Below are 57,414 nucleotides of genomic sequence, written 5' to 3' on the forward strand. Positions count from 1 at the left end.
ACGTCATTTAGCAGGGACACCTTATGGGGACGTCAAAACTTTTCAGAAAACATTCATAAACGATGAACCAATTCTCTGGTATTTCGAAAACTGCGAATTAAATGCTGCAAGCGTGAAGAGATCGCTTGTGCAATTAAAACTAGCAGGGTGGTTTGATCACTGTTCAGGTATGATGTTTGGGCGAAGTGCAGTAGATGTGCCTGTTGAAGGGTATCAGTATCAGGATATATATGAAGAATTACAAAAGGAACTACAAATCCCCATTTTTTACGATATAGATTGTGGGCATGTCCCGCCGCAAATGACGCTGATTAATGGGGCATATGCAGAAGTACAGCTGCAACCTCAAGGAAAAGCCGTACTTAAGCAAACATTTTTAGCATAAAAAAGGAAAGGGTGAACCCTTTCCTTCATATAACATTACATCCCTTTTGTTTCTTCACCCGCTTTAGGAACTTCCCACGCTGACTCACGGAATACTTTTTCCCATTTAGATACGACAATACATGCTACGGCATGCCCTGGAACATTCACGCCTGTTCGTGCCATATCCATAATTCGGTCAACACCGGCTATGATGGCAACGCCTTCTGCTGGAAGACCGACTGCATGAGCGGTTGCCAAAAGAACAACGAGTGAACCGGATGGCACAGCTGCAATACCTTTACTCGTTAACACAAGAACAAGCATCATCAAAAGCTGCTGTGACAGACTCATGTCGACACCAAACGCTTGTGCAAGAAATACGCAGGCAACCGATAAATATAAACTTGATCCGTCACAATTGAGAGAAAGACCAGATGGAATTACAAAGGAAACGATTCTTTTTGGACACCCGTATTTCTCCATTCGTTCCATCAATTGAGGAAGGACAGTTTCAGTACTCGTAGTAGAGAAGGCAACAAGGAACAAATCCCAAATCATTTTTAATACTTCGAAGTAGTTAAAACGGAAGATCAGTGCGACCAGAGGGAATAAAGCAAAGAGAATAATGAATAATCCTAAAAATACAGTCCCGACAAGCTTCATCATTGGGATTAATAAAACAATGCCATATTGGCCGACAGAAGCAGCCATTAATGCAAGAACCCCAATAGGTGCTGTCACCATCACCATCTGTGTGAGCTTAAACATGATTTGTGCCACTGATTCAAAGAAGGTGAGAACAGGAGCAGAAGCTTTACCGATGCCGCTTGCCGCTACACCAAATAAGATGGCGAAGAAAATGACAGCAAGTAAATCATTCTGAGCCATAACATCGACGATATTGGTTGGAATGATATCTAATACCATTTGTTTAAAGTCAACGACCTTCTCAGTATAACCATCTAATTCCCCAATATCTTTCTTAGCTAATTTAGAGAAATCGAGGCCAACCCCAGGCTTTAGCCCGTTTGCCAATAATAATCCGATCCCAAGAACGATGGTTGTGATGACCTCAAACCAAATGATCGTCTTTAATCCAAGGCTGCCCATTTTCTTCATGCCGCCGCTGCCGGCTGCACCAATAACAATGGTAGAGAAAACGATTGGAACAACGATCATTTTAATCAGCCTGATGAATCCATCTCCAATTGGCCTGAGTGCCATTCCGAAGTCAGGGAAGAAATGGCCGATAAGAGCTCCTATCACCAAAGCGATCATGATTTGAAAAGCGATAAACTTTTTCATCATCTCCTACCTCCTTTAAATGTCTGGAAAAGTATTAAGAATTTTCCAATAAATAAAAATTCTATGTGGCCATGTTTTGTCCTCCTTTGTATTTAGAAAGATTTTATTTAAGAATCATTGGAATTATGAAGAAAGAGAAGAAAATAGGGCTATTACATGTCTATTGATCTAAGAAAAAATCAATTTTAAAAAACATGAAACTTTTTTAGAAAAATGTATTGACCCTTTTATGTGATTCATGGTATATTTTTATTCGTCGCTGATGACGTATTTGAAACGCAGACGTTCACACACATGCGGCAAACAAATTTTAAAAAGATGTTGACTTAAGAAAAACGATATGTTAAGATAATTAAGTCGCCTGATTAAGCGCCCGTAGCTCAATTGGATAGAGCGTTTGACTACGGATCAAAAGGTTAGGGGTTCGACTCCTCTCGGGCGCGCCAATACAAACCACGCGGGTGTAGTTTAGTGGTAAAACCTCAGCCTTCCAAGCTGATGTCGTGAGTTCGATTCTCATCACCCGCTCCATTTTGAACATGATCTTTGAAAACTAAACAAGACAAAACGTACCTGTTAATTCGAGTTTTTATAAAAAAAATCCTATGAAACTTCATAGGTAGTCAGTCAAACTGGCGAAAAGCAAAACTTCGGTTTTGTACTTTTTCGGAGAGTTTGATCCTGGCTCAGGACGAACGCTGGCGGCGTGCCTAATACATGCAAGTCGAGCGGACAGAAGGGAGCTTGCTCCCGGATGTTAGCGGCGGACGGGTGAGTAACACGTGGGTAACCTGCCTGTAAGACTGGGATAACTCCGGGAAACCGGAGCTAATACCGGATAGTTCCTTGAACCGCATGGTTCAAGGATGAAAGACGGTTTCGGCTGTCACTTACAGATGGACCCGCGGCGCATTAGCTAGTTGGTGGGGTAATGGCTCACCAAGGCGACGATGCGTAGCCGACCTGAGAGGGTGATCGGCCACACTGGGACTGAGACACGGCCCAGACTCCTACGGGAGGCAGCAGTAGGGAATCTTCCGCAATGGACGAAAGTCTGACGGAGCAACGCCGCGTGAGTGATGAAGGTTTTCGGATCGTAAAGCTCTGTTGTTAGGGAAGAACAAGTGCGAGAGTAACTGCTCGCACCTTGACGGTACCTAACCAGAAAGCCACGGCTAACTACGTGCCAGCAGCCGCGGTAATACGTAGGTGGCAAGCGTTGTCCGGAATTATTGGGCGTAAAGGGCTCGCAGGCGGTTTCTTAAGTCTGATGTGAAAGCCCCCGGCTCAACCGGGGAGGGTCATTGGAAACTGGGAAACTTGAGTGCAGAAGAGGAGAGTGGAATTCCACGTGTAGCGGTGAAATGCGTAGAGATGTGGAGGAACACCAGTGGCGAAGGCGACTCTCTGGTCTGTAACTGACGCTGAGGAGCGAAAGCGTGGGGAGCGAACAGGATTAGATACCCTGGTAGTCCACGCCGTAAACGATGAGTGCTAAGTGTTAGGGGGTTTCCGCCCCTTAGTGCTGCAGCTAACGCATTAAGCACTCCGCCTGGGGAGTACGGTCGCAAGACTGAAACTCAAAGGAATTGACGGGGGCCCGCACAAGCGGTGGAGCATGTGGTTTAATTCGAAGCAACGCGAAGAACCTTACCAGGTCTTGACATCCTCTGACAACCCTAGAGATAGGGCTTTCCCTTCGGGGACAGAGTGACAGGTGGTGCATGGTTGTCGTCAGCTCGTGTCGTGAGATGTTGGGTTAAGTCCCGCAACGAGCGCAACCCTTGATCTTAGTTGCCAGCATTCAGTTGGGCACTCTAAGGTGACTGCCGGTGACAAACCGGAGGAAGGTGGGGATGACGTCAAATCATCATGCCCCTTATGACCTGGGCTACACACGTGCTACAATGGACAGAACAAAGGGCTGCAAGACCGCAAGGTTTAGCCAATCCCATAAATCTGTTCTCAGTTCGGATCGCAGTCTGCAACTCGACTGCGTGAAGCTGGAATCGCTAGTAATCGCGGATCAGCATGCCGCGGTGAATACGTTCCCGGGCCTTGTACACACCGCCCGTCACACCACGAGAGTTTGCAACACCCGAAGTCGGTGAGGTAACCTTTATGGAGCCAGCCGCCGAAGGTGGGGCAGATGATTGGGGTGAAGTCGTAACAAGGTAGCCGTATCGGAAGGTGCGGCTGGATCACCTCCTTTCTAAGGATATATGGAGCAGCGTACGTTTTCGTCTTGTTTAGTTTTGAAGGATCATTCCTTCAAAACATGTCTCTAGCGAGACAGGATTGTTCTTTGAAAACTAGATAACAATAAGTAATACATTCACATTGAATGCAATGCAAAGTTCATCACACATAGTGATTCTTTCTAAAGTAAGAAATGGTTAAGTTAGAAAGGGCGCACGGTGGATGCCTTGGCACTAGGAGCCGATGAAGGACGGGACGAACACCGATATGCTTCGGGGAGCTGTAAGCAAGCTTTGATCCGGAGATTTCCGAATGGGGAAACCCACTGCTCGTAATGGAGTAGTATCCATACTTGAATACATAGAGTATGAGAAGGCATACCCGGGGAACTGAAACATCTAAGTACCCGGAGGAAGAGAAAGCAAATGCGATTCCCTGAGTAGCGGCGAGCGAAACGGGAACAGCCCAAACCAAGAGGCTTGCCTCTTGGGGTTGTAGGACACTCTATACGGAGTTACAAAGGAATGATATAAGCGAAGAGGTCTGGAAAGGCCCGCCAAAGAAGGTAACAGCCCTGTAACTGAAATGTCGTTCTCTCCAGAGTGGATCCTGAGTACGGCGGAACACGTGAAATTCCGTCGGAATCCGGGAGGACCATCTCCCAAGGCTAAATACTCCCTAGTGACCGATAGTGAACCAGTACCGTGAGGGAAAGGTGAAAAGCACCCCGGAAGGGGAGTGAAATAGATCCTGAAACCGTGTGCCTACAAGTAGTCAGAGCCCGTTAACGGGTGATGGCGTGCCTTTTGTAGAATGAACCGGCGAGTTACGATCCCGTGCAAGGTTAAGCAGAAGATGCGGAGCCGCAGCGAAAGCGAGTCTGAATAGGGCGCATGAGTACGTGGTCGTAGACCCGAAACCAGGTGATCTACCCATGTCCAGGGTGAAGTTCAGGTAACACTGAATGGAGGCCCGAACCCACGCACGTTGAAAAGTGCGGGGATGAGGTGTGGGTAGGGGTGAAATGCCAATCGAACCTGGAGATAGCTGGTTCTCTCCGAAATAGCTTTAGGGCTAGCCTCAAGGTAAGAGTCTCGGAGGTAGAGCACTGATTGGACTAGGGGCCCCTACCGGGTTACCGAATTCAGTCAAACTCCGAATGCCGATGACTTATCCTTGGGAGTCAGACTGCGAGTGATAAGATCCGTAGTCGAAAGGGAAACAGCCCAGACCGCCAGCTAAGGTCCCAAAGTATACGTTAAGTGGAAAAGGATGTGGAGTTGCTTAGACAACCAGGATGTTGGCTTAGAAGCAGCCACCATTTAAAGAGTGCGTAATAGCTCACTGGTCGAGTGACTCTGCGCCGAAAATGTACCGGGGCTAAACGTATCACCGAAGCTGCGGACTGTTCTTACGAACAGTGGTAGGAGAGCGTTCTAAGGGCTGTGAAGCCAGACCGGAAGGACTGGTGGAGCGCTTAGAAGTGAGAATGCCGGTATGAGTAGCGAAAGACGGGTGAGAATCCCGTCCACCGAATGCCTAAGGTTTCCTGAGGAAGGCTCGTCCGCTCAGGGTTAGTCGGGACCTAAGCCGAGGCCGAAAGGCGTAGGCGATGGACAACAGGTTGATATTCCTGTACCACCTCCTCACCATTTGAGCAATGGGGGGACGCAGGAGGATAGGGTAAGCGCGGTATTGGATATCCGCGTCCAAGCAGTTAGGCTGGGAAATAGGCAAATCCGTTTCCCATGAAGGCTGAGCTGTGATGGCGAGCGAAATTTAGTAGCGAAGTTCCTGATTCCACACTGCCAAGAAAAGCCTCTAGCGAGGTGAGAGGTGCCCGTACCGCAAACCGACACAGGTAGGCGAGGAGAGAATCCTAAGGTGATCGAGAGAACTCTCGTTAAGGAACTCGGCAAAATGACCCCGTAACTTCGGGAGAAGGGGTGCTTCTTAGGGTGTTAAAGCCCCGAGAAGCCGCAGTGAATAGGCCCAGGCGACTGTTTAGCAAAAACACAGGTCTCTGCGAAGCCGTAAGGCGAAGTATAGGGGCTGACGCCTGCCCGGTGCTGGAAGGTTAAGAGGAGCGCTTAGCGTAAGCGAAGGTGCGAATTGAAGCCCCAGTAAACGGCGGCCGTAACTATAACGGTCCTAAGGTAGCGAAATTCCTTGTCGGGTAAGTTCCGACCCGCACGAAAGGCGCAACGATCTGGGCACTGTCTCAACGAGAGACTCGGTGAAATTATAGTACCTGTGAAGATGCAGGTTACCCGCGACAGGACGGAAAGACCCCGTGGAGCTTTACTGCAGCCTGATATTGAATGTTGGTACAGCTTGTACAGGATAGGTAGGAGCCTTGGAAACCGGAGCGCTAGCTTCGGTGGAGGCATCGGTGGGATACTACCCTGGCTGTATTGACCTTCTAACCCGCTGCCCTTATCGGGCAGGGAGACAGTGTCAGGTGGGCAGTTTGACTGGGGCGGTCGCCTCCTAAAATGTAACGGAGGCGCCCAAAGGTTCCCTCAGAATGGTTGGAAATCATTCGCAGAGTGTAAAGGCACAAGGGAGCTTGACTGCGAGACCTACAAGTCGAGCAGGGACGAAAGTCGGGCTTAGTGATCCGGTGGTTCCGCATGGAAGGGCCATCGCTCAACGGATAAAAGCTACCCCGGGGATAACAGGCTTATCTCCCCCAAGAGTCCACATCGACGGGGAGGTTTGGCACCTCGATGTCGGCTCATCGCATCCTGGGGCTGTAGTCGGTCCCAAGGGTTGGGCTGTTCGCCCATTAAAGCGGTACGCGAGCTGGGTTCAGAACGTCGTGAGACAGTTCGGTCCCTATCCGTCGCGGGCGCAGGAAATTTGAGAGGAGCTGTCCTTAGTACGAGAGGACCGGGATGGACGCACCGCTGGTGTACCAGTTGTTCTGCCAAGGGCATCGCTGGGTAGCTATGTGCGGACGGGATAAGTGCTGAAAGCATCTAAGCATGAAGCCCCCCTCAAGATGAGATTTCCCATTCCGCAAGGAAGTAAGATCCCTGAAAGATGATCAGGTTGATAGGTCTGAGGTGGAAGCGTGGTGACACGTGGAGCTGACAGATACTAATAGATCGAGGACTTAACCTATATTCTAATGTGAAGCATGAACATTGTTATCTAGTTTTGAGAGAACATTCTCTCCATCAGGTTTGGTGGCGATAGCGAAGAGGTCACACCCGTTCCCATACCGAACACGGAAGTTAAGCTCTTCAGCGCCGATGGTAGTTGGGGGTTTCCCCCTGTGAGAGTAGGACGCCGCCAAGCTTGTTATCTTTATATCATCGCGGGGTGGAGCAGTTCGGTAGCTCGTCGGGCTCATAACCCGAAGGTCGCAGGTTCAAATCCTGCCCCCGCAACCAAAATGGTCCGGTAGTTCAGTTGGTTAGAATGCCTGCCTGTCACGCAGGAGGTCGCGGGTTCGAGTCCCGTCCGGACCGCCATTTTTATGACTTGTAAACGAAAACGTATAGTTTCGTTTTTTTTTATGTCTTTTTCTTTCTACAAGTGCCCAAGTTGCAATGAAATGATTTGTGTTTGGCTACACTATAAGAAAGAATAGATAGATTACCTCAACTCAGCCTGGTTTTTTCACACCAGGCTTTCTTTATATCATTTTTAGTTGGAACTGAGACTTATATTCGCTACACTAATACTAACTGTGTTTGACCTCATGTCTACTTAACCAATTGATTGCAAGAAGGGGCTGTCTTTTTATGGATGAATTTGATCTTATTCGCCGAATCACACCAAAAGATACATATCAGCGCTCTTTGATCATGGGCATCGGTGATGATGCAAGTGTTTATCAACCTCATTCACATTGTGAAGAGGTCGTTTGTGTTGATACAATGGTGGAGAATGTTCATTTTCGTTTTGACTTTTCCACACCATTTGAAGTTGGCTTTAAGGCGTTGGCAGTCAATGTCAGTGATATCGCTGCAATGGGAGGGACCCCAAAGTATTATCTTGTTTCAATTGCGATCCCGCCTCATGGTGATGAGACAATCGTCACGGAACTTTACGAGGGAATGAAAGCGTTGGCTGACTCTTATCATATGGATTTGATTGGTGGAGATACAGTGGCCACCCGCAGTGACTTTGTCATTACCGTGACGGTGATTGGTGAGGTTTCAAAGGGAAAAGCTTGTTATCGTCACAGTGCGCAGACTGGAGACGTTGTCTTTGTCACAGGTGAACTCGGTTCATCAGCTGCTGGGTTATCAATCTTAATGAACAAAGCAGCCTCTTCTAAGGCGGTCGATACTGATTTTTTTCTTAAGCGTCATAAAATGCCTCAGCCTCATATTGCTGCTGGACACATTTGTTCAAGTTTCCCGCGTGTGACCTTGAATGATGTGAGTGATGGACTAGCGAGTGAGTTGAATGAAATAGCCGAAGCGAGCTGTGTGATGATCGAGATAGAAGCTGATAAGCTTCCAATTCATCCAGATCTACAGGTGCTCCGCAAAGACTGGCTTGAATGGGTTTTGTTTGGGGGAGAAGATTTTGTTTTGACTGGTACGATACCAGAATCTGATTGGGAAAGCTTTGAATCGCAATGTCAAAAAGAAGGCATTCAGATCACACGTATTGGACAAGTCAAAGATGATCAAGCAGCCAGTGTTATGTTAAAAGACAATGATCAACAAACAATGTTAATGAAAAAAGGATATAATCATTTTAAGAAATGAGGTGACATCACCGGTGAAATTAACATGGACGACAAAAGGTGCGGATGAGACGAAACGAATTGCCGCTGCTTTGGCCAAACTTGTGATGCCAGGCGATGTATTGACATTAGAAGGAGATTTAGGTGCAGGCAAAACCACTTTTTCAAAAGGTTTTGCGGAAGGCTTAGGAATTACCCGTATCGTCAACAGCCCCACCTTTACAATTATTAAAGAATATACTGATGGCAGACTGCCACTTTATCATATGGACGTGTATCGCATGGAAGATGCAGATGAAGAGATCGGCCTCGAAGAATATTTTGAGGGTGAAGGTATATGCTTGGTTGAATGGGCACATCTTATTGAGCCTCAATTGCCTTCTTCCTATTTAAAAATAGAAATGCTGAGAACAGAACGTGAAGAAGAACGGCATCTCACGTTTGATGCAAAAGGGGAGCGTTATGAGACCCTTTGTAAGGAGATGAAAGAATTTGACCATACTGGCCATTGATACATCAAACCATACACTAGGAATTGCTCTTGTAAGAGATTTCACTGTGATTGGCGAGAGCATTACGTATTTAAAAAAGAACCATTCCGTCCGAGCGATGCCTACTGTTGAAGCATTGATGAAAGAATGTGGTGTATCACCAAGCGAACTAAGCAAAATCGTTGTAGCAAAAGGACCTGGTTCTTACACTGGCGTCAGAATCGGTGTTACCATCGCAAAAACACTTGCGTGGACGCTGTCTATCCCGATATCAGCTGTTTCGAGTTTAGAAACACTTGCGGCAAATGGCCAATATTTTGATGGATATATCTCACCTCTATTTGATGCGAGAAGAGGCCAAGTTTATACCGGACTATATATGTTTGAAAAAGGTAAGATCAAAGAAGTCGAACCAGATCAAAATATCTTGCTCACGGATTGGCTTCATGAACTGAAGCAGACAGGAAAGCCTGTTCTATTTCTTGGACAAGATGTGCATCTTCATGAAGAGAGCATTCGCTCCATTTTAGGAGAAACGGCTGTACTGGCAGAGGGGACATTTCATAACCCAAGACCTGCAGTGCTTGCATTTTTAGGCGCAGATCGTCCTGCTGAAGATGTCCATCAGCTTGTTCCTAACTATATTCGTTTGGCAGAAGCGGAAGTGAAATGGCTTGAAGGACAAAAATAATCTTAACCTAGCAGAGATTCGACAAATGACAGTAGCAGACATTCCAGAGGTGTATACGATTGAAGTGCATTCGTTTACAGCACCCTGGAAAAAGGAATCGTTTGTGTATGAGATTCTCCATAACCAATACAGCCATTATTTCCTCATTGAAGAAGATAAGAAGCCTGTTGGGTATTGCGGGGTCTGGATTGTCATGGATGATGCACAAATTACGAACATTGCGATTCTCCCTGAGCATAGAGGAAAAGGCTACGGGGAAGCATTGCTTCGACATGTCATGGAATTTTGCAAAGAAAAAAAGACAGATCATCTTTCTTTAGAGGTGCGGGTTTCGAATACACCAGCACAATCCCTCTATGAAAAGCTCGGTTTCAGATCAGCTTCAATTCGAAAGAATTATTATACGGATAATGGAGAAGATGCATTAGTCATGTGGGTGAATATAAATGAGTGAACAAACAGATCGATTTATATTAGGTATAGAAACAAGCTGCGATGAAACAGCTGCGTCCATTGTCAAAAATGGAAAGGAAATCGTGGCAAATGTGGTGGCCTCGCAAATAGACAGTCATAAACGATTTGGCGGTGTTGTACCCGAAATTGCTTCAAGGCATCACGTGGAGCAAATCACCATCGTATTAGAAGAAGTGATGGCACAAGCGGGTATGAGCTTTAAGGATTTAGATGCGATTGCTGTCACAGAAGGACCTGGCCTCGTCGGTGCTCTGCTGATTGGTGTCAATGCAGCAAAGGCACTGAGCTTTGCCCATCAAATTCCTCTTGTAGGTGTTCATCATATTGCAGGGCATATTTATGCAAACCAGCTTGTTGATGAATTGGAGTTTCCGTGTTTAGCTCTTGTTGTCTCTGGCGGACATACTGAGCTTGTTTTAATGAAGGAGCACGGATCTTTTGAGGTCATCGGAGAAACATTAGATGATGCAGCTGGAGAAGCGTACGATAAAGTGGCCCGGACGATGGGTCTCCCGTATCCAGGCGGACCTCACATTGATCGGTTAGCGCATGAAGGGGAGCCGACAATTAAGCTTCCTCGTGCATGGCTTGAAGAAGGATCCTATCACTTTAGCTTCAGTGGTTTAAAATCAGCTGTGATCAACACCTTACACAATGCGTCACAAAAGGGTGAAACGATTGCCCCAGAGAATTTGGCCGCAAGTTTTCAAGCAAGCGTCATTGAGGTGCTTGTTGGGAAAACATTGAAAGCAGCAGAAGCCTATGGTGTGAAGCAAGTTGTTCTAGCTGGAGGAGTCGCTGCCAATAAAGGACTAAGAGAAGCTTTAACCTCAGCATTTACGAAGCTGCCAGACGTGAAGGTCATTATTCCGCCATTATCTCTTTGTACAGACAATGCAGCCATGATCGCTGCTGCTGGAACCGTTGCATTTGAAAAAGGAATCAGAGGCGATATGACGATGAATGGCCAGCCAGGGTTATCACTAGTCTCATATGAATGAAAACTCCTGTGGATTACAGGGGTTTTTTATTTTTCGATGAAAGCGATTTATTCACATGTAAACGTTATATATCCACAATTGTTAGAAAATTTTGTTTTAAAATGAAGAGGGTGTGTATAAATATGATCTTTTTTGTGGATATGTGATTAAAACTCTGTGGATAAAGTGGATAAGTCCAAAGTATTTAAGAATAATCAAGAAGTTATTGTGGGTATCGTTGTGGATAATAAATTTTCATTGAAAGAAAAAAGAGTACCCTTAGGGCACTCTTTAAGCTTCTGACAGCTCTTCCCACTCCGCAAAAAGTGATTCCAGCTCTTGATTGAGCGTATCATTTTCTGTCTGAATGTCTTGGACCTTTTCGTGATCTTGAAAAATTTCAGGATCACATAGAAGCTTTTCATTTTCACTGAGCTTTTCTTCAATGACAGCAATACGTTCTTCAATTTCTTCGATTCTGCGCTGCTTTTGTCTTTCTTTCTTTTTCAGCTCTTTTTCTTCCGCATAAGAAAGCTTTGCCTTTTCTGCTTGCTGTGCAGCTTGTATTTTAAGCGGTTCATTTTCTTGAAGTGCCTCCAGCTCTAGTTGTTCATTTTTCTTTTCAAGATAGTAATCATAATCACCGAGATATTCTCTTGTTTCTGTAGGCGAAAGCTCAAATACTTTCGTGGCGAGACGATTGATAAAATAACGATCATGCGAGACAAATAAGATGGTTCCTGGATAATCAATTAGTGCATTCTCTAAAATTTCCTTACTATCTAAGTCCAGATGGTTTGTAGGCTCATCGAGAATAAGAAAGTTGGCTTTTTGGAGCATCAGCTTTGCTAGTGCAAGGCGTGCTTTTTCTCCACCGCTTAATGCATGGACAGGCTTTAAAACGTCATCACCGGAAAATAGGAAGTTTCCTAAACATGTCCGAATTTCTTTTTCATTCATATGAGGATAATCATCCCAAAGCTCATTGAGCACTTTTTTCGAGGATGTCAGTTTGGCTTGCTCTTGGTCATAGTAGCCGATCGTGACATGAGATCCAAAAGTGATCTCGCCTTTTACTGGTGTTAATGTGTTTGTTAACGTTTTTAAAAGGGTTGATTTCCCGATCCCGTTAGGACCAATGAGTGCCACACTATCCTCTCGTTTAATCTGAAAAGAAAGAGAGGATAGGAGCGGTGTTTTTTCATCATAACGAATATCGAGATCATGCACCTTCAGCACATCATTGCCGCTTTGTCTCGTAATATCAAAATGAAAGTTTGCGGATTTTTCGTCTCCTAAAGGCTTATCTAAACGATCCATCCGTTCGAGCTGCTTGCGTCTGCTTTGAGCGCGCTTTGTGGTCGAGGCTCTTGCCAGGTTGCGATCCACGAAATCCTGAAGCTTTGAGATCTCTTCTTGCTGCTTTTCGTAGAGTTTCATATCACGCTCTAGCTGCTCTGCTTTCAGCTCAAGATACTTACTATAGTTTCCTGCAAACTTTTTCATCGAAGTTCTTGAGACTTCATAGACGTGGTTTACGACTTTGTCTAAGAAATAGCGGTCATGGGACACGATGAGAATGGCACCTGTATAATTTTGCAAATACTGCTCCAGCCATGATAAGGTATCAATATCTAAATGGTTGGTCGGCTCATCCAGAATTAAGAGTTCTGGTTTCATTAATAAGAGCTTTCCAAGCGCTAGACGGGTTTTCTGGCCGCCGCTTAAGGATTGGACGGTTGTCTCATCTTCAAAATGACTAAAGCCGAGTCCATGAAGAATGGAGCGGACATCTGCTTCATATTGATAGCCGCCTTGATCTTTAAATTCCTGCTGAAGCCTGTCATAGGTTTTCATAAGGGCATCCAGCTCAGAACCTGTGGAGGAAGCCATTTTCTCCTCAATGGTTCTCATCTCTTGTTCCATCTCTTTTAAATGATCAAAAACCGATAATAATTCGTCTTTTAACGTACGTGTAGACGTCACATCGGTATGCTGTGCTAAATAGCCGATCGATAGGTCTTTTGGTTTGATGATCTCACCTTGCTCGTAAGACATTTGACCGGCAATGATTTTCAAAAGCGTGGATTTGCCTGCGCCGTTACGACCTACAATGGCAATGCGATCCCTTGCTTTGACTTCCAATTTTATATTCGTTAAAACGGTATCAGCGCCAAACGATTTGGACAGCTGATTCACTTGTAGAATCATCATGTAACTTCACCTCTGCTATAATATGTTAAGTGTAGCTTATCAGCAGTAAACCGGCAAATGTTACATACAATCGCCATATTCAAATGAAAGACAGATAGGAAAAAATAGTGTATCATTTGAGTGAGGGAGCGTTGAAAGATGAGTCAATTTAGCCACTTTAACGAACAGGGAAGAGCAAAGATGGTCGACATTAGTGACAAATCGTCTACAGTGAGAACCGCCGTTGCTGTTTCAAGTGTTCGTATGATAAAAGAAGTGTTTCATAAAATAGAGCAGCGTGAAATTGGAAAAGGGGATGTGCTGTCTGTTGCACAGGTTGCTGGCATCATGGCAGCAAAGCAAACATCTACCATCATTCCAATGTGTCATCCGCTTGCACTAAAAGGCGTGGATATCTCCTTTCATTGGGAGGAAGACGGAAATGCGCACATCCTGAACATACAAGTACAGGTAAAAACAAAAGGAAGTACGGGTGTGGAGATGGAAGCGCTCACTTCTGCTTCAGTATGTGCACTGACCGTTTACGACATGTGCAAAGCGATTGATAAAGGCATGATCATCGGTCCTACCTATCTAATTGAAAAGACAGGCGGGAAAAACGGTGATTTTCACAGAGCATCTGATATTTAAGTTGGAGGACCTTATATGAATATAGATCAGTCAAAAATTCCACAAGCGACAGCCAAACGTTTGCCGCTATACTACCGTTTTTTAAAAAATCTGCATGCATCAGGAAAACAAAGGGTGTCATCAGCAGAGCTTAGTGATGCAGTCAAAGTGGATTCTGCCACCATTCGCCGAGATTTTTCGTACTTTGGTGCACTTGGGAAGAAAGGGTATGGCTATAATGTCGATTATCTCTTGACCTTCTTCAGAAAGACCCTTGACCAAGATGAAATGACCAATGTCATGCTCATCGGTGTCGGGAATTTAGGGACTGCTTTTTTACACTATAATTTCATAAAAAATAATAATACAAAAATTTCAATGGCTTTTGACGTCAATGAGAGTAAAATAGGAAGTGAGATAGGCGGCGTGCCTGTCTATGATTTGGATAAGCTTGAAGAGCATGTTCAAGAGGTAGGAGATATACCTGTTGCGATTTTGACAGTACCTGCCGTAGCAGCTCAATCCATTACAGATCGTTTGATTGCCCTTGGCATCAAAGGAATCCTTAACTTTACGCCGGCTCGATTGAATGTGCCGGAACACATTCGAATTCATCATATAGATTTGGCGGTTGAACTTCAGTCTCTTGTGTATTTCTTAAAGCATTACTCTGTTACGCAGGAGGACTGACGAAAAGGGGTAAAGGGGGTGGAGCAAATGGGTCCGATCGGTCCTGGGAGTTTGATTCTGATTGCGATTGTAGCGCTCATTATTTTTGGGCCGAAAAAGCTTCCTGAATTAGGAAGAGCAGCAGGAGATACATTACGTGAATTCAAAAATGCCACAAAAGGCTTAGCTGATGATCAGGAAGAAAAAAAGAAAAAAGAAGATCAGTAGAATAGGATGAGCTTCATGAATGTCAAAGATATGCCGCTTATGGAGCATATTGTGGAACTGCGAAAACGCTTAGTGATCATTGCGATGTTTTTTGTCGCCTTTATGGTGGCTGGTTTTTTTCTCGCGAAGCCGGTCATTGTGTATTTACAAAATACCGATGAAGCGGCAACACTCACGCTGAACGCATTTAAGCTTACAGATCCACTGTACGTGTTTATGCAGTTCGCATTTGTCATTGCTTTGGTTTTGACGTGTCCCGTTATTTTATATCAGCTGTGGGCGTTTGTGAGTCCTGGCTTATATGAAAAAGAAAGAAAGGTGACACTTGCTTACATTCCGATTGCACTGCTTTTATTTTTGAGCGGTGTGGCTTTCTCTTATTTTATTTTGTTTCCGTTTGTCGTCGACTTTATGATGCGAATGTCGAATGATTTAAATGTAGAGCAAGTCATTGGGATTCATGAGTATTTTACATTTCTGATGCAGTTAACACTTCCATTTGGCTTTTTGTTTCAGATGCCCGTCGTGTTGATGTTTCTCACAAGACTTGGCATCATCACACCGATGTTTTTATCAAAAATACGGAAGTATGCCTATTTTGTCCTCCTTGTCATTGCCGCACTCATTACACCGCCAGAGCTTGTTTCTCACCTCATGGTCACCTTGCCAATGCTCGTTTTATACGAAGTGAGCATTATCATTTCAAGAGTGACCTACCGCAAAATGCAGCAAACAGAGGAGAAAGAAAAACATTATGTTTCATAAAAAAGCATCGTGATCCAATGAGGGATCACGATGCTTTTTCTATTGTGAAAGAAATTGATTGATCGCGTGAAAGAGGTGCTCATAGTAGGCGGGCTCATGCGGGACAAAATTATGAACCCCTACTTCGATGCTTTCCTCATATCGTTTTCCGTTTGCATCAACTTTAAAGCCCTCGATTCGAATTCTTTCGCATGTTCCTGTTAAAAGCTGCTGCGCATCAAGCAGCTTTGCTCTGTAGAGACCAGCGACTTCTTCTTTCTGTAGATAAACTTCCATGTGCTCAACTTGATTCATATAAAGGTACACATGGCAGAACTCACGATCGATGAACGAAGGCATATGGATTTCATCCTGTATGACACCTGCAAAGGTGAGGTTCTCAAAAGGGATGGAAAGACCAAGTTCTTCTTCTACCTCTCTTAAGCCACCAGAAGGCTGTTCATCTGCGAGAAGATGGCCCGCTGCGGTGATATCAAACAGAGAAGGAAAATCCTTTTTTGCGGGACTTCTTAGCTGAAAATAGAGATATACGGTGTTATGCTCTTTTTTAAGAAGCCAGAAATGAAATGTTTCATGCCAATGGCCTTGGGCGTGGATAACTGAACGAGCGGCAGCTCCAATTGTTTCATGCTGATCATTGAATATACGAAGTTTTTCATGTTCCATGAAGATACATCCTCCATAAAAAAACCATTTTCCAACAGTGGAAAATGGTTTTTCATTTATTTTTGCTGCTGTTTTTTGAGTTTGACAGAGAAGGCAAACATTTTAAGCGCGATATTGATATTATAGGCCGCAAACACCATCAGCAAAATACTGTAAAATGACCACATGTCACCTGGGTTTTGAATGGCCATATAGGTGAAAGCCACACCTACGGCAAAATAAATGATGCCCCATACGACTGGGTTTCTCATGAGAAAAAGCCTCCAATAATCATTTGCATGGTTTGAGATTGTTCTTCAATCATTTTTTTCACTGGCTCAATCTGCACAAGAACGACAAGTGAATTCATCAGCATGTGAGCGCCGATTGGAACAATGATTCGTTTTGTTTTCGCATATAAAAAGGCAAAGGTAAAGCCCATTGCGGTATAGAGCAAGATATGGGGAAAATCATAGTGTACAGCAGCAAAAACCACTGAACTGGCAAGTGCTCCAATGAAAAAATTCGTTTTTTCATAAATCACACCAAAGATGATTTTACGGAAAATGATTTCCTCTAAGATTGGACCAATCAGGGCGATGACGATCACAAGCCAAGGAACGGCATCCATAATGGATAAAATGGTTTGCGTATTTTCTGACTCACGGCCAATGCCGAATGCATATTGTTCAATCGCCCCCGCAATTGATTGTGCAAAGAGGGAAAGAAAGAAACCGCCAATGATCCATGCGATAGCAGAACCGATTGAAACTGGCGCTTCATTTCGCAGTGAAGCTTTTGGGACGGTTCGAAGGATGAGCAGAATAATGATCAATCCGATACAAAAACTGATGATTGTCCACGTTCCTGATAATTTTGAAAGCTCTGTTTGAGTCATCGGTGATTGAATGAATCCCAGCCACTTCATAATGAGCACATAAGGAAACGCAGAAACCTGCACCAATATATACGTTAAGATGATGTACCAATATTGTTTTTTCAAGTAACGAAAACCCCTTTACTAAAAGAACTAGATTTATTGTAACACAAGTCTCCTTTTTCGATGAAAAGGAAAGAATCTGAGATCAAAAAAGATCGTGAAAGCGTAAAAATTTTTAAAGGTTTTTACTTGAAATTGCAGAAGACATTCTTTATTATAATAAATGTGTTAGCACTCTCTGGTGATGAGTGCTAAAAAAGACTACATATAAAAATTGAGGAGGTTGTTTCTTATGTTAAAGCCATTAGGCGATCGCGTAATCATTGAACTCGTTGAATCTGAGGAAAAAACCGCTAGCGGTATTGTTTTACCGGATTCTGCAAAAGAAAAACCGCAAGAAGGTAAAATTGTTGCAGCAGGTTCAGGGCGTGTACTTGAAAGTGGTGAGCGCGTTGCGTTAGAAGTAAGCACAGGCGACCGCATTATCTTCTCAAAATATGCAGGCACTGAAGTGAAATATGAAGGCAAAGAATATTTAATCCTTCGTGAGAGCGACATTTTAGCTGTTATTGGCTAATCACATAAAAAATTGAGATAAATTTTTAAAAAGACTGAGGAGGTTTCGTTATTATGGCAAAAGATATTAAGTTCAGTGAAGAAGCACGTCGCGCGATGTTACGCGGTGTAGATGCACTTGCAGATGCTGTAAAAGTAACTTTAGGACCTAAAGGACGTAACGTGGTTCTTGAGAAAAAATTCGGTTCTCCACTTATCACAAATGATGGTGTAACGATTGCAAAAGAAATCGAATTAGAAGATGCATTTGAAAACATGGGTGCAAAACTTGTGGCTGAAGTTGCAAGCAAAACAAACGACGTAGCTGGTGACGGTACAACGACTGCAACAGTTCTAGCTCAAGCGATGATCCGTGAAGGTCTGAAAAACGTAACAGCTGGTGCAAACCCTGTTGGCGTGCGTAAAGGGATCGAAGAAGCAGTGAAAGTAGCACTTGAAGGCTTGCACGAGATTTCTAAACCAATCGAAGGCAAAGAATCAATTGCTCAAGTTGCGGCTATTTCTGCAGCAGATGAAGAAGTCGGCAGCCTAATCGCAGAAGCGATGGAACGTGTAGGTAACGACGGAGTTATCACAATTGAAGAATCTAAAGGATTCACAACTGAGCTTGAAGTGGTTGAAGGTATGCAATTTGACCGCGGATATGCCTCACCATACATGGTGACGGATTCTGATAAGATGGAAGCGGTTCTTGAAAATCCTTACATCTTAATTACGGATAAAAAGATCACAAACATTCAAGAAATCCTTCCTGTACTTGAGCAAGTTGTACAACAAGGAAAACCATTATTGCTCATTGCTGAAGATGTAGAAGGCGAAGCACTTGCAACTCTTGTTGTGAACAAACTTCGTGGTACATTCAACGCAGTAGCAGTAAAAGCACCAGGATTCGGTGATCGTCGTAAAGCAATGCTTGAAGACATCTCTGTACTAACTGGCGGAGAATTAATCACAGAAGACCTAGGACTTGACCTGAAATCAACTGAAATCGGTCAGCTTGGCCGCGCGTCTAAAGTTGTTGTGACAAAAGAAAACACAACAATCGTAGAGGGCTCAGGAGATTCTGCTCAAATTGCAGCACGTGTGAACCAAATCCGTGCTCAAGTAGAAGAAACAACTTCTGAATTCGATAAAGAAAAATTACAAGAACGTCTTGCAAAACTAGCTGGCGGCGTCGCTGTCATCAAAGTTGGTGCTGCAACTGAAACAGAACTAAAAGAGCGTAAACTACGCATCGAGGATGCACTGAACTCAACTCGCGCAGCAGTTGAAGAAGGTATCGTATCCGGTGGTGGTACAGCACTTGTGAATGTATACAACAAAGTCGCTTCAATCGAAGCTGATGGTGACGTTCAAACAGGTGTGAACATCGTTCTACGTTCTCTTGAAGAGCCAATTCGTCAAATCGCTCACAACGCAGGTCTTGAAGGATCCGTTATCGTTGAGCGCTTGAAAAACGAAGAAATTGGCGTAGGCTTCAACGCAGCAACAAACGAATGGGTAAACATGATCGAAAAAGGAATCGTTGACCCAACAAAAGTAACTCGCTCTGCACTTCAAAACGCAGCTTCTGTAGCAGCAATGCTTCTAACAACTGAAGCAGTCGTTGCTGACAAACCAGAAGAAGGCGGCTCAGGCGGCGGAATGCCAGATATGGGCGGCATGGGTGGAATGGGCGGAATGATGTAACACCCTCGAAAACCCCTTGAAATATAGGGGTTTTTGTTATGTCTTCATGAATTTGATCACATGCAATAAAAAGTATCAGGGCTGCTGAATTGAAACCTTTACTGCTTTTCAACCGTTAAAATAAGAGCAAGTGATTTCATGGGTTTTTACCCGATACGGTATTTTAAAAAGAAAAGCGGTGATCATATGGGCTTCACTACATGGGTAGCGATTATTGTTGCACTGGCCGTTGTGTTTGGAGTGTTTGGATCAAAGAAGCGTGATAAATAAAAAACCCACTTCCAATTGGAGGGTGGGTTTTTTATTGCAAATACAACATTAATTGGTTATACTAATTTTAGTTGTTTGTTGTAAATGCAACAAAAGGAGTCGAGGTACATGAAAGAGATTTTGCGGGAGATCGGCGTGATTGCTCGCGCGCTTGATTCCATAAGTAATATTGAATTTAAAGAGTACGATTTAACGAAGGGGCAGTATTTGTATCTTGTGCGTATTTGTGAGGAGCCTGGTATCATTCAGGAAAAGCTGGCGGAAATGATTAAGGTGGATCGAACTACGGCGGCTCGGGCTATCAAAAAGCTAGAACTGCATGGGTTTATTGAGAAAAAAGAGGATCGTGTGAATAAAAAAATCAAAAAGCTGTTTCCAACTGAAAAAGGGGAAACGGTCTACCCAATGATCAAACGAGAACATGATTATTCGAATCAAGTGGCGCTCAGTGGGTTTTCTGAGGAAGAAGCGGAACAGATTTATGAGTATCTTCTAAGGGTGCGAAAGAATATAGAAAAAGACTGGGAAGATGTGAAAAAAGGGATAAAGAGAAGCTACTAATTAATAAGGAGGGCGACTTTATGACCGTCAATTTCATTCGGTGCAATGTACAACATGTAAAGGAGCTACAGAAAATAGGGATCAATACGTTTAAAGAAACCTTTCTGGATCAAAACAAAGTGGAACATATCGAAGCTTACGTGAAGACAGCTTTTCACCTAAACCAGCTGTTAAAGGAATTACAGCACCCTTCTTCACAGTTTTATTTTGTTCAAGTGAATGGGGAAGTAGCTGGTTATTTGAAGATCAATATGAATGATGCCCAATCAGAAGAGATGGGCGATGACGCGTTAGAGATTGAAAGAATTTATATCAAGCAATCCTTTCAAAAGCAAGGATTAGGCAAATATTTAATCGATCAAGCCATTGAAATTGCGAAAAATCATCATAAACGGGATGTTTGGCTTGGGGTGTGGGAGCACAATAGAGCGGCCATCGCTTTCTATCAAAAGCTTGGGTTTGTTCAAACAGGGGTGCACGCCTTTCTCATGGGGGACGAAGAGCAAATGGATTTCATTATGACCAAAACATTGAGCTGATCAAAAAGGGGGAAGGGTACATGCATATCCCATCATTTTTTCGAGTGAAAGATATGGAGAAAATCAAATCATTTATTCAATCTCATTCATTTGCAACAGTTGTGACGACATCGAATGGAAAGCCCATTGCGACACATATTCCGGTGAGTTTTCATCAAGTTGACGATTCGTATGTGATCTCAGGGCATATGGCGATTGGGAATCCTCAGTGGAAAACGTTTGAAGAGAGCGAGAAGACGCTCGTCATCTTTCAAGGGCCGCATGCCTACATATCCTCTTCATGGTATGAAAAAGAAGCAGTACCAACATGGAATTACCAGGCTGTTCATGTTTATGGAAAGGCGGAACTGCTTGAAAAATCGGAACTGGTTAAGGAATTAACCACAATGCTGGAGACATACGAAACTCGCAGAGAACATCCAGTGTTATGGGATACGTTGTCTGAGGAACTGTTAGAGAAGCAAATGAAAGGCATTGTAGGTTTTAAGATCATCATTGATGAAGTTCAGGCTGCTTTCAAATTAAGCCAAAATCGCCACGAAAGGGATTATGACCGCATCATTGAAAAGCTGGAGGCAGAGGGTGAAGTGGAAATGGCTGAGGCGATGAAAAGAGAGTTCCGTGTAAGAGGCTTCTCGAAAGATCAGTTATTCTTATGAAGCGCTAAAAATGAATGAGAACGTTACTTAAACACTTTCTTCTAGGAAAGTGTTTTTTTGTGATGATAAATAAAAAAGCCCTCATCATTCAAGGGCTTTAATGAAACAAATTATTTTACTTTAACTGTGAAGGTTACATCTTTACTATTCATGTAATCGTCAGTTGTGACATTTCCAAATTTCAGCTTTAATTCTTTGATATTTTTAATGTTGATCTCTTTGCCCTCAGGAGCTAAGAATTGAATAACACCATCTTGTTTAACGCCACCTTCAACTTCGCCACCAATATCACCATCAGTCATAAACATATTGGCATCTAATTGCATGCTTCCAGCTACAACTTTACCTTGATCTGGATAGAAGTTTAGAACTTTATCTGTCGTATTTTCGATATTCATCCCAACATTGATTCTATCCTTCATAATTTTAATCTCGCCAAGGTTTACTTTCATTCCTTGAGCAGTTGTTTTGTGTTTGCTCGCATTTATTTTCTTTGAACCATCGTCTTTTTTGTTTTTTGATTGTGTTTTTGTGCTTGTAGACTCTTTTTCTTTAGATGCACCTGTAGACACATCTTCTGTTGAGCCGCAAGCAGCCAGTGTAAATGTTAGCCCTAAAGCTAAAAATAAAGCATAGAATTTCTTCAAAATGAAAATCCCCTTTTGTTTAATTTATATAAGCGTCCTGTGCTTATATATTGATCATGACTATTATAATAGGATAAAAGTACTTGTAAATCAACAAAAAATGATAAAAATAGAAAATAATTGTTTTGGATTGTTTTTTATAAACCAGTTAGCTTAAAATTACATAAAATCCACTTCGTGTGACTTAAAACGAACTTGAATTTCCTTATAATAGAATTATTATAAGGGATTGGGAGTGATTGAGATGGAAGGTTCGTCAATCAAGACGGTTAATAGAGAGGATCAACATGAATTCTTGTTTCTGAATATATCTTCAAATACAGTTGGGGCTCTTTCAAAGGAATCTGCTGAGAGGATTCTAAGTGAGAGGGATACCGATGAAATACACCAATTGATGTATGTTCCTATTGAAATTCATGAAGACCTCAAATGGCTGATTCATTCTTTGCATAAAGCCATCATGGATGAAAAAGATGTACGTGTCGTTCTTGAATTGGCTGATCTACTCTATTTCTTTGTTGTCCCTGCTTACAAAGAAGAATTGATGAGCCAAGAAGATTTGTCACACATGGTGAATGATATATTGTTTATGTTGGATCTTTGGACAGATGAAAACATAATAGAGTTAGTTGATGCCATTCAATATGAATTACAAAGAGTAGAGAGAAAAGGCTTGTAGAGCAATCTCTACAAGCTTTATTCTCTATTTTTATGCAGTTGTGTTATTGACGACAGGCTCTTTTCTAAACACGCCCATGCAGCCTGCAATGATGATTAATACAGCTGGAAGGATGAAGAACATAGAAATAGAAATAATGCCGCCTACAGCAGATACTAATAATAAAATTCCACCAAGCTTTGCTTTTTTCTTTACAATGACAGATGAGACAATGGCAAGAATAGAGAAAAGCATTGCTGCCCAGCCTAATCCTGTAATTTCACTCGTGCCTGAATCGCTAAATGCTGCATCGATTCCTCCGAAAGCAAGAGCGAACATTGCGCCGAAAAATCCAAAAATACCTCCAATTAAACCTAAAACAAATTCAGTTGTTCTTTTCATGATACTTTCCTCCGATATGTAAATAAGAATTATTGGTACTTAAGAACCAACACAATCTTACTAATCGGCATTCTTTTCATAAAGTTAATAGTTTTGTTAAAAAAAACAAGAAAATCCATAAAGGATTTTCTTGTCCAATTATTGGGCTCTTTCCCAAGTGATTTTTGTTTCATTTGTTTTTTTCGTTCCCTTTGCCAGCACCTTGCCGTTTTCTTGTTTCACGGTGATGTTTAGGTCATAAAAGGAATAGAGGGCGCCGAGGCTGTCATTTTCAGGTTTATGCAGATTGTTTTCTTTTTCAGTTGATGCACCAATGGCCAGCGTTTTGGCAAAGTTTAAACCGATGACTTCAGCGTAATCACTATTGGTATCAGAGGAAGCCGTTACGTTTAAAGAAATGATTTTTTTCTTTTGATCAACGGTGATGTCAGTGTCTTTGATGAGCTTAGACTGCTCCATCACTTCTTTCGTTTCCTTTTGAATGCGTTCATTAATCGTTGGAAGTGCTTTAGATTCTGGTTTTTGTTCTTTTGTCGTATTTGAGCAAGCTGCTAGAATGGAGAGACTTGCAACTAGACTCATGAAAACAAGTAGACTTTTTTTCACGTTCGTTCTCCTTTTTTCGTCGAATGTTGTATGTTTATGTTACCACGAATCCTTGTTTTGATTAAAAGAGAAGTGTTGATAAGCTGTGAACAATAAAAAGCACCCAATGGAGGGTGCTTTTTTCTTATTGTGCTGAAAGGCTTGTACTTAATGGGATAGAAGAAATGACGGTGAATTTAGGAGCTGCGGCACCGGATTCTAAATTTTTACGTAAAAGTGACGATTTGATTGACCCGTCCCAATTTTTATAGACACTTCCTGATGTATTTGCACGAAGCTGTACATTCGAAAAGCTTGCTTGTGAATAGCTGTTTGTTCCATTATCCTGTACGCCATGTACCATTTTGACAACATCAAGGTTTTTCAGACGGCTAGGGTTGTAAACAGGCTGCTTATAGCGCAATTTCCCATTGACATATAGTGACACCGTGCCATCACCATTGTTGATGAGCTTTAAGTTGACCCGTGCGCCATCTTTAATACTTGTATCGTATTCGCTGTTCCAGTATTTACTGCCGCCTTGTGAGCCGCTGCCCAGAAAAACCTTATAGCCAGAAGACGTTTTTGAAATACCGCTCTCTACAACAGCAGAGCCGAGACCGAGATACCAGTCCGCATAGCCATTTTTAATGGTGGCTGTTTTCGGCAGGACAATATCAGCAGAGATACCTGACCATTTGGCTTCATCCGTTTGTGTCACAATGGCGCCGTGACGAGGACTAGCCGCTGAGGCAGGAAGACTTGAAAACATCAAAACGAAGGCCAAACTTACAATCAAAACGGTGAAACACTTTTTCATGAAAATTCCCCCTTAAATTTGATTCACTTTTATTATATAAAATGAAAGAGGGGGGCTGCTTACCATGTTCTGACTGTTTATGGTAGTATTTATGAACTTTATCGGTCATAAAGTGGTCAACTTGTATTTGAATTGTAATGTGTCTGTAAAATAACTGGGTTCATCTTCATGTATAATGAGTGCAGAAACCAAAAACGGAGGATTTCTTAATGAATAAAAAGCTTATCACGACAATCGTAACAGTAGCTAGTTTATTTTTAGCATTCAGTTTCTCACATGGAGCAAGTGCAAAAAAAGTAAGCGGCAATATTACTTGGTATAATGGTGTCGGCAAAAAAGGCGCAGATGGAAAAAAACTCGGTCATTGGGATGCAGCAACTAAAATGGGCTTTGACGTACCGAAAAAAGGTACAAAACTAAGAGTGACAACAAAAGCGAAACCACATAAAGTGATTACAGTATATAAATATGATGTAGGCAGAATGCCAAATGCTGTATTAGACGTAAGTCCAAAAGCATTCAAAGCACTTGGGTATAAAACAAGTAAAGGTGTCGTAAAAGGGCATTACACTTATTAATACATAGGCATGCAAAGAAGCGGGAAAAGTTCATTTTCTGGCTTCTTTTCTTGTAGAGAGGGTCTGAAAGGCAATGAAAAAATCAACATGGTGGATCATCACAGTCATTGGCGTCGCAGTGATTGCGGCAGTTATTTTCTTCATGATGAAGCCTGAGCAAGAGGCGAAACATACAGGAAAAGTCAAAACAAATCAAGATGCAAAAGACGAATTGCTCGTTTCATTTACAGATCAAAAGTTAAACAATACTTATTACTTGCATGATCGGGCGCTTCATACGGAGAAACTGACAGCATATCCTTCGATTGCTTATGATTCTACGAAACAAGTTTTATATTACACGTATACGGATGAAGACACGCAAAAGGTGAGTATTCGGGAATTAAATGTGAAATCTGAAGAAGAAAAAACACTGTTTACGAGTGATGATTCTATCGACAGTATGAGGCTGTCTGGTGACGGAAAGAAGTTATTTCTAAGGTATAACAAGGATTCTGGAGAGCAATTTTTTGTCGCGTCTTTTGATTTGAACACACACAAAATGAAGGAGCTGTATCCAGAAAAAAGCAAGGATGATACGGTGAGTTCTTTTGCATATGATCCGACTTCAAATGATTTGGCGATCCAGCATTATTCTTTAAAAGAAGATTATCAAAAAACCGATGAAGCGAATGAAAAGGGAAGAGATCCTGAACCAACGACCATGAAGATCACCCTTCAAACAGGTGAGAAGGGGAAACGCATTGCACGTATCTCACAAACGATCAATGATATTTCATTTTCTCCAGATCATAAGAAATTGATTTATACAGAAGTAAAGGTTCGTAAAGAAAAAGAAATATCCTCGATTAAGATGCTTGATGTAGAAACAGGAAAAACGACGACACTCGTTAAAAACAGCCAGGATGTTCATATTTTAAGTGCTGCACAGCCGCAATTTTCTACGGACGGGTCGTCTGTTTATTTCTTAGGTGTTGCAAAAAACGCAAAAGAATTAAAGGATGACACCGGACGAAAGGCGAAGGTAAGAACGATTTTTGAATACAATATGAAGAAGAAAACAGTGGAAGCCGCTTGGGAGAAGGATGGCGGAATCGTTAACAATTTCACTGTCAATCGATAAAGGAAACGTTCAGTTATTTATATAACTGGACGTTTTTTTATTTTGTCACTTGAAATGCTGGAGAAATGGTGGATTTATAGAAGGAAAATCAGTTTTTAAGCAGGGATACGAGGGCTATTTTCATATTTTACTTATGTGACAGAAGAAAAGAAAAAGGGTAGTATGAGTGAACATAAAAAAACGAGAGGACTGATGACATCTCGTTTTCTCTGTTTTATTTGTTTTCATCTAATAAGTTCTGAAAGATAAACAGGGCATTAATGGAGTGAGGGAATCCAGCAACCTTTGTACAGTGTTTAATAATCTCCATAATCTCTATGACAGAAAGTCCAATATGTAATGCTTGTTCAAAATGAGTCTTTAAGTCTTCTTCACAATCGCCTTTTGTGATGAGGGAAGATAATGTGCTGATGGCCTTTTGTTTTTCATCTAATATGAAGTGATTGAATTCTTTTTGTTCACTGAGTTCAATGGTTAGTTGTTCAATGTTTGAGCGAATGCTCTCGTTCTCATGGATTGAAAGCTTCTCTCTGTTACCTGCCGCTGTTTCTTGTTTGACCTGGCAAGTCTCTTTTTCTTCATTCAAATTGAACTCCTCCGTTTTTTATCGCAATTTTCCATTTGTTCGTTCATTATGGCTTATGTGCCTTTTGATAGATGTAATGGGTATATAGTAGTATTATCGGTTTGCTGCGTCAACTTTTTAAGTATGGAACGCTCTTCAAAGGAATGATTCATGCGATTTATTTTTCCAATTTGAAATGGATCATAAAAGGGCTAATGAATGGATGTCCGTTAGCCCCTTTGTAATCAGCAGTTTCATAAGTTCTACGCATTTAGTGGAAGAGTGGTTTCATTTTTACTGAATGATATCCATCGGCCTCATCATGTCATAATCTTCATGTTCTAAAATATGACAATGCCACACATATCGGCCGCTGTATGGAACAAATCGAGCAACGATCCGAATGACTTCACCTGCATGCGCCTGAATGGTGTCCTTGTAGCCTTGTTCATGTAAAGGAGGCGCTTCGTTTGGTCCTGTATACACGATTTCTCCTGTCGATTGATAGACTTCTGTATCAAATGGCCTTCTGTCTAAAACCCTAAATTGAACAAGATGCAAATGAATAGGGTGTGTCCCTCTGGTTGGATTGACGATAGACCAAACCTCTAGACTGCCAAGACGAGGATTTTCTGTGACAGGGTCATTCCAAAATTGGTTATCGAGCAATAGGATAGGGCGGCCGTATTTATCCTGTGTGCCGGTAAGTGTGAGTGTACGCTCTCTATCAGCTCGACTTGGCCGAAGCGCTGGCAGCGGTTTGAAAATTGGACGTAAGGTTTTAGGTACTCTCCCTTTTAGCGGGCGTGTGACTTTGAATTGCATAATGTTCGCATCTGTTTCAGGATTCACATCCTGTCCGCAGCCGGCTGTATTTTTGAGAGTGATCGTTTTGTTTTCGTAAGCTGAAAAGTCGATGATGACATCGAAACGTTCAGCAGGTGCGATGCTAAAGGATTGATGGCGAACGGGTCTTGGCAAAAAGCCCCCATCGGAACCAATTTGCAAGATTGTGGCGTCGTTATCTAGATGCAGCTCGTAAGTTCTAGTATTGGACGCATTTAAAATGCGAAAACGGTATTTTCGCGGCTCTACTTCTAAATACGGCCATACTTTTCCATTGACTAAAATGGTTTCTCCGCAAAAAAAGGGCACGATGGATGGGTCTGGTATGTCACTGTCCTCTGGCGTGTTGTTTGGTCTGCTAGGATAAAACAGTGAGCCATCCTCCTGAAACGTCCGGTCCATAATCATTAAAGGAATATCATAATCATCTTTAGGCAGCTCTAAGGACTTTTCAAATGCATCTGAGATCAAATAAAACCCAGCTAAACCGGCGTACACATTTAGTCGTGTCAATGCCATCGCATGATCGTGATACCACAATGTGCAGGCTTGCTGATGATTGGGGTAGACGTAAGTCTCTCTTTCAAAAAAAGGGCCGGTTGCTTCAAAGTCCCGTGAAAACCAGGCCTCTGGGTAGCCGTCACTGCTTGCTGGTGTGACGCCGCCATGCAGATGAACGACTGTTTTCACCTCTGGTTCATCGTGATGACCGGAGTGGATGGTGTGATCGACAGGCAGAAAATGTTTCAATGGCAATTTGTTCATCCATTTCACTTTGACCTTTTCATTTCTATTGGCTTTAATGGTTGGACCAGGCAAACTGCCATTATAGGTCCATAGCTTGGTGGGCGGCAGGTCTCTATGAACTTTTAAGAATACCTCCTCCATAGCAATTTCATAATACGTTTGTCTTGGGTTCTTTTTGACGGGCTTCGCGACTTCTGGAATTGGAAGCTCGTCAACAAATTTTTCTAGGTTCATGTTGACTAATCCTCACTTAAATTCAATTTGATACAGTATAAGAGCGGACATCCAAATAGGTGAATAAAATAAAAAATAAAAAAACCCGCTTTTCAGCGGGAGAAATTACGGGTGTTTATTTTCAAGCGCCGCATTTGCAGGCACTTTTTTATTCGGTTTAAAGATGAAATAAGCAGCTAGTACACCAAAGGTAATGATACTCGTCAAAATGAGCTGCGGCCGCATGGATTCGATAAACAGCATCGATGCCAAGATGGCGCAAATGACCAAAATGGTAAAGTACGTGAGGTATGGGAACAGCCACATTTTGATTTTGAGCTGTTCTGGATTTTCTTTTTCGATTTTGCGTCGCATTCTTAATTGAGAAACGGCAATGGCCAAGTAGACAAGAAGAGCAATGGCGCCAGATGCATTGACTAAGAACAAAAAGATGGTTTCAGGATAAAAGTAGTTCATCATGACGGCAATGTAGGAAAAGAAGGTACCTGCGACTGTAGCCGCTACAGGAACACCACGTTTGCTGATTTTCATAAAACGTTTCGGTGCTTCGCCTCTTTCTGCTAATGAATAAAGCATTCTGGACGTTGTGTACAACCCGGAGTTTAAACAAGATAGAACAGCTGTTAAGACAATGACGTTCATGACTTGAGCGGCTGATGGAACACCAATGTATTCTAATACCGCAACGAACGGGCTTGTTAAAATACTTGCGGAATTCCAAGGAAGCAAGGTGACAACGACAGCAATTGATCCGACATAGAATACGATAATACGCCATACAACAGAGCGGGTGGCTGTCGTCACAGATTTGACTGGGTCTGCTGATTCACCGGCCGCTATGGCCACAATTTCCGTTCCCATGAAGGAAAAGATGACGACGACGATTCCGAGTAACACAGAGCTGAATCCATTTGGAAGAAAACCGCCGTTGCCTGTTAGATTGGCAAGACCTGAAGTATGATGACCGCCAAAACCAAAGATAAATGCAAAACCAATGAGTAGAAAGAGAATGATGCTGACGACTTTAATTAATGAAAACCAATATTCAAATTCGCCAAAAGATTTAACAGAAAAGATATTTGTTAATGTTAAGAGGATTGTGAGGATAAGACTTGTGAGCCAAACAGGTGCATCTCCATACCAATATTGAATAATGGCAGCACCGGCAATGGCTTCGATGGCGATGACGATCACCCAGAAGAACCAGTAAAGCCAGCCGATTGTAAACCCGGCCCATGGACCGATGGCATCGCTCGCATATTGTGAGAAAGAACCGCTTGTCGGATAGGCACATGCCATTTCTCCAAGCATTCTCATAATAAAGATCACCAGAAGTCCGGCAAAAGAATAGGAAAGAATGGATCCAGGCCCTGCAGAATGAATGACAGCGCCGCTACCAACAAATAGCCCTGCCCCAATGACCCCAGCAATGGAGATCATCGAAATATGTCTTGTTTTAAGGTTTTTTTGAAGACCGTTTGTCATGTTGGACATTTCTTTACCTCCAAACATTTCTCATGAATAGAGAATTTGTTTTTAGAATATTTTAAATTTTATCATACTGAATTGTCATTCAGCATTGGACAGGTTATCAAACTGACATTTCAAACCTCTTAACATGATGTTAAAAAGTAGAAAGGATTTGAGAGATTATGTTCCCTCTTTTCCCTCTGTTTATTTTAAAATAGCATAAAAAAGGAAGGAGGGAAGTTGTGTCCTAAAATAAAATTATTCTGATAATTTACCCAAGAAGAGTGATTTGACGATATGTCCATTTCGAAGAGAAATGGAAAAAGGTTGATAGGAGTAGGTCTTGAGGTCATTTGACCTTGTAAAAATAAGTTTGCTTAGGTCAACACATTTCTATTTATCCTATTTTGCTGACATAAGCGAATCATGTTGCTGTAGACCCACACGAGCTTTGCTTTGTAAGATAAATAATAGAAAAGTGATGTGTGAGGAGGCGCGGTTCAGCATGGAGCGCTATAACGAATTAAGACAAGGTGAAACAGGTGCTTGGGTCAGCATCATTGCCTATGTGATCTTATCTGCGGTCAAACTCATTATTGGGTATGTGTTTCATTCAGAGGCTCTTTCAGCAGATGGATTGAATAACACGACGGATATTATTGCATCCCTTGCTGTGTTGATCGGGCTGCGTATTTCTCAAAAGCCGCCTGATGAAGATCATCCGTATGGTCATTTTAGAGCGGAAAATATTGCGTCTCTTGTGGCTTCCTTTATCATGATGCTTGTTGGGCTTCAGGTTTTGCTGAGTGCAGGCAAGTCGCTCTTCTCATCTGAGCATCAAACGCCGGATATGATCGCGGCTTGGACAGCAGCAGGAAGTGCTGTTGTGATGTACGGTGTGTATATCTATAATCGCAATCTGTCCAAACGGATCAATAGCCAGGCTCTTCATGCGGCAGCTGCTGATAATAAATCAGATGCGTATGTAAGTATTGGCACATTTGTAGGAATTATGGCTTCTCAATTTCAGCTGGCATGGATTGATACGCTTGCAGCGTTTGTCATTGGCTTAATTATTTGTAAAACTGCGTGGGAGATTTTCAGAGATGCCTCTCATTCGTTAACAGACGGTTTTCATATAAAAGATATGTCTAAATATAAAGAGACCATTGAAGCAACACCAGGAGTGGGCGATTTAAAGGATATAAAAGCGCGTTATCTTGGAAGTACAGTCCATGTGGATGTAGTGGTTGAGGTCGAGCCTAACTTGAACATAGCAGAAAGCCATGATATTGCAGATGAAATTGAACGTAGAATGAAGCAGGAGCATGATATTTTACATTCTCATGTTCATATGGAGCCAGCAAGTGAGCCGAAAGAAGAGAAGAAGTCTTTTCCATCGTGAGAAGGCTTCTTTTTTATACGTGCTGATGTTATATGCAAATGCGCGTTGTATGGTAAAGTTAGACTATATGAAATTTGACAGAAACGTGATAGGAGGATCAGGATGGCATTTGATGAACCGATGCATTCAGATTTACAAAAAATCGTAGATAACATCAATAAAGTCATGGTTGGGAAAAAAGACATTGCGATATTAAGCCTTGTTGCGATTTTGGCGAAGGGGCATGTGCTGCTAGAGGATGTGCCTGGTGTAGGGAAGACGATGATGGTTCGTGCTTTGGCAAAATCCATTGGCTGTGAGTTTAAGAGAATCCAATTCACTCCTGACCTTTTGCCTTCAGACGTAACAGGCGTGTCGATTTACAATAAAAAGACGAATGAATTTGAATTTAGGCAAGGGCCGATCATGGGGCAGATTATTTTGGCTGATGAGATCAACCGGACCTCTCCTAAAACGCAATCAGCATTGCTTGAAGCGATGGAGGAAGGCAGTGTCACAGTGGACGGAGAAACGATGCCGCTTGCGGATCCTTTTTTCGTCATGGCGACGCAAAATCCAGTGGAATATGAAGGGACGTATCCGCTGCCAGAAGCGCAAATGGACCGGTTTTTATTCAAGCTGCAGATGGGATATCCGACCATGCTCGAGGAGCTGGAGGTGCTCAACTTGCAGGAGAAAGAATCCCCGATTGATACGCTCCAAGCTGTCATGACAAAGGATCATATCCATGCATTGCAGCAGGCTGTTCAGACTATTCATGTGGATGCATCCATTAAAGAATATATTGTTGAAATTGCTCAAGCGACGCGTAAACACCCATCTGTTTATCTAGGTGTGAGTCCAAGGGGATCGATCGCCTTGATGAAAGCGGCACAGGCGTATGCACTTTTGAATCAGCGCGATTATGTGATTCCTGATGATGTACAGTATTTGGCGCCTTATACATTACCGCATCGTATGATTTTGACATCAGAAGCGACATATGAAGGGAAGAAGGCGGAGACACTGCTGCGGCAAATGCTTGAGCAAATTGGCGTGCCAGTTCAAAAGTCGATGACTCAATGAAGTCACGTCATCGTGTAGCAGTTTCATTATGGTTACGGGTGATGATGCTCATCATTCTCACTGCGGCAGCCTTTTGTTATGCCATGTTTCAGGGAGGGTTTGTGAGCTGGTTCCTTTTTTATGCATTTTTACCATATGCTTTGTATGCATTGCTGTTTGCACTCGTTCCGCTGCGCGCGACAGCCAAGAGGACATTACAGCAAACTCGCTTGAAGGCGGGAGATGTGCTGTCCGTTGACCTTGAGATCAAGCGGACACATCCATTTCCGTACGTTTACGTCATGATAGAGGATGCTCCGCCAGACACCTTTCACTTACAGGAACAGATTGAAATGAAGCAAATGCTCTTTCCTTGGTTTCGGAAAACTTGGCGATTTTCCTATCAATTGAATGATGTCATACGGGGAGAGCATCATTTGACAGCCGTTAGAATTAAAACGGGTGATATGTTTGGGTTTGTTGAGAAAGAAATCATCATTCCGTTAGAGAAGAAGCTGCTTGTCTACCCCAAAGTGCTGGATATCCCGGTGGAGCCTGCTGAGTCAGTGAGTGAAAATGGAGGCAAAGCGGTTCACTCGTGGTTAAATGAACCGGCCCATGTAACAACAGGCGTACGGGAATATCAGCAAGGAGACCGTTTTGCTTGGGTGGACTGGAAGACAACGGCCAGAAGAGGCCAGCTGATGACGAAGGAATTTGAACAGAATCAAGCAAAGGACCTTGTCGTGTTTGCTGATTTTACTGATCAAGCTGTTTTTGAAACAGTCGTCTCTATTACAGCATCTGTTCTTCAAACGGCTGTGAAAAAAGGCGTGGCGTCAGGTCTTGTTCCTCTAGGAGATCAGCATGCCTTTCGAGTCGATCAAGGAGAACTTCATTTACAGGACATGCTTTATTATTTAACAAGGGTGCAGCATCAGCCTTCCCGCGCACTTGAATATAAACCGTTAGCAGTGAGTGAGTACCAGCACTCAGGAAAATATGTCGTCACGGGTCAGCTGCAGGAGGAGCTTGCGGCAAGTCTCTTTGGAAATCGAAACAGAAAGAACATCACCGTGCTTTTAGTGAAGAAAGCCGTTGACCATTTGACGACAAAAGAAAAACAGCTTGTAGACCGGCTAAAGGCCTCTGGAGTACGCATCACCCTTTTATTTGAAGACCGGCTGCACGAAAGAACTGTGAGGTGACAAACATTTATGCTGCATACGCATCTGCGGCAAAGCCGTTTTGAATTGTTCATCTATTATGCTGTAGCTTTTCTACTGCTATGGGAGTGGCTTCGCCCACTTCAAGATTTTACAGAGACGAGCCATACGTCTTATTTCATCATTTTTATCGGGCTTACGTGTTTGTTTACGTTCTTTCGTCTGAAGTGGTATGTGACGTTTCCTATTTGTGCTGGACTGATTTTGCTCGCCTTATATTTGATCTTTTATCAATCAGCGCCAGGCTATCCGGCTGCTTTGTTTGCTGATATCAAGGATAATATCACGTTAATGAGCATGGGCATGTGGAGTGACATGTATCCGTCTTTCCGCACATTGTTGTTTTATATTTTGCTGTGGCTGCTTGTCTATTTGCTTCATTATTGGGTGGTCTATCAGCAGCGTATCTTTTTCTTTTTACTGATGACGATTGTATATGTCACGATTCTTGATACGTTTACGCCAAATGATGCGACCTTTGCGATCGTTCGTATTATGGTATTTGGCTTTTGTTTGCTTGGATTGCTGTATTTTGATCGACTGCGTTCAGCTGAGGGCGTTCGGGTGTCACAGAAATCACGTCTAAAGTGGTTTTTGCCCATGCTGGCGCTTGTCCTTCTATCAGCGTCACTCGGCGCTTCTTTGCCAAAGTCTGATCCGAAATGGCCTGATCCTGTCCCGTTTTTTAAGGCAGTTACGAATCAAGATGGGACAGCCGGGCAGAATAAAGTGGGATATAGTGCAGATGATTCGGCGCTAGGCGGACCGTTTAGTGAGGACCGCACACCTGTCTTTAAATGGAGCGGAAAGGAGCCGTCTTACTTTCGTGTAGAAACAAAAAGTATTTACACAGGAAAGGGCTGGGAGGATGCTTCAAATGATACGAAGCCTACTCGGCTAAAGGAATCCGAGGTGCCAAATAGATGGTTTACTAATCGTGTGAAAACTGAGGACCATGAAACAAGAATTGATATAGAATCGGATTATCGATTTAATCATGCTGTGTACCCTATTGGAACGATTAGGCTGACGCCAATGGAAAATATTCCGCTGCAAATCATGGGCAAAACGGAGAAAATTGTCCCGTCTATGCAAAACCCACCCAAAAATTTAGGGAACTATCAAGTCAGCTTCTTATCCCCTACATTTATCCTGGAGGATTTGCAGAGAATCAAAGTACCGACAAAGAAGCAGGTGAATCAGCAGGTTGGCCGTGAATACTTGCAGCTTCCATCCTCACTTCCAGAGCGTGTGAAAACTTTGGCAAACAGCTTAACGGAAACGAAGGACAATATGTATGATAAAGCCAAAGCAATCGAGGATTATTTAGGATCTGCGAAGTTTTCATATGAAACGCAAAATGTCGCTGTGCCTGGTCGTAATGAAGATTATGTGGATCAATTTTTATTTGATTCGATGATCGGCTATTGTGATAATTTTTCAACCTCTATGATTGTGATGCTTCGTTCGATCGGGATTCCGGCGAGATGGGTGAAAGGGTATACGTCTGGCCAGTTATATGAAACACAAATGGATGGAAACAATGTGTATGAAGTGACCAATAACAATGCGCATTCATGGGTAGAGGTTTATTTTCCAAACAGAGGCTGGGTCACCTTTGAGCCGACAAAAGGCTTTACAAACCCAGAGACATTTACGAATGAAGCTGTTTCAATCGATCAAACGGATGATCAAAAGGAAGAAAAAGATCAGTCTAGTTCTGATGCAAGTGAAGATCAGCAGCAAGACCAGCCGAAGCAGCAGGAGACAGAGCAGCCGGCACAACCAAAGGAACAAACAGCGCAGGCAAAGCCAAATATGGTGCATGTTGGTTGGGTTATAGGTTATGCGGCAGGAGCTATTGTCCTGCTTGGATTCATCAGCTGGATGCTTTATCGATTTAGAACAAGATGGCTGCCATTCTTTATTGTAAGAAAGGTGAAACGTCTGCCAGAGGATGAAGCATTCTTCTATGCGTATGCAGCTCTATTAAAGCAGCTAGGGCGCAGAGGAATCGAGAAAAAGCCAGGTATGACGCTAAGAGAATTCGCTTCGCTGATTGATGAGAAGGATGGAGATCATCATATGTCAGAGCTGACGCAGCTTTATGAACGTGCGCTCTACCGGCGAGAGGATGCGTCGGCGCTTTGGCAGCAATCGGCAAAGTTATGGGAAAATTTAATAAACAGGAGATAGTCTTGACCGCGTACCTTCCTGTTGTTAGAATAGGTGAATATTAAAACCTTCTAAAATACATGAAATTGAAGCGTTCGGATGTGAGTCTGGGCGCTTCAAAAGCGTGATTCACACTGAGAGCAGGTTTTCTCCTCTCATTTTTTCTGTGCGTTTATAAAAAACTATATTGGACATAGAGGTGACACCATGACAAATTTAGTAAATGAAATGATTTTGGTTCTCGATTTCGGCAGTCAGTACAATCAGCTGATCACACGCCGTATTCGTGAATTTGGTGTGTACAGTGAGCTTCATCCGCACACTTTAACTGCTGAAGAAATTAAAGAAATGGCACCTAAAGGAATCATCCTTTCTGGTGGACCAAACAGTGTTTATGATGAAGGATCTTTCCGCTGTGATGAAAAGATCTTTGATCTAGACATTCCGGTTCTAGGCATTTGCTACGGCATGCAGCTCATGACTCACTATTTAGGCGGGAAAGTAGAAGCGGCCAGCCAGCGTGAATATGGAAAAGCAGATATCCATATTAACGGAACACCTGCTTTATTCAAAGACCTTCCAACTGATCAAGTCGTTTGGATGAGCCATGGTGACCTCGTTGTTGAAGTACCAGAAGGCTTTACAGTCGATGCAACAAGTGCACATTGTCCAAACTCAGCCATGAGCTTAGCTGAGAAGAATTTCTATGGCGTTCAATTCCACCCAGAGGTTCGTCACTCTGAGTACGGAAATGACCTATTGAAAAACTTTGTCTTCGGCGTGTGTGATTGTGATGGCAAATGGTCAATGGAGAACTTTATTGAAATCGAAATGCAGAAAATCCGTGAAACAGTAGGCGACAAGCAAGTATTGTGCGCACTAAGCGGCGGGGTGGATTCATCTGTTGTGGCAGTATTGATCCACAAAGCCATCGGCGATCAGCTGACATGTATTTTCGTTGACCACGGTCTTCTTCGCAAAGGCGAAGCAGAAGGGGTTATGAAAACATTTAGCGAAGGTTTCAACATGAACGTGATTAAAGTAGATGCGAAAGATCGTTTCTTAAACAAGCTAAAAGGTGTGTCTGATCCTGAGCAAAAACGTAAAATCATCGGTAACGAATTCATCTATGTATTCGATGACGAAGCGGACAAGCTAAAAGGAATCGATTACTTAGCACAAGGAACACTTTACACAGACATCATTGAGAGCGGAACAGCAACGGCACAAACAATCAAATCTCACCACAACGTAGGCGGTCTTCCAGAAGACATGCAGTTCGAATTGATTGAGCCACTCAATACGCTATTCAAGGATGAAGTTCGTGCCCTAGGTTCAGAGCTTGGGATTCCTGATGACATTGTCTGGAGACAGCCATTCCCAGGTCCAGGACTAGGTATCCGTGTACTAGGTGAAATTTCTGAAGAAAAACTAGAAATCGTCCGTGAATCGGATGCAATTCTACGCGAAGAAATTGCCAACTTCGGCCTTGAGCGCGACATCTGGCAATACTTCACCGTTCTCCCAGACATCCGCAGCGTAGGTGTTATGGGTGACGCAAGAACATACGACTACACAATCGGCATCCGTGCTGTTACTTCTATTGATGGTATGACAAGTGATTGGGCAAGAATCCCTTGGGACGTGCTTGAAAAGATCTCAACTCGTATCGTCAATGAAGTGAAGCATATTAACCGCGTGGTGTATGATATTACGAGTAAGCCGCCTGCTACGATTGAGTGGGAATAATTGTAAAAGAGCTAAAAACCTTTGTGTATCAAGGGTTTCTAGCTCTTTTTTATTTTTAACTGCACTTTTCCCTTCCGTTTTAATGTGTCAATGAATCATTCCATCCCTTACACACATCAATCCATTGTGAATAACCGGAGTGTTTTTCTAATTGTTTTATTGTGAGTTCAATAGCACTGTTACTGCTCCCGCAGGCTGGATAGACTGTCTCAAAACGTTTGAGTGAAATATCTAAATAAACAGAAACGCCATTCTTTATAGCAAAAGGACATACTCCGCCAATTTCATGACCGACCAAGTCAACGACCTCATGAGGAGAAAGCATTTTAGCTTTTGTTTTAAAATATTCCTTGAATTTTTTGTTATCAACTTTTGCATCGCCAGAGGTCACAATTAAAATAGCTTGTCCATTTACTAGAAAGGAGAGTGTTTTTGCGATTCTTTCAGGTTCGCAGCCCAATGCAGAAGCAGCCAAGTCTACAGTTGCACTAGATACTGAAAATTCTTGAATTCGAGTATCCATATCATATTGTTTAAAATAATCTTTTACTTGTTTGATTGACATGATGATTTCTCCTTTTTATTTGTATTGATTGATGTTTGCTAGACTTTATTATTTAAACGATATTGATGTGGTGTTACGTGATACTTTTTCTTAAATAAACGAATGAAATGCTCTACATTTTGATAACCTACGGCTGCCGCAATATGATCTACTTGTGAATTGCTGCCAGTGAGCATTTCGCAGGCTTTTTCCAATCTTATTTCTTGTCGAATCTCACTAAATGATTTGCCAAGCTTACGAGCTATATATTTTGACAGGTAAGACTGTGAAAGGTTAAATTCCTCTGCCATCTCCTGGATGGTGATATGCTCACAACATTGCTGAATATATTGGAGCATTTGAATAATACGTATATCACGATATTGTTTGACCTGATTTACGTTCATATGACTTGGTTTGAATCTTAATAAGAGACATAATAATATCTCAAACAAATTATTCATAATCAACTGGTAACTAGGAAACCGATTATAATTTTCTGTAAATAGTTGAAGAGAGCAGTCTAGCAAATGTTTATCCAAGTGACTATGGAAAATAAGAATATTTTTATTTTCTTTTATATACAATGCATTCAAAAAGAATTCTGAAATGACATTATTTCCTTTTAACATTTTAAAAAACACTTTTTGAAAAGTACTCTTACGGATCATGATTTGCATGGCGATTGTATTCTCCATTACAATTGGCTTGTGTAGGGTGTCAGGTGGAATAAAGGCAATATCTCCTGATTTTAAAGTCATTTTTTTGTCTTCCACTTCTACATACATCTCATTTTCCAGAACATAGATCATTTCAAAGAAATCATGGATAGCCGGCAATTGAGGCATAAAACGGCTATACTTTCTCACTTCGATATCTTTCTCCTGACCTAACCACATGGTATCTTCCTTTTCAAATTCGTTTTGCCCTTTTTGTAAAAACTCTTCTATATATATTTGCTTATGCATTAAATTGTATTTATCATAATCCTTCAAAAATAATTGCAATGATTGATTGTCATGCTTTTTCTGTTGGTATTGTTGATAAAAGATTTCTTGCTCGTTATATTCTCTTAAATATTGCATCACTTCATGTTTTTCAAGTTTATCTTTTTCCATCTACATCCAAACCTCTAGTTTATTTACTGCAACCACCAGGGCCTTCACTGTTGCTTCTATAATATCTTTATCAATTCCAGCACCCCAATGCATTTTTCCTTGATATGAAATTCCAATCTGTGCACAGGCTTGTGCTTGGGAATCCTTGCCTAAAGAATTCTGTTCATAGACTTCCAAAACATATTCGAGATGAAAATATGCTTTTAACGCATTACTGATTGCATCTAAACTTCCAGTGCCAGTTCCTTGTATTTCAATTTGTTGATGATCTCTCAGCAAGGTTAAGGTAACTTCCTGCTTCTCTCCTTTATGAAATTGATAATCAAGCAGCTGGAAATGAGGGTGAAAATCAACATACTGTTCTTTAAAAACATGATATATTTCTTCGACAGACAATTCCCTACTTATCTGATCAGATACTTTCTTCGCTGCATATCCCATGGCTTCATTCATTTGATAAGGAAGTTGAATGCCATAATTTGTTTCTAGTATATAGCCTATGCCGCCTTTTCCAGACTGGCTGTTGATTCGAATCACATCCGTTTGATAATTCCTCCCCAAGTCAGCGGGATCTACTGGGATATACGGAACGTCCCATTTATCAACTTTATTTTCTTTTCTATATTTCATACCTTTAGATATCGCATCTTGATGTGACCCAGAGAATGCAGTGAAAACCATCTCCCCAGAATAGGGATGCCTCTCAGGAACAGTGATTTTTGTTAGTTTTTCATATTTTTTACGAATCGCTTCTAGGTTATTGAAATTCAATTTTGGATCATAACCTTGTGAATACATATTCATCGCCAAGGTAATCAAGTCAACGTTCCCTGTACGTTCACCGATACCAAATAATGTACCTTCGACTCTTTCTGCGCCAGCCAGAACACCAAATTCTGCATCACTCACCCCAGAGCCGCGGTCATTATGAGGATGAACAGATAATGTCACACTGTCTCGGTAAGACAGATTTTTGTGTATATACTCAATCTGACTTGCAAAGATATGAGGCATTGAATATTCAACTGTTGTCGGAATATTGATGATTGCTTTATGAGTTGGTGTCGGTTTCCAAATATCTAAAACACCATTACAAATATCTAACGCATAATCAACTTCTGTTCCTGGAAAGCTTTCTGGACTATATTGAAAATAAATATCACTATTTGTTTTTTCGGCAAGTTCTTTTACTAAAATAGCTCCATCAATGGCAATTTGTTTAATTTCATCTTTTGTTTTCTTAAATACCTGTCTGCGCTGCGCTTCTGAAGTCGAATTATATAAATGAACAATCGCTTTCGGTACTCCCTTAATGGCTTCGAAGGTTCGGCGGATAATATGCTCTCTCGCTTGTGTGATCACCATAATCGTGACATCGTCTGGAATCATATGATGATCAATCAGTGTCCGTAATAGCCTAAACTCCGTATCAGAAGCAGCTGGAAATGCGATCTCAATTTCTTTAAAACCTATCTCTACTAATAACTGAAACATTTCCAATTTTTCTTCTAAGTTCATAGGAATAGGTAATGCTTGATTACCATCCCGCAAGTCCACACTGCACCATATCGGAGCACTTTCTAATGTTTCTTTCTTCACCCAATCATACGTAAGGTTCGGTGGCAAAAAGTATTTCTTTTCGTATTTTTTGTGGTTAAACATCATCGATTCCTCCTAGAAAATAGAATATAAAAAAAGCCTTTCATCCCCAATATTTACCTTGGAGACGAAAGACTTCTTCTTACGCGGTACCACCCCTGTTTCATGATAAATATACATTATCATGCCCTTATTCGGATACAGATTGTTTGATCTGATATCCTTCCCATATAACGGTGGGGGGCCGTCCTTAACTACATTGATACTTTTCATTTCACTAAGGCTACTCTAAGGTGAGTTCCCTGCCATTTTGTTGTTGCTTCTCATCAACCAGCAACTTTCTGAAAACATTTCGGCAAGTACTATTCCTTATCATCGCATTCTCATTTTTCTGATTTTTTCTATTATACCAAGTCTACAAAAAAGAGATAGTGATAGGGATATCTTTTTTAATTGATTTTTTTTGTCCTATGGGTGCCTATCTTCATTTTTAATCCTCTTCACCAAATAAAAATCCAAGGCCCCAAATAAAGGTGAGTGAATTCATAGCGAACAATAAAATCGCACCAATTTTTTTCATGGCAATGAACCTCCTCTTAAATTTAGTCTGCTAGCCTTCAAAATTTAAATTCACTGGTTCATCCTCTAAATGATCCACAGTATGTTGTTCTGTCACTGGCACACTTTCATCTACAATTTTAAAACTAAGTTCGTCCATCCAAATGTGACCTGAGCCTTGTAGTAATATGCCAAACGCAATGACTTCACTTTTGACTGGAACATCCAATACTACACTAAAATGATTCCAGCCGTTTGTTCCTGTAATTGGACGGTTCATCATATTGTCAAACGCAAGAACTTCACCTGAAGAATGGTCAATCCTCATCCATAAACCAGCTGAACCTTTCACATCTTCGCTTTTGACAAAAGCGGAAAATTGAAGACGTTCTCCTCGGTAACGATCAGACTTAATTTGCTGCATTAAGGTCGTAAATCCTCGTGCTTTTTCATCCTTTGATTTCAGGTAAGCTGAGGTAGTACCACTGTGTACAATTCTGTCATCCAAACCTGTTTCATAATCAGATGGAGTTTCCCCAGTCATAATCCAGCCAGTAGGTGTGTTCTGATTATCAGCCATCTTCGTTTCCTCCTTATCAATGACATTCCTTAGTAATCTCCGATAACGTGCGGGTGACATATCATATATCTTCTTAAAGGCTCTAGTGAAGGATTCCTGTGAACCAAAACGATACTGCAATGCGATATCAATCGCCCTCTGGTCCGTATGAATTAAATCCTTCGCCGCTTGGGTCATTCGACGTTCCCGTATATAGTCAACAACTGACTTCTTAATCAATTTTTTGAATATACGGTGAAAGTGAAACCTAGAATAACCAGCGTGTTTCGCTAGAGTTTGAAGCGGTAAATCATCTTTCAGATGCTGTTCAATATAATTTAATGTTTCTTGAATCGTTTTCTCATGTTCTTGATAGGACAACCGAGCACCTCCTTGCCTTACGAGTTTAGTATAGCGGAAATGATCTTTAGGAAACTTGACTTTTTGTGCTGTGTTGTAATATCAGAGAGAGAATTTCCTAACCTAGGTTTAGAGATTGGTATTCATGACGACATCGTCTAGAGACATCCAAACTCAGATCCAGGACTAGGTATCCGTGTACTAGGTGAAATTTCAGAAGAAAAACTAGAAATCGTCCGTGAATAAGATTTAATTCTAATGAATGAATTTCCAAATTCGGTCTTGAACGCAACAGCTGGTAATAATTCACGATTGCCTCAGACATCCGTAGCGTAGATTTCGTGGGTAAATCAGGGACATATGACTACAAGATCGATATCTTCCTGTTACATTTATTGATGGTTTGAAAAAAATTCATTGGGGCGTGTTTGTGAAAGTTTTACCTCGTATCGTGAATGAAGTGGAAGCATATTAACCATGGGAGGGGAATAAGAAATAGAAAGCCTATAATTCTTATTTAAATAGATTATAGGCTCTTTTTCTTTTAAAAAAGGCAGTTAGTAAAAATTTAAAAAACTGCCTATACAACCAACTCAGGCATATATGAATTAACTCTATGTACTTTATTATTTTTTGTTGATGTGTAAAATGAATATCTCTGTGTATAATGTTTTCCTTGAATATCGTAAAAAGTAATATCAAATTCCCATTTCAATGATTCTGAAGGTATTATTTCCATTTTATTTCTATCTATAGCAGTCAAATATAAACAAAATTCACTGTGATTATCAACACGTAAAACATCTGTATCAATAGGTTCACTGACTCCTAAAATGTCATAATCATCTTTATGCTTTCGTTGAAAGGCTGTAACTGTACCAATGTGTATATTATTAGGTTTACTATCTTCCTCTAAAATTTTCACATGACAAGAAAAAGCAATACCAGCACCTTGATTTATTATTTTGAAAGAAATAAAGATGTTATCATTGTTTTCTCTTTTCATTTCACCTTCAAATCTATGTATCTGATATTTTGGGATGAGAGATAGGTATGGTAAATGCTTCAAACGCTCAGCTTCTTTATTATTCGCCAATTGTTCCTGGTATTTTTCCTCGTCTTTTTTCAAACTTTCTATATGAAGTTTATGCTGATGTTCCAGTGACCTTATATTTATTTTATTTGTAAAATAAAGAGTTATCCAACATATACCAATAGATACTAGAGGTGGTACTACGATTTTAAAAATTTCTAACATGAAGATACCTTTTTCATTTTGATATTGATGGTTTTCAGGATATTAATGAATGTTTGTGCTTCAAACTTTTTAAACCAGTCTTCTACCCACATGTCGCTTGTTTCTCCTCTTTCTCATAGAATTTTATTCATAATCCCTCTTCAAAATCGCATACATAAACACATCATCAAATCCATTCTGACCAAGCTCATACTCCCGCAATAAACCCTCTCTTACAAAATCAAAGTTCTCCAATAATTGAACAGAGGACATATTTGCTGGATCAATGATTGCTTCAATCCGGTTCAGGTTCATCACCTGAAATCCATATCGTAACACCGCAGCAATCGCTTCGCTCATGATGCCTTTTCTCCAATGATCGTGGTGTAATTCATAGCCAATTTCGGTGCGGAGGTGCTGTTTTTCTAAATTGAGAAATCCGCAGCTGCCGATGATGGCTGGGTTGTCTTTTAGAGAAATGCCCCAGCGGATGCCTGTTTGTTCTTTGAAGATGTCGTGATACCACTTGATTTCTCCTTTTGTGTCTTCAATCGTTTCATGAGCATCGATTCCCATGTAGCGGCACACAGTTTCATTGGATAAATAGATGTGCATATCCTCAGCGTCTTCGATCGTCGCTTGTTTTAAGATCAGTCTTTCGGTATGTATTGTTGGAAATGTTTGTGGAAAGTTGATTTTGTTCATTTGGTTATCCTCCATGAGATGTCTTTTGTTCTGTACATGCCTTACAATAAAAAACCCCTTCATTCCTCAGCCAAGCCTTCACCTCTGTCATTCCTTTTCTCTTTGGATAGATCAGCTTGACGTACACTTCTTCGTTTCCTTCTATCTTTTTCTGACAGCTAGCACACGCGGGTTCTTCAAATAGAAACAATCGACTTACTCCTTTTTGTACATATTTCTTCCATTATATCAAATGTTCGACATCTTCTTTGCGGCCCGTTATTCACTTTTTCTATTTTTGTCCGACATATGCTAAGGAAAAGAAATTTCCATTTGTTGAAACCGTTTGAGAGAAAGCTTGCTCTAACAGGTGTAGGAGGTGTGAGTGAGATGAAGCAAGTGCGTCTAATTAAAAAAGCACAAAAAGGGAATGTCCCGGCATTTGAGAAATTAATGCTGATGTATCAAGAGCGTTTATATAAAACGGCTTTTCTCTACACAAGAAATAAAGAGGATTCGTTAGATGCTGTTCAAGAAACAGTCATTAAAGCGTTTAAGCATCTATCTGGTTTGAAAGAACCGGCTTATTTTTCTACCTGGCTGACGCGGATTTTGATTCATACGATTTTTGCGATGAAGAAAAAGCAGCAAGATGTTGTTCCGTTTGAACAGCATCATGAGAGCGTTGAGCGTCATGATTTTTTAGAAGACAAGCTCGATTTAAAAAATGCACTTGATGTGTTAGATGAGCAATACCAGGTCGTCATTCAGTTATTTTATTTTCAAGATTATTCAATTTCGATGATTTCTGAGCAGATGGGTGTGCCTGAAGGAACGGTTAAAACTCATTTGTATCGAGCAAGAAAGTTATTAAAGCAAACATTGGAGAAGGAGGAGAGTGTTGATGGAACGAAAAGAAATGAAAAAGCTTTATGATGAGATTGATGTACCAACGGTGGAAGTGACCTCTGCGATTCGTCAAGCAATAGGAGATGTAAAAGCGGAACAGAAAAGACATTGGTTCAAATGGAACTGGAGAACGCCAATTTACTCTATCCTCGTTCTCATCGTTCTTTACTTTTCATCAGGTTTCCTTTTTCCTTCTCTTAATACAGCGATGGCACGTGTCCCGATTATTGGGCAATTTTATATGATGTTTCACGATAAAGTAGGAATGGCTCTTTTTCAGAGTGATATGGTGAAGCATGTTAATGAGGGGGCTGAATCAAGAGGAATTACTGTAAAAGTAAACAGTGTTTACTATGATGCAGGGCGACTTGTTTATACGTTTACTGTCGATCATTTGAATACAAAAGAAAATTCAGTACCATTTGTAGTCAACCTAGATCCAGTAAATGAAACCACCCAATCGAGTGACTACAATCATGAATTAAAAAAATTGAAAGATGGTCGTTATGCTGGACAGGTGACAGTCTATACAAATGGACAAACGATTAAGCAAGGTCAAAAAGCGCCACTCGTCATTTCGAAAATTGGAGATATAGTAGGGAATTGGCGATTTGAATTACCTGTAGTGAAGCAAAAAACTACTATATTAGCTGGACAAAAAGACGTATCTATTTTAAAAGGACGTTATCAAATAAGGAATGTAAAAGTAGAAAAAGGATTGAAAGGGTCTGTTATTCAATATGCCATTGATTACAATGGTTTTGCCAAAGATGATAGAGTCATTATAGATAGAATGAAAGATGATTTAGGTAATGATTACCAATTCGAACTTGGAACAGATTTAGGAGAAAAACAACTGACTCCTGAAAAAACTAGAAAAGATCATTTGACCATTTTGAATCAACCGATCGATCCAAAGGCGACTGAATTAACATTTTACACAATTGTGGACTTCGAACGAGAAGAAAGCAAAATCATTCCTCTTCAGACAAAGCTGCCTGTTCAGTACAAAACAAAGCATCATGGAATTGGAATCAAAATTAATAAAATAGAGCAAAAGGGTCATTCTGTAACAGTTGATTATCAATTTACTGGAGTAGACCAGAAAGAATTAGATGAAGATATTATGGAGAATGTAGGTGAATGGATAGGAATAGGTGATGTTAAAAAGCTGAAATCGTGGTCAGACTCTGAAGCAAATGATGAAAACGGATATTACTTGGAGAGAAATGATGCTGAGGTGACCAATTTCAAGACAGCCTCTATTCAATCCACTTTTGAATTTGATAAGAAGTTAGACACAATATTACTTAAGGATTTTGGGCTTAATCTTGATTTGTCAGATCTGAACCGGTTGGTACCACAGAAAGATATCATGGTAACCATTCCAGTCAAAAAAGAAACATCAAACGCTAGTCAATAAATAAGAAAGCGAACATGGTTATACATGTTCGCTTTTTGTCTGTTGTTCCACCAGTCGATGACGATTGAACGAATACCTGATCAATATCAACGCCACAAAACTAGCTAATCCACCAATCCAACTTAAATTCGTTACATTTGTATACTGAATAATCACGCCGCCCATTGACGATCCGAGCATCATGCCGATGTTCATAATCGCTGTATTAAAGCTCAGCACGGTTTCTGATGCTTGGGGTTTAAGGGAGATTAGATAGTATTGCTTCGCTGGTGTTGTTGTCCATGTAGCAATGCCCCATATGGCCAGCGTGATCAAGACGCTAATTGTAGAGAATTGCGTAAAAAATAAGGCAAAGAGAGCGAACATCTGGATCATAATGCTGATCGAGATGGTTCGGTTTGGTCCCCATTGATCAACGGCGAAGCCGCCAAAGCGTGAGCCAATAAAAGCAGAAATTCCTAAGACGAGCAAGGCCATGCTTGTCATTTCAAGTGAAAAGCCGGCGGTCTGTCGCAATAAAGGAGAGATATAAGCAAAGACCATCGTGTAGCCTAAAATCCAAAAGGCCGTCGTGGCTAAGCCGCTGATCACTCTGCGGTCTTGAAGAATGTGTAATTGCTGCTTCAATGGCAGATGTGAATGTCCCTCTATGCGTGGCAGCAATTGATAAAGAAGCAAGAAGAGACAAGCAGTACCTAGTGCAATGATGAGAAAAATATAGTGCCAATCCACATGACCTGATAGAAATGTTCCAATCGGTACACCAAGTACGAGTGAAACGGTGAAGCCAGTGATGACGGTCGCCATTGCACTTCCCTTTTTTTCTGGCGGGGCGATCTGCGCTGCATAATTCGTGGCAACGACAATATATAAGCCGCCGCTCATGGCCATGATGACGCGAGAGAGCAGGAGCAGCACAAAATGATGGCTGAAAAAGGCGAGCATATTGCCTAAAATAAACACAAAAATAGCTGATAACAAAACCTTTTTTCGGTTCAGCTTCGACGTTGCCATGACTAAAAAGAGAGCGCCTACTGCATAAAAAAGAGAATAGACAGTGATGAGCTGTCCGGCAGCAGGAATGGAGATGTGTAAATCAACAGCAATGATATCTAGAATGCCGGACACGACGAATTCTGACGTGCCTGTGACAAATGAACCGACAGCTAAAAGAATAATCAATAGCTGATGAGATGTGTTTTTCATTTTGAACCCTTCCTTCATGTTGATGCGTTGTCTTTAGTTTAAATTCCGTGCTAACATAAGTAAAATTGATGTTTTTCATGAAGGAGATGAGTAAATACTCATGAGCTTTGTTCGTTTTGATATTATTGCAAAAGTTGTGGAGCTTGGCAGTTTTACAGCAGCAGCTGAAGCATTAAATATGACACAGTCAGCTGTCAGTCATGCAGTGGCGAATGTAGAGTCAGAGTGGGGTGTGTCTTTATTCATTCGCGACCGAAAAAAGGGCATTATGCTGACGGACATTGGTCAGACCCTTCTCCCGCATATTAGAGAAGTGTTAAATAGAGTCGAGAAGATCCAGCAAGAAATTGCATTAACGAAAAATATTGAAACAGGCTTGATTCGTATCGGCACATTTGCCAGTGCCTCTGCTTGTTTATTGCCTAAACTGCTTGTGAGCTATCAGAAAAAACATCCAAAAATCGAATTTAAATTCTATGAGGGAACGTATGAAGAAATATTGGAGTGGCTGGATTCTGGCATCATTGATGTTGGATTTGTTGTAAAAGGCCATGCGGATGAAGCTTTTGATTTACTGCCACTTATCAAAGATGAGATGGTGGTCGCCTATCACCCAAATCATCGATATGAACAGCAGCCCATTGTAGATATCACAGATTTGGCGGGTGAACCATTTATTATGCCGACTGGCATGTATCAATCACATGTAGAGGATATTTTTTCGGAGGCGCAAATGAAGCCGGCTGTTTTATTTGAAGTTCATGATTGTACGACCATTGCCCGTATGGTCGGGGAAGGACTTGGTGTCACAATAGGCCCTGAGTTATTTTTAAAAACGCAGCAGCTTGTGCATATTCGCCAGCTGAATGTCTCTCATCATCGTGAGGTTGCGCTCGCCTGTCCGTCTCTCTCCCAAGCTTCTCCGGCAGTGAAAGAGTTTTTCCGTGTAGCCGAAGCGGTTTTTGCAAAAGAGAAGGATTTGGGGAAGGGTGTATAAAGAACTAGATGTGATTTTCCAAATTCGTGTAATAAGACGAATGAAGCGGACATTTCTTTGAAAAATGTTCGCTTTTCGTATTGTGTTTTAAAAATGAAGTTGGTACAATAGACACAGAAATCAAATAGATAGAAGTCGTATAATCGCGGGGATATGGCCCGTAAGTTTCTACCAAGCTACCGTAAATGGCTTGACTACGTCAATTCACACTCGTTTGATATAAATCATGCATTGTTCTTGTTTTATGTCACAGTCTGAATTCACATATGTAGTCAAGCGTCCCAAAACTGTTGGGGCGTTTTTTATTTGACTAGTGAATGGGGCAGGCTAAAGCAAAAGGACATGAAGGGAGTCAGTTGGCTTGAAACAGTTTTTTCAGTTTGATGAGTTAGGTACGAATTACCGCAGAGAGATCATCGGTGGTTTAACCACATTTTTGTCGATGGCTTACATTCTGTTTGTTAATCCGATCACACTTGCATTAGTGTCGGTGCCGGATTTTCCAGATAAATTACGTATTGATCAGGGAGCAGTCTTTACAGCGACGGCGTTAGCTTCTGCTGCAGGGTGTATTCTGATGGGATTGATCGCCAGGTATCCGATTGCGATAGCACCCGGTATGGGTCTGAATGCGTTCTTCGCTTTTTCGGTTGTGCTTGGTATGGGCATCAAATGGGAAGCAGCACTTTCAGGTGTGTTTGTTTCAGGATTGATTTTCGTTGCTCTTTCTTTAACAGGTTTCCGTGAAAAAATCATTAATGCCATTCCGGCTGAGCTGAAGCTGGCAGTTGGTGCAGGTATTGGTTTGTTCATTACGTTTGTTGGTCTGCAAGGGTCTGGCATTATTGCCAATAATGATAATACGCTCGTTTCGATTGGGAACATTCATAGTGGTCCTGTTCTGTTAACGGTGTTTGGTATCGTTGTGACGGTCATTTTAATGGTTCTTCGAGTGAATGCAGGTGTCTTCATTGGGATGCTTGTGACAGCTATTGCTGGGATGATCTTTGGTCTTGTGCCAGTACCATCTCAAATTGTGGGAAGTATTCCAAGCTTGTCCCCAACCTTTGGTCAAGCCTTGATTCACTTGCCAGAAATTTTCTCGATTCAAATGCTTGTCGTGATTTTAACGTTCCTATTCGTTGGGTTCTTTGATACAGCTGGTACACTTGTGGCTGTGGCAACGCAGGCTGGTTTAATGAAAAATAATGAGCTGCCTCGCGCAGGAAGAGCACTGCTGGCGGATTCTTCTTCTATTGTTGTAGGTTCTGTTCTTGGTACATCTACAACAACATCTTATGTTGAATCTAGCTCAGGTGTAGCTGCTGGTGCGCGTTCTGGTTTTGCAGCGGTCGTCACAGGCATTTTCTTCTTGCTTGCAATGTTCTTCTCACCACTTTTATCCATCGTTACATCGAATGTGACAGCACCTGCTTTGATCATTGTCGGTGCACTGATGGTCGCTCCGCTGGCGAAGATTGCATGGGATCGTTTTGAAATTGCGGTACCAGCGTTCTTAACGATGATTATGATGCCACTGACATACAGTATTGCAACAGGGATTGCGGTTGGCTTTATTTTCTACCCAATCACCATGATCTTTAAAGGGAAAGCGAAAGAAGTGCATCCAATTATGTATGGATTGTTTGTCATCTTTATTCTATATTTTGCTTTCTTAAATCATTAATCGAACATTTGAAACAGCAGCTCATAGAAGCTGCTGTTTTTTTGTTAAAAAAATCAAAACATAGTTGACTTATAGGAATTATGTGTTTATGATAAAAAGACATAATTCGCTGATTGGATCACCAAAGGCGCTTTGATTTCCTTTTTAATAGAAGGTTTCAGGGTGCCTTTTTTTCTTGCAGACATTTAAAAGGGGAGGAGATGTCTTTTGTCACGCTGGCTTAGACAGGTGATTGAACGAAAAAAGCAGGTGCTGATTCAAAAGCTCCTTTTATGGGGGCATGAAGAAAAACAGGAAGCGCTCATGCATTATACGATTCATGAGCTGGAAAATGAGGTTCTCTATTTAAAAGAGCGAAAACAAAAATAGGGGGATGAGCGATGGATGAACAAAAGCTGAATTACATTTTATCTGCTTTAAAAGGGATCGACTATGGATCAGTGGTCATCACCATTCATAATGGACATATTACACAGGTCGATACGACCAAAAAGACTCGGTTCCCCGCTCATCAGGAGAATCTCCGGGTCCAGCAAGGAAAGCGGAGCCACTATCGTTCATGACGGATTTCAACGTGATAAAAAGCTGATGGAGGCTGTCAGCTTTTTTGTTTTGTCTTATTTTCTCTCCGTTTTAAAACCTCTGCTGTCTTTTATCCGTCTATTCGTATGAACGTCGAGGAATCTTGACTGAATAGAGAGACTCCGCTACTTTAAGAGGAGTCATCCGAACAGATCATTTACTTGATCCTGTAAGGATTGGATAGGAGTTGATATGAGATGTTAGAGAAAGATCAAGGTCAGGGGACATCTGAAAAGAAAAATGAAGAGTCATCAATAGATCAAGAAACAAGGCAATCCCGCCTCAGCCGAAGCGCTGCAAAACGTGGAAGAACCTCAAAGTCAGCGGATGATGGGCGTTCAGCTATCCAGCGTATACTGCAAGGTGCAGGAGGCGCGTTTAAGCGTTACGGTTCATATGGACTGGCGATGTTAAAATCACCGAGCCGGGCCATCAATCAAGCGGAAACATTGCGTATGAAGTACGCCTGGATCTCGATTGTGTTATTCAGCGTGTTTTTTGCTTTAGGCAACTATGTTCAATTAAAGGCGTCAAAGACCCGTTTATTAGGCTTTGGCATTCATTATTCTTTTGGCGACGCCTTTTTGAAGGTAGCGGTCTTTACACTTATTTTGTTGACATTAATGATGCTTACCGTCTGGCTGCTCGGAAAGTACATGCTAAAAGGAAACATATCACTGAAAGAAGTGATCATGAAGTTTGGTGCTGCGCTTGTGCCGGTGTTGGTTTTATCCATCCTTTGGCTTGTATTTGCCATGCTGAATATTCCATATGTGACCGTCATATTATCCGTGATGATGTTTGTCGGTCTTCAGTTGATTGCGGTCGTGCTCTTTCGCTCGATTCAGTCGGAGCATGATGCCGAACGAGGAGATTTGATGTATGCGGGCTGGGTCTTTTTATTGGTTGAGCTTGTCATTATTGCGCTGCTCTGGGGCATAGTCGGGGAGTATTTGATTCCATCACTTGTTCCTGTTCGATTTGGATAAAAACACACTGAAAACCTCCTTTTTTGAAAAAGGGGGTTTTCATGTTGAGAAGAGAAAAAAACGGGTAAACTCTTGGTAACAAACACCATCCTTGTTGTCGAAAGATATATGTGTTTTGATCGCGTAAATTTGATTGTATCAAGGTATGTTCTCTAGTAGAATATGGGGTGCTTTATTTGATTTTTTAGTGCAGGGGGTTCGAATCGTGCTTCAACAACTTTTATCCAATGCGTTCACCATGGTTTTAATCATTTTAGTGATTAATATTGTTTATGTTTCTTTTTCCACCATGCGTTTAATTTTAACAATGAAAGGCAGACGGTACGCAGCTGCTTTTGCGGGTACGATCGAAATGCTCATTTATGTCATTGGGTTAAGTATCGTTCTAGATAACTTAGATCAAATACAAAATGTCATTGCGTATGCGCTAGGTTATGGAATGGGGATCATTGTCGGGATGAAAATTGAAGAGAAGCTGGCACTTGGCTACACAACTGTTAACGTGATCACAAAAGAATTGGATGTCGATCTCCCAAGACAATTGAGAGAAAAAGGATATGGTGTCACCAGCTGGGTAGCAGGCGGTCTTGAAGGAGACCGGACAGCATTGCAAATTTTAACACCGAGGAAATATGAACTGCAATTATATGAAACGATTAAGACGCTGGATTCAAAGGCGTTTATCATTTCATATGAGCCCAAATCGATTCACGGCGGCTTCTGGGTGAAGGCTGTGAAGAAAAGGAGAATTAAAGAATGACCGCAAAACCAAAGAAGAAAAAATTCTATGTGGAAGACAACATGACGATTGATCAAGTGTTGTCCCAGATGGCAGCGGAAGGCTACTCGCCTGTCCGTCGAATGGAGGAACCGATTTTTCAAGAAAAGAAGGAAAATGGGTCGATTCAGATCATTCCGATTGGGAAAAAAATCGTATTTGAAGGAAAAATAGTCTAAATCCGAACATTAAAACGACGACTTCATAGATTGTTCGATAAATCCGTTGACATCATGAACATCCGTTGTTAAGATAAACATGAAATCAAAACACGAGCCTCATATAATCTTGGGAATATGGCCCATAAGTTTCTACCCAGTTACCGTAAATGACTGGACTATGCAGGATAGTGAACAAAACTGACATGGCGTTTCAAAAGCGAACAGCGCTTACCATGGCCCGGTTTGTGTTGCTTCCTAACATTGCAATACAGACCGGGTCTTTTTGTTCGGCGTTTGACAAGCTGCTTAGGTTTGGGAAGCGTGTCAAACGATACAAAATCGAATAACAGCTTAAAGGTGGGGACAAAATGAAGCCGCTTGTAGGTGTCATCATGGGAAGTACATCTGATTGGGAAACAATGAAAAATGCGTGCGACATCTTAGAGGAATTAAACATTCCGTATGAAAAACAGGTGGTATCCGCACACCGGACACCTGACTTGATGTTTGAATATGCGACTGAAGCAAGAGGTAAAGGACTAAAGGTCATCATTGCCGGTGCTGGAGGCGCAGCACATTTACCGGGGATGGTCGCAGCAAAAACGACACTGCCGGTCATTGGTGTGCCTGTACAATCAAAGGCACTAAACGGGCTGGATTCCTTATTATCCATCGTTCAAATGCCAGGCGGTGTACCAGTTGCTACAGTAGCAATTGGCAAAGCCGGTGCAACAAATGCAGGCCTTCTTGCCGCACAAATGATTTCAGCATTTGATGAAAAGGTCGCAGCTCGCCTTGAAGAAAGAAGAGAGCAGACAAAACAGACTGTACTAGAAAGCAGTGATCAGCTTGGCTAAGCAGACCATTTTTCCAAACGCAACCATCGGGATCATTGGCGGCGGACAGCTTGGCAGATATATGGCTGTCAGCGCAAAGCAAATGGGGTACCGGGCAGCAGTTCTAGACCCAGTTGCACAATCTCCTTGCGGACAGGTTGCGGATACAGAAATCACAGCCGCATATAGTGACCTTGAAGCGATACGAAAGCTGGCAGAAATCAGCGATGTGGTGACTTATGAGTTTGAAAATATTGATTATGATGCACTCAATCAGCTGAAAGAAGAAGCCTATTTACCACAAGGAAGCAACCTTCTTCTTTTAACTCAAAATCGTGAGACCGAGAAAAAAGGGATTGTAGACGCAGGCTGTGAAGTAGCACCTTACCGCATCATTCATGATGAAAAAGAGCTGGAAGACGCAGTGGACGTGCTCGGTTTGCCAGCCGTGCTGAAAACTTGCAGAGGCGGCTACGACGGAAAAGGACAGTACGTCATTAAAGAAAAAGGACAGCTTCAGGAAGCAGCTGCATTGCTCACACATGGAACTTGTATTTTAGAAAGCTGGGTTCCATTCCAAATGGAGCTCTCGGTGATCGTCACTCGTTCTGTTCATGAAGAGATTGCAGTATTCCCAGTCGCTGAGAACATTCATAAGCAGAATATTTTGTTCCAAAGCATTGTACCTGCAAGGGTAGAGGACCGCATTCAGGAGAAGGCGAAAGAACTGGCAACAACACTGGCTGAAAAGCTGGGGCTGGTTGGTACTCTTGCTGTAGAATTGTTCCTGACAGATGACGGAAAGCTGCTCGTCAATGAACTGGCACCACGCCCGCATAATTCTGGTCATTATACGCTCGATTTATGTGAGACAAGTCAGTTTGAACAGCACGTCCGTGCCATTTGTGGTTTGCCGCTTGGCGGTACAGCCCTTTTATCAGAGGGAATGATGGTGAATTTATTAGGCGATGAAGTGGACATTCCAAAAGAGCATCCTGAGCTTCTCAAAGAAGCGAAGCTTTATCTATATGGAAAGCATGAAGTAAAAGCCGGCCGCAAGATGGGGCATATGACGTTTATGAAACAGCTCGATGATGAGTGGATGAGAAACATCACAAAGATATGGACTGAAAGAGATGGAGGAAACGGGAAATGATCGAACGTTACGCACGACCAGAAATGTCAGCAATCTGGACAGAGGAAAACAAATTTAATGCATGGCTTGAAGTAGAAATTCTCGCTTGTGAAGCTTGGGCAGAGCTTGGCGTCATTCCGAAAGAAGACGTTGTGACCATGCGCAAGAATGCAAGCTTTGATATTGGACGTATTTTAGAGATTGAACAGGACACGCGCCACGACGTGGTTGCCTTTACGCGTGCTGTATCTGAATCTCTAGGAGAAGAAAGAAAGTGGGTTCATTACGGGTTAACATCGACAGACGTAGTGGATACGGCGCTTTCATATCTATTAAAACAGGCGAACGATATCCTGCTCAAGGACATTGAGAGATTTGTTGACATACTAAAAGAAAAAGCAAAAGAGCACAAATATACCGTCATGATGGGCCGTACACACGGTGTACACGCTGAACCGACAACATTTGGCCTGAAGCTTGCTCTTTGGTACGAGGAAATGAAGCGTAACCTAGAACGTTTTAAACAAGCAAAAGCTGGTATTGAATACGGCAAAATCTCTGGAGCTGTTGGCACATATGCGAACATCGACCCGTTTGTTGAGCAATATGTATGTGAGAAACTTGGCATCAAAGCTGCACCAATTTCAACCCAAACCTTGCAGCGTGACCGCCATGCAGATTACATGGCTACTCTAGCTTTAGTCGCAACGAGCATTGAGAAATTTGCTGTTGAAATTCGTGGTCTTCAAAAGAGTGAAACACGTGAAGTAGAAGAGTATTTTGCAAAAGGACAAAAAGGATCATCAGCGATGCCGCATAAGCGTAACCCAATCGGCTCTGAAAATATGACGGGAATTGCCCGCGTGATCCGTGGATATATGCTGACAGCTTATGAAAATGTACCGCTTTGGCATGAGCGTGATATTTCTCATTCATCTGCTGAGCGCATCATTTTACCAGATGCAACGATTGCACTGAACTATATGCTCAACCGATTCTCAAACATCGTGAAAAACTTAACGGTTTTCCCTGAAAACATGAAGCGCAACATGGACCGCACACTTGGCTTAATTTACTCACAGCGCGTTCTTCTTGCATTAATCGATACAGGCATGGCACGTGAAGAGGCATATGACACGGTTCAGCCAAAGGCAATGGAAGCGTGGGAGAAACAAGTGCCGTTCCGTTCATTAGTAGAAGCAGAAGAAAAAATCACGTCACGCTTAACACCTGAACAAATCGCTGACTGCTTCGATTACAACTATCATTTGAAAAATGTCAATATGATTTTCGAACGTCTAGGTCTTGCGTAAGAAATGGGCCGCCTGCTTGCCAGGCGCCCAATCCTGAAAATTGCCAACATTCAAATTAGGAGGCCAACCTGAATGACTGTGAAACAAGAACTTCTCTACGAAGGCAAAGCGAAAAAAATCTATCAGACCGATGACGAGCATATTTTATATGTCGAATATAAAGACTCAGCTACAGCATTTAACGGCGAAAAGAAAGCCGAAATCGAAGGCAAAGGCAGACTGAACAACGAAATTTCGAGCTTAATCTTTCAAATGCTTCATGAGAAAGGGATCAACAATCACTTTGTGAAACGTCTTTCTGAAACAGAGCAGCTCATTCAAAAGGTGCAGATTGTTCCGCTTGAAGTGGTTGTACGTAATGTGGTGGCAGGCAGTATGTCAAAACGCCTCGGCATTCCAGAGGGAACAAAACTGGACACACCTTTGATAGAGTTCTACTACAAAGATGATGCACTCGGCGATCCGCTCATTACAGAAGATCATATTCGCATTTTAGATGCAGCGACACCAGAGCAGGTCGAGGAAATGAAAACAATCACAAGACAAGTGAATGAAGAGTTAAAGCAAATCTTCTCAGACTGCCATGTGAATTTAATTGATTTCAAGCTTGAATTCGGAATAGATCACGAGAATCGTATTTTGCTAGCTGATGAGATTTCACCTGATACGTGCAGGCTTTGGGACAAAGATACAAACGAAAAGCTTGATAAAGACGTGTTCAGACGAAACCTGGGCGGCTTAACGAATGCATACGAAGAAATTTTCAAAAGACTTGGAGGCCATAAACATGTATAAAGTGAAAATTTTTGTCAGCTTAAAAGAGAGCGTTCTTGATCCACAAGGAAGTGCCGTGCAGCACGCTTTGCACAGCATGTCTTATCAGGAAG

Annotated in this window: 58 protein-coding genes, 4 tRNA genes, 3 rRNA genes, 2 riboswitches and 1 other annotated feature (2 of these 68 only partly in view); of the genes, 45 read left to right on the forward strand and 20 right to left on the reverse strand. The window is 41.8% G+C overall.

All coding sequences use genetic code 11. The features are described from left to right. On the forward strand, positions 1 to 385 hold the end of the coding sequence (locus tag MHB69_RS02875) for a S66 peptidase family protein (RefSeq protein WP_120209044.1). It extends 635 nt beyond the left edge of the window; only the last 385 of its 1,020 coding nucleotides appear in the window; its start codon lies off the left edge, out of view; the stop codon is at positions 383 to 385. Between the two features lie 35 nt (positions 386 to 420). On the opposite strand, the gene gltP is transcribed toward MHB69_RS02875, so the two are convergent. Continuing rightward, entirely contained in the window at positions 421 to 1,671 is a 1,251-nt protein-coding gene (gene gltP / locus MHB69_RS02880; RefSeq protein ID WP_024425437.1) for a glutamate-aspartate/proton symporter GltP, read from the reverse strand. Between the two features lie 369 nt (positions 1,672 to 2,040). Here gltP and MHB69_RS02885 point away from each other — a divergent pair. The 12 genes from MHB69_RS02885 (at position 2,041) to tsaD (ending at position 11,235) form a co-directional block, all read left to right on the forward strand. Next, positions 2,041 to 2,117 (forward strand) — tRNA-Arg (locus MHB69_RS02885). 11 nt (positions 2,118 to 2,128) lie between these two features. Then, a tRNA-Gly gene (locus tag MHB69_RS02890) sits at positions 2,129 to 2,202 on the forward strand. Between the two features lie 132 nt (positions 2,203 to 2,334). Beyond that, positions 2,335 to 3,883 (forward strand): 16S ribosomal RNA (locus MHB69_RS02895). Positions 3,884 to 4,065: 182 nt separating this feature from the next. Continuing rightward, positions 4,066 to 6,996 (forward strand): 23S ribosomal RNA (locus MHB69_RS02900). A gap of 61 nt (positions 6,997 to 7,057) precedes the next feature. Next, positions 7,058 to 7,173, forward strand: a 5S ribosomal RNA gene (rrf, locus tag MHB69_RS02905). The 16S, 23S and 5S rRNA genes sit together here with 4 tRNA genes alongside, the layout of an rRNA operon. An 18-nt stretch (positions 7,174 to 7,191) precedes the next feature. Then, positions 7,192 to 7,268: transfer RNA gene (locus MHB69_RS02910), tRNA-Met, on the forward strand. Positions 7,269 to 7,272: 4 nt separating this feature from the next. Further along, positions 7,273 to 7,349, forward strand: a tRNA-Asp gene (locus tag MHB69_RS02915). 273 nt (positions 7,350 to 7,622) lie between these two features. Beyond that, positions 7,623 to 8,600, forward strand: coding sequence for a thiamine-phosphate kinase (gene thiL / locus MHB69_RS02920; protein ID WP_342495983.1), 978 nt, complete (start codon positions 7,623 to 7,625; stop codon positions 8,598 to 8,600). A gap of 13 nt (positions 8,601 to 8,613) precedes the next feature. Further along, positions 8,614 to 9,090, forward strand: a complete 477-nt coding sequence (gene tsaE / locus MHB69_RS02925; RefSeq protein WP_034283027.1) for a tRNA (adenosine(37)-N6)-threonylcarbamoyltransferase complex ATPase subunit type 1 TsaE — start codon at positions 8,614 to 8,616, stop codon at positions 9,088 to 9,090. Beyond that, positions 9,071 to 9,760: a tRNA (adenosine(37)-N6)-threonylcarbamoyltransferase complex dimerization subunit type 1 TsaB gene (tsaB, locus tag MHB69_RS02930; protein WP_024426737.1), complete on the forward strand. Its 690-nt coding sequence runs from the start codon at positions 9,071 to 9,073 to the stop codon at positions 9,758 to 9,760. The genes tsaE and tsaB overlap by 20 nt, the downstream gene beginning before the upstream one ends. A gap of 25 nt (positions 9,761 to 9,785) precedes the next feature. After that, positions 9,786 to 10,214 (forward strand): ribosomal protein S18-alanine N-acetyltransferase, encoded by a 429-nt coding sequence (rimI, locus tag MHB69_RS02935; RefSeq protein ID WP_342496226.1) that lies wholly within the window; start codon positions 9,786 to 9,788, stop codon positions 10,212 to 10,214. Then, complete coding sequence (gene tsaD / locus MHB69_RS02940; RefSeq protein ID WP_065215059.1) at positions 10,207 to 11,235, forward strand: tRNA (adenosine(37)-N6)-threonylcarbamoyltransferase complex transferase subunit TsaD; 1,029 nt, start codon at positions 10,207 to 10,209, stop codon at positions 11,233 to 11,235. Before rimI ends, tsaD begins: the two co-directional genes overlap by 8 nt. A gap of 270 nt (positions 11,236 to 11,505) precedes the next feature. Here tsaD and MHB69_RS02945 read toward each other — a convergent pair whose 3' ends face one another. Further along, on the reverse strand, positions 11,506 to 13,428 hold the full coding sequence (locus MHB69_RS02945) for an ABC-F family ATP-binding cassette domain-containing protein (RefSeq protein WP_034283021.1): 1,923 nt from the start codon (positions 13,426 to 13,428) through the stop codon (positions 11,506 to 11,508). A 138-nt stretch (positions 13,429 to 13,566) separates the two neighbouring features. Between MHB69_RS02945 and moaC the strand changes: the two genes are divergently transcribed. The 4 genes from moaC to tatC are packed head-to-tail and all read left to right on the forward strand — an operon-like array spanning position 13,567 to position 15,699. Continuing rightward, entirely contained in the window at positions 13,567 to 14,058 is a 492-nt protein-coding gene (gene moaC, locus MHB69_RS02950) for a cyclic pyranopterin monophosphate synthase MoaC (protein ID WP_024424463.1), read from the forward strand. A 15-nt stretch (positions 14,059 to 14,073) separates the two neighbouring features. Next, positions 14,074 to 14,727 (forward strand): redox-sensing transcriptional repressor Rex, encoded by a 654-nt coding sequence (locus tag MHB69_RS02955; RefSeq protein ID WP_008355687.1) that lies wholly within the window; start codon positions 14,074 to 14,076, stop codon positions 14,725 to 14,727. A 27-nt stretch (positions 14,728 to 14,754) separates the two neighbouring features. Beyond that, complete coding sequence (locus MHB69_RS02960; RefSeq protein ID WP_008355689.1) at positions 14,755 to 14,934, forward strand: twin-arginine translocase TatA/TatE family subunit; 180 nt, start codon at positions 14,755 to 14,757, stop codon at positions 14,932 to 14,934. 6 nt (positions 14,935 to 14,940) lie between these two features. Continuing rightward, positions 14,941 to 15,699, forward strand: coding sequence for a twin-arginine translocase subunit TatC (gene tatC / locus MHB69_RS02965; RefSeq protein WP_098676753.1), 759 nt, complete (start codon positions 14,941 to 14,943; stop codon positions 15,697 to 15,699). Between the two features lie 39 nt (positions 15,700 to 15,738). Here the strand turns inward: tatC and MHB69_RS02970 are convergent, their stop codons facing one another. The 3 genes from MHB69_RS02970 to MHB69_RS02980 are packed head-to-tail and all read right to left on the reverse strand — an operon-like array spanning position 15,739 to position 17,347. Then, on the reverse strand, positions 15,739 to 16,365 hold the full coding sequence (locus tag MHB69_RS02970; RefSeq protein WP_342495984.1) for an NUDIX domain-containing protein: 627 nt from the start codon (positions 16,363 to 16,365) through the stop codon (positions 15,739 to 15,741). 56 nt (positions 16,366 to 16,421) lie between these two features. Next, positions 16,422 to 16,616, reverse strand: a complete 195-nt coding sequence (locus MHB69_RS02975) for a YdiK family protein (protein WP_003213897.1) — start codon at positions 16,614 to 16,616, stop codon at positions 16,422 to 16,424. Further along, positions 16,613 to 17,347, reverse strand: a complete 735-nt coding sequence (locus MHB69_RS02980; RefSeq protein ID WP_024424466.1) for a CPBP family intramembrane glutamic endopeptidase — start codon at positions 17,345 to 17,347, stop codon at positions 16,613 to 16,615. Before MHB69_RS02980 ends, MHB69_RS02975 begins: the two co-directional genes overlap by 4 nt. 229 nt (positions 17,348 to 17,576) lie before the next feature. Between MHB69_RS02980 and groES the strand changes: the two genes are divergently transcribed. From groES to MHB69_RS03010, 6 genes are all read left to right on the forward strand, one after another. Further along, entirely contained in the window at positions 17,577 to 17,861 is a 285-nt protein-coding gene (gene groES / locus MHB69_RS02985) for a co-chaperone GroES (RefSeq protein WP_024426730.1), read from the forward strand. A gap of 53 nt (positions 17,862 to 17,914) precedes the next feature. Further along, the gene (groL, locus tag MHB69_RS02990; RefSeq protein ID WP_024424467.1) at positions 17,915 to 19,549 is read left to right on the forward strand and encodes a chaperonin GroEL; all 1,635 of its coding nucleotides are present in this window, start codon (positions 17,915 to 17,917) and stop codon (positions 19,547 to 19,549) included. A 138-nt stretch (positions 19,550 to 19,687) separates the two neighbouring features. After that, entirely contained in the window at positions 19,688 to 19,819 is a 132-nt protein-coding gene (locus tag MHB69_RS02995) for a hypothetical protein (RefSeq protein WP_255290936.1), read from the forward strand. A 108-nt stretch (positions 19,820 to 19,927) separates the two neighbouring features. Beyond that, positions 19,928 to 20,380: a MarR family transcriptional regulator gene (locus tag MHB69_RS03000; protein WP_041116013.1), complete on the forward strand. Its 453-nt coding sequence runs from the start codon at positions 19,928 to 19,930 to the stop codon at positions 20,378 to 20,380. Positions 20,381 to 20,400: 20 nt separating this feature from the next. Then, entirely contained in the window at positions 20,401 to 20,919 is a 519-nt protein-coding gene (locus MHB69_RS03005; RefSeq protein ID WP_034282894.1) for a GNAT family N-acetyltransferase, read from the forward strand. Positions 20,920 to 20,939: 20 nt separating this feature from the next. Further along, positions 20,940 to 21,578, forward strand: a complete 639-nt coding sequence (locus MHB69_RS03010) for an FMN-binding negative transcriptional regulator (protein WP_061110548.1) — start codon at positions 20,940 to 20,942, stop codon at positions 21,576 to 21,578. Positions 21,579 to 21,688: 110 nt separating this feature from the next. On the opposite strand, the gene MHB69_RS03015 is transcribed toward MHB69_RS03010, so the two are convergent. Continuing rightward, entirely contained in the window at positions 21,689 to 22,225 is a 537-nt protein-coding gene (locus MHB69_RS03015) for a hypothetical protein (protein WP_024426726.1), read from the reverse strand. 235 nt (positions 22,226 to 22,460) lie between these two features. On the opposite strand from MHB69_RS03015, the gene MHB69_RS03020 reads away from it, so the two are divergent. Beyond that, complete coding sequence (locus MHB69_RS03020; RefSeq protein WP_139142212.1) at positions 22,461 to 22,904, forward strand: hypothetical protein; 444 nt, start codon at positions 22,461 to 22,463, stop codon at positions 22,902 to 22,904. Positions 22,905 to 22,934: 30 nt separating this feature from the next. Here MHB69_RS03020 and MHB69_RS03025 read toward each other — a convergent pair whose 3' ends face one another. The 3 genes from MHB69_RS03025 to MHB69_RS03035 form a co-directional block, all read right to left on the reverse strand. Next, positions 22,935 to 23,285, reverse strand: a complete 351-nt coding sequence (locus MHB69_RS03025) for a DUF4064 domain-containing protein (RefSeq protein ID WP_025092751.1) — start codon at positions 23,283 to 23,285, stop codon at positions 22,935 to 22,937. 138 nt (positions 23,286 to 23,423) lie between these two features. Continuing rightward, on the reverse strand, positions 23,424 to 23,891 hold the full coding sequence (locus MHB69_RS03030) for a hypothetical protein (RefSeq protein WP_024426723.1): 468 nt from the start codon (positions 23,889 to 23,891) through the stop codon (positions 23,424 to 23,426). 124 nt (positions 23,892 to 24,015) lie between these two features. Further along, a complete protein-coding gene (locus tag MHB69_RS03035; RefSeq protein ID WP_024424477.1) occupies positions 24,016 to 24,690 on the reverse strand; it encodes a hypothetical protein in 675 nt (224 codons plus the stop codon). Between the two features lie 209 nt (positions 24,691 to 24,899). Here MHB69_RS03035 and MHB69_RS03040 point away from each other — a divergent pair, with 209 nt between their 5' ends. Then, complete coding sequence (locus tag MHB69_RS03040; protein WP_024424478.1) at positions 24,900 to 25,268, forward strand: RlpA-like double-psi beta-barrel domain-containing protein; 369 nt, start codon at positions 24,900 to 24,902, stop codon at positions 25,266 to 25,268. A gap of 73 nt (positions 25,269 to 25,341) precedes the next feature. Continuing rightward, positions 25,342 to 26,391, forward strand: coding sequence for a hypothetical protein (locus MHB69_RS03045; protein WP_342495985.1), 1,050 nt, complete (start codon positions 25,342 to 25,344; stop codon positions 26,389 to 26,391). Between the two features lie 214 nt (positions 26,392 to 26,605). Here MHB69_RS03045 and MHB69_RS03050 read toward each other — a convergent pair whose 3' ends face one another. The 3 genes from MHB69_RS03050 to gabP all read right to left on the reverse strand — a co-directional run bounded on the left by MHB69_RS03050 (position 26,606) and on the right by gabP (position 30,277). Further along, positions 26,606 to 26,977, reverse strand: a complete 372-nt coding sequence (locus tag MHB69_RS03050; RefSeq protein WP_034282883.1) for a carboxymuconolactone decarboxylase family protein — start codon at positions 26,975 to 26,977, stop codon at positions 26,606 to 26,608. Positions 26,978 to 27,250: 273 nt separating this feature from the next. Next, positions 27,251 to 28,783, reverse strand: a complete 1,533-nt coding sequence (locus MHB69_RS03055; protein WP_176966843.1) for a multicopper oxidase domain-containing protein — start codon at positions 28,781 to 28,783, stop codon at positions 27,251 to 27,253. A gap of 105 nt (positions 28,784 to 28,888) precedes the next feature. Further along, positions 28,889 to 30,277, reverse strand: a complete 1,389-nt coding sequence (gene gabP, locus MHB69_RS03060) for a GABA permease (RefSeq protein WP_176966842.1) — start codon at positions 30,275 to 30,277, stop codon at positions 28,889 to 28,891. Positions 30,278 to 30,758: 481 nt separating this feature from the next. Between gabP and MHB69_RS03065 the strand changes: the two genes are divergently transcribed. From MHB69_RS03065 to guaA, 5 genes are all read left to right on the forward strand, one after another. Continuing rightward, a complete protein-coding gene (locus MHB69_RS03065; protein WP_034282879.1) occupies positions 30,759 to 31,658 on the forward strand; it encodes a cation diffusion facilitator family transporter in 900 nt (299 codons plus the stop codon). Between the two features lie 102 nt (positions 31,659 to 31,760). Beyond that, the gene (locus MHB69_RS03070; protein ID WP_034282878.1) at positions 31,761 to 32,723 is read left to right on the forward strand and encodes a MoxR family ATPase; all 963 of its coding nucleotides are present in this window, start codon (positions 31,761 to 31,763) and stop codon (positions 32,721 to 32,723) included. After that, the gene (locus MHB69_RS03075; protein WP_342495986.1) at positions 32,720 to 33,910 is read left to right on the forward strand and encodes a DUF58 domain-containing protein; all 1,191 of its coding nucleotides are present in this window, start codon (positions 32,720 to 32,722) and stop codon (positions 33,908 to 33,910) included. Before MHB69_RS03070 ends, MHB69_RS03075 begins: the two co-directional genes overlap by 4 nt. 9 nt (positions 33,911 to 33,919) lie before the next feature. After that, on the forward strand, positions 33,920 to 36,124 hold the full coding sequence (locus MHB69_RS03080; protein WP_342495987.1) for a transglutaminase domain-containing protein: 2,205 nt from the start codon (positions 33,920 to 33,922) through the stop codon (positions 36,122 to 36,124). 186 nt (positions 36,125 to 36,310) lie between these two features. Then, complete coding sequence (gene guaA, locus MHB69_RS03085) at positions 36,311 to 37,852, forward strand: glutamine-hydrolyzing GMP synthase (RefSeq protein WP_024424487.1); 1,542 nt, start codon at positions 36,311 to 36,313, stop codon at positions 37,850 to 37,852. Positions 37,853 to 37,931: 79 nt separating this feature from the next. Here the strand turns inward: guaA and MHB69_RS03090 are convergent, their stop codons facing one another. The 7 genes from MHB69_RS03090 to MHB69_RS03120 form a co-directional block, all read right to left on the reverse strand. Continuing rightward, positions 37,932 to 38,417, reverse strand: coding sequence for a YbaK/EbsC family protein (locus MHB69_RS03090; RefSeq protein ID WP_149125932.1), 486 nt, complete (start codon positions 38,415 to 38,417; stop codon positions 37,932 to 37,934). Between the two features lie 38 nt (positions 38,418 to 38,455). Then, a complete protein-coding gene (locus MHB69_RS03095; RefSeq protein ID WP_342495988.1) occupies positions 38,456 to 39,514 on the reverse strand; it encodes an AraC family transcriptional regulator in 1,059 nt (352 codons plus the stop codon). Then, complete coding sequence (locus MHB69_RS03100) at positions 39,515 to 41,176, reverse strand: 2-isopropylmalate synthase (RefSeq protein ID WP_342495989.1); 1,662 nt, start codon at positions 41,174 to 41,176, stop codon at positions 39,515 to 39,517. A 57-nt stretch (positions 41,177 to 41,233) separates the two neighbouring features. Next, positions 41,234 to 41,498: a binding site (T-box leader), on the reverse strand. Between the two features lie 225 nt (positions 41,499 to 41,723). Continuing rightward, positions 41,724 to 42,611 (reverse strand): AraC family transcriptional regulator, encoded by an 888-nt coding sequence (locus MHB69_RS03105; RefSeq protein ID WP_327825686.1) that lies wholly within the window; start codon positions 42,609 to 42,611, stop codon positions 41,724 to 41,726. Positions 42,612 to 43,170: 559 nt separating this feature from the next. Continuing rightward, a complete protein-coding gene (locus MHB69_RS03110; protein WP_342495990.1) occupies positions 43,171 to 43,848 on the reverse strand; it encodes a hypothetical protein in 678 nt (225 codons plus the stop codon). 123 nt (positions 43,849 to 43,971) lie between these two features. After that, complete coding sequence (locus MHB69_RS03115; protein ID WP_342495991.1) at positions 43,972 to 44,532, reverse strand: GNAT family protein; 561 nt, start codon at positions 44,530 to 44,532, stop codon at positions 43,972 to 43,974. A gap of 4 nt (positions 44,533 to 44,536) precedes the next feature. Beyond that, positions 44,537 to 44,722 (reverse strand): hypothetical protein, encoded by a 186-nt coding sequence (locus tag MHB69_RS03120; protein ID WP_046314157.1) that lies wholly within the window; start codon positions 44,720 to 44,722, stop codon positions 44,537 to 44,539. A 179-nt stretch (positions 44,723 to 44,901) separates the two neighbouring features. On the opposite strand from MHB69_RS03120, the gene MHB69_RS03125 reads away from it, so the two are divergent. Beyond that, complete coding sequence (locus tag MHB69_RS03125; RefSeq protein WP_342495992.1) at positions 44,902 to 45,447, forward strand: sigma-70 family RNA polymerase sigma factor; 546 nt, start codon at positions 44,902 to 44,904, stop codon at positions 45,445 to 45,447. Next, positions 45,416 to 46,843, forward strand: a complete 1,428-nt coding sequence (locus MHB69_RS03130) for a DUF4179 domain-containing protein (protein WP_342495993.1) — start codon at positions 45,416 to 45,418, stop codon at positions 46,841 to 46,843. Before MHB69_RS03125 ends, MHB69_RS03130 begins: the two co-directional genes overlap by 32 nt. Before the next feature lie 18 nt (positions 46,844 to 46,861). Here the strand turns inward: MHB69_RS03130 and MHB69_RS03135 are convergent, their stop codons facing one another. Next, positions 46,862 to 48,049 carry an MFS transporter gene (locus tag MHB69_RS03135; RefSeq protein ID WP_046314151.1) on the reverse strand — a complete coding sequence of 396 codons (1,188 nt, stop codon included), beginning with the start codon at positions 48,047 to 48,049 and terminating at the stop codon, positions 46,862 to 46,864. A 100-nt stretch (positions 48,050 to 48,149) separates the two neighbouring features. Between MHB69_RS03135 and MHB69_RS03140 the strand changes: the two genes are divergently transcribed. From MHB69_RS03140 to purS, 12 genes are all read left to right on the forward strand, one after another. Beyond that, a complete protein-coding gene (locus MHB69_RS03140; RefSeq protein WP_342495994.1) occupies positions 48,150 to 49,046 on the forward strand; it encodes a LysR family transcriptional regulator in 897 nt (298 codons plus the stop codon). A 115-nt stretch (positions 49,047 to 49,161) separates the two neighbouring features. Beyond that, positions 49,162 to 49,263, forward strand: a riboswitch (purine riboswitch). Between the two features lie 144 nt (positions 49,264 to 49,407). Further along, positions 49,408 to 50,733, forward strand: a complete 1,326-nt coding sequence (locus MHB69_RS03145; RefSeq protein ID WP_034282847.1) for an NCS2 family permease — start codon at positions 49,408 to 49,410, stop codon at positions 50,731 to 50,733. A 207-nt stretch (positions 50,734 to 50,940) separates the two neighbouring features. Beyond that, positions 50,941 to 51,102 (forward strand): hypothetical protein, encoded by a 162-nt coding sequence (locus tag MHB69_RS03150; protein WP_166644707.1) that lies wholly within the window; start codon positions 50,941 to 50,943, stop codon positions 51,100 to 51,102. Between the two features lie 11 nt (positions 51,103 to 51,113). Next, positions 51,114 to 51,296, forward strand: coding sequence for a YezD family protein (locus MHB69_RS03155; protein WP_034282845.1), 183 nt, complete (start codon positions 51,114 to 51,116; stop codon positions 51,294 to 51,296). A 216-nt stretch (positions 51,297 to 51,512) separates the two neighbouring features. Next, positions 51,513 to 52,304, forward strand: coding sequence for a hypothetical protein (locus MHB69_RS03160; protein WP_342495995.1), 792 nt, complete (start codon positions 51,513 to 51,515; stop codon positions 52,302 to 52,304). Positions 52,305 to 52,509: 205 nt separating this feature from the next. Continuing rightward, the gene (locus MHB69_RS03165) at positions 52,510 to 53,064 is read left to right on the forward strand and encodes a DUF2179 domain-containing protein (RefSeq protein ID WP_024424505.1); all 555 of its coding nucleotides are present in this window, start codon (positions 52,510 to 52,512) and stop codon (positions 53,062 to 53,064) included. After that, positions 53,061 to 53,261, forward strand: a complete 201-nt coding sequence (locus MHB69_RS03170) for an NETI motif-containing protein (protein ID WP_012009137.1) — start codon at positions 53,061 to 53,063, stop codon at positions 53,259 to 53,261. Before MHB69_RS03165 ends, MHB69_RS03170 begins: the two co-directional genes overlap by 4 nt. A 79-nt stretch (positions 53,262 to 53,340) precedes the next feature. Beyond that, positions 53,341 to 53,442, forward strand: a riboswitch (purine riboswitch). Between the two features lie 169 nt (positions 53,443 to 53,611). Beyond that, entirely contained in the window at positions 53,612 to 54,100 is a 489-nt protein-coding gene (purE, locus tag MHB69_RS03175) for a 5-(carboxyamino)imidazole ribonucleotide mutase (protein WP_024424506.1), read from the forward strand. Further along, positions 54,093 to 55,235, forward strand: coding sequence for a 5-(carboxyamino)imidazole ribonucleotide synthase (gene purK, locus MHB69_RS03180; RefSeq protein WP_342495996.1), 1,143 nt, complete (start codon positions 54,093 to 54,095; stop codon positions 55,233 to 55,235). The genes purE and purK overlap by 8 nt, the downstream gene beginning before the upstream one ends. Beyond that, a complete protein-coding gene (gene purB, locus MHB69_RS03185; RefSeq protein ID WP_342495997.1) occupies positions 55,232 to 56,527 on the forward strand; it encodes an adenylosuccinate lyase in 1,296 nt (431 codons plus the stop codon). Before purK ends, purB begins: the two co-directional genes overlap by 4 nt. A gap of 72 nt (positions 56,528 to 56,599) precedes the next feature. Further along, positions 56,600 to 57,322, forward strand: a complete 723-nt coding sequence (gene purC, locus MHB69_RS03190) for a phosphoribosylaminoimidazolesuccinocarboxamide synthase (protein ID WP_024426700.1) — start codon at positions 56,600 to 56,602, stop codon at positions 57,320 to 57,322. Beyond that, a protein-coding gene (gene purS / locus MHB69_RS03195; protein ID WP_003214349.1) for a phosphoribosylformylglycinamidine synthase subunit PurS crosses the window boundary here: on the forward strand, positions 57,315 to 57,414 show its 5' end (the start). The gene runs 155 nt beyond the window's last position; only the first 100 of its 255 coding nucleotides appear in the window; its start codon is at positions 57,315 to 57,317; the stop codon falls past the right edge of the window. Before purC ends, purS begins: the two co-directional genes overlap by 8 nt.

Origin of the sequence: Bacillus sp. FSL K6-0994 (assembly GCF_038630815.1) — a bacterium.
Classification (GTDB): Bacteria; Bacillota; Bacilli; order Bacillales; family Bacillaceae; genus Bacillus; species Bacillus safensis.

Excerpts from the sequence above, each read along its gene's own strand:
- MHB69_RS03000 (WP_041116013.1), top strand. The coding sequence starts at position 19,928 with ATGAAAGAGATTTTGCGGGAGATCGGCGTGATTGCTCGCGCGCTTGAT.
- MHB69_RS03160 (WP_342495995.1), top strand. The coding sequence starts at position 51,513 with ATGTTAGAGAAAGATCAAGGTCAGGGGACATCTGAAAAGAAAAATGAA.
- MHB69_RS03170 (WP_012009137.1), top strand. The coding sequence starts at position 53,061 with ATGACCGCAAAACCAAAGAAGAAAAAATTCTATGTGGAAGACAACATG.
- guaA (WP_024424487.1), top strand. The coding sequence starts at position 36,311 with ATGACAAATTTAGTAAATGAAATGATTTTGGTTCTCGATTTCGGCAGT.
- thiL (WP_342495983.1), top strand. The coding sequence starts at position 7,623 with ATGGATGAATTTGATCTTATTCGCCGAATCACACCAAAAGATACATAT.
- MHB69_RS03095 (WP_342495988.1), bottom strand. The coding sequence starts at position 39,514 with ATGGAAAAAGATAAACTTGAAAAACATGAAGTGATGCAATATTTAAGA.
- MHB69_RS03065 (WP_034282879.1), top strand. The coding sequence starts at position 30,759 with ATGGAGCGCTATAACGAATTAAGACAAGGTGAAACAGGTGCTTGGGTC.
- MHB69_RS03155 (WP_034282845.1), top strand. The coding sequence starts at position 51,114 with ATGGATGAACAAAAGCTGAATTACATTTTATCTGCTTTAAAAGGGATC.
- MHB69_RS03140 (WP_342495994.1), top strand. The coding sequence starts at position 48,150 with ATGAGCTTTGTTCGTTTTGATATTATTGCAAAAGTTGTGGAGCTTGGC.
- MHB69_RS03100 (WP_342495989.1), bottom strand. The coding sequence starts at position 41,176 with ATGTTTAACCACAAAAAATACGAAAAGAAATACTTTTTGCCACCGAAC.
- MHB69_RS03075 (WP_342495986.1), top strand. The coding sequence starts at position 32,720 with ATGAAGTCACGTCATCGTGTAGCAGTTTCATTATGGTTACGGGTGATG.
- MHB69_RS03130 (WP_342495993.1), top strand. The coding sequence starts at position 45,416 with ATGGAACGAAAAGAAATGAAAAAGCTTTATGATGAGATTGATGTACCA.
- MHB69_RS03010 (WP_061110548.1), top strand. The coding sequence starts at position 20,940 with ATGCATATCCCATCATTTTTTCGAGTGAAAGATATGGAGAAAATCAAA.
- purC (WP_024426700.1), top strand. The coding sequence starts at position 56,600 with ATGACTGTGAAACAAGAACTTCTCTACGAAGGCAAAGCGAAAAAAATC.
- moaC (WP_024424463.1), top strand. The coding sequence starts at position 13,567 with ATGAGTCAATTTAGCCACTTTAACGAACAGGGAAGAGCAAAGATGGTC.
- MHB69_RS03025 (WP_025092751.1), bottom strand. The coding sequence starts at position 23,285 with ATGAAAAGAACAACTGAATTTGTTTTAGGTTTAATTGGAGGTATTTTT.
- rimI (WP_342496226.1), top strand. The coding sequence starts at position 9,786 with ATGACAGTAGCAGACATTCCAGAGGTGTATACGATTGAAGTGCATTCG.
- groES (WP_024426730.1), top strand. The coding sequence starts at position 17,577 with ATGTTAAAGCCATTAGGCGATCGCGTAATCATTGAACTCGTTGAATCT.
- groL (WP_024424467.1), top strand. The coding sequence starts at position 17,915 with ATGGCAAAAGATATTAAGTTCAGTGAAGAAGCACGTCGCGCGATGTTA.
- MHB69_RS02995 (WP_255290936.1), top strand. The coding sequence starts at position 19,688 with ATGGGTTTTTACCCGATACGGTATTTTAAAAAGAAAAGCGGTGATCAT.
- tsaD (WP_065215059.1), top strand. The coding sequence starts at position 10,207 with ATGAGTGAACAAACAGATCGATTTATATTAGGTATAGAAACAAGCTGC.
- MHB69_RS02975 (WP_003213897.1), bottom strand. The coding sequence starts at position 16,616 with ATGAGAAACCCAGTCGTATGGGGCATCATTTATTTTGCCGTAGGTGTG.
- purB (WP_342495997.1), top strand. The coding sequence starts at position 55,232 with ATGATCGAACGTTACGCACGACCAGAAATGTCAGCAATCTGGACAGAG.
- MHB69_RS03135 (WP_046314151.1), bottom strand. The coding sequence starts at position 48,049 with ATGAAAAACACATCTCATCAGCTATTGATTATTCTTTTAGCTGTCGGT.
- MHB69_RS03070 (WP_034282878.1), top strand. The coding sequence starts at position 31,761 with ATGGCATTTGATGAACCGATGCATTCAGATTTACAAAAAATCGTAGAT.
- tatC (WP_098676753.1), top strand. The coding sequence starts at position 14,941 with ATGAGCTTCATGAATGTCAAAGATATGCCGCTTATGGAGCATATTGTG.
- MHB69_RS03035 (WP_024424477.1), bottom strand. The coding sequence starts at position 24,690 with ATGAAAAAGTGTTTCACCGTTTTGATTGTAAGTTTGGCCTTCGTTTTG.
- purE (WP_024424506.1), top strand. The coding sequence starts at position 53,612 with ATGAAGCCGCTTGTAGGTGTCATCATGGGAAGTACATCTGATTGGGAA.
- gabP (WP_176966842.1), bottom strand. The coding sequence starts at position 30,277 with ATGTCCAACATGACAAACGGTCTTCAAAAAAACCTTAAAACAAGACAT.
- MHB69_RS03005 (WP_034282894.1), top strand. The coding sequence starts at position 20,401 with ATGACCGTCAATTTCATTCGGTGCAATGTACAACATGTAAAGGAGCTA.
- MHB69_RS03080 (WP_342495987.1), top strand. The coding sequence starts at position 33,920 with ATGCTGCATACGCATCTGCGGCAAAGCCGTTTTGAATTGTTCATCTAT.
- MHB69_RS03125 (WP_342495992.1), top strand. The coding sequence starts at position 44,902 with ATGAAGCAAGTGCGTCTAATTAAAAAAGCACAAAAAGGGAATGTCCCG.
- MHB69_RS03090 (WP_149125932.1), bottom strand. The coding sequence starts at position 38,417 with ATGTCAATCAAACAAGTAAAAGATTATTTTAAACAATATGATATGGAT.
- MHB69_RS03115 (WP_342495991.1), bottom strand. The coding sequence starts at position 44,532 with ATGAACAAAATCAACTTTCCACAAACATTTCCAACAATACATACCGAA.
- MHB69_RS02970 (WP_342495984.1), bottom strand. The coding sequence starts at position 16,365 with ATGGAACATGAAAAACTTCGTATATTCAATGATCAGCATGAAACAATT.
- MHB69_RS02955 (WP_008355687.1), top strand. The coding sequence starts at position 14,074 with ATGAATATAGATCAGTCAAAAATTCCACAAGCGACAGCCAAACGTTTG.
- MHB69_RS02960 (WP_008355689.1), top strand. The coding sequence starts at position 14,755 with ATGGGTCCGATCGGTCCTGGGAGTTTGATTCTGATTGCGATTGTAGCG.
- MHB69_RS03040 (WP_024424478.1), top strand. The coding sequence starts at position 24,900 with ATGAATAAAAAGCTTATCACGACAATCGTAACAGTAGCTAGTTTATTT.
- gltP (WP_024425437.1), bottom strand. The coding sequence starts at position 1,671 with ATGAAAAAGTTTATCGCTTTTCAAATCATGATCGCTTTGGTGATAGGA.
- MHB69_RS03110 (WP_342495990.1), bottom strand. The coding sequence starts at position 43,848 with ATGTTAGAAATTTTTAAAATCGTAGTACCACCTCTAGTATCTATTGGT.
- MHB69_RS03055 (WP_176966843.1), bottom strand. The coding sequence starts at position 28,783 with ATGAACCTAGAAAAATTTGTTGACGAGCTTCCAATTCCAGAAGTCGCG.
- MHB69_RS02945 (WP_034283021.1), bottom strand. The coding sequence starts at position 13,428 with ATGATGATTCTACAAGTGAATCAGCTGTCCAAATCGTTTGGCGCTGAT.
- MHB69_RS03045 (WP_342495985.1), top strand. The coding sequence starts at position 25,342 with ATGAAAAAATCAACATGGTGGATCATCACAGTCATTGGCGTCGCAGTG.